A 56088-nucleotide genomic window follows, 5' to 3' on the forward strand; every position below is an offset into this window, starting at 1 on the left:
AGCTTTACGCCGCGATCGGGAAGGGCTGGAATGTAGCTATGACACCGCACCGGGGATCCGTGACCAAAGCCGAACACTTCCACAAGCTCCACGACGCCGGTCCCACGCCGCTGGTCCTGGTGAATGTTTGGGACGCCGCCTCAGCCCGCGTCGTGCAGGAAGCAGGCGCGACGGCGATCGCAACCTCCAGCTCGGCGGTCTCCTGGAGCCTGGGTTTCCGGGACGGCGACCATGTGCCATGGGGTCTGGCGATGGCCGCGCTGGGGCGCGTGGTGGGGGCCACCCGGCTGCCGGTCACGGCCGACATCGAGACGGGCTACGGACGCACTGATGACGAACTCCGTGCCACCGTCCATGCGGTCCTGGACGCAGGCGCTGTGGGCATCAACATTGAAGACTCGGCCGCGGAGCCGCTCACGGACATCGATGAGCAGTCACGCAGGATTGCCTTGATCCGGGCCGTTGCGGATGAGCGCGGGATACCTTTGTTCATCAACGCCCGGACCGATACCTACTTGTCGGGCCGGTTCCCCGAAACGGCCTACGACGAGACCCTGCAGCGGGCCGAGCGGTACATCACCGCAGGAGCGGACGGAGTTTTCGTTCCCGGCGTGGTGGATCTGCACGTCCTGCATGAGCTCTCCAACCGGATACCGGCACCGCTGAACGCCTTGGCAGGCGTCGGGGCGCCGTCGCCGTTGGAACTGCACGACGCCGGCGTCCGTCGCGTCAGCATCGGCGGCAACGCAGCCAAGGCGGCCTACGCCAAGGTGGCGCGAGTGGCCACCGAAATTCTGGGAGACGGCAACTGGGCAGGCTTGGCAGGCACGCGCAGCCACGACGAAATGGACGCATTGTTCGCACCGGGGCCGAAATACCGCCTGTGAAGCTGGTGAAAGCGCACGACGACGACACCTGGCTTTAGTGTCGGACCTCGCCGGTAGCTTGGAAGCCGAATCAGCAGTTACTGCCAGGGAGGGCGGATGGCAAGACGCAGTGTGCAGTTCTGGCGCATCGAGCAACTGAACGGGGATGCGTTGGGCCGCCCGTTTCCAGCACGTCGGGTGGCCGAGGTACTCAAGAACGCCCAGGAAGCCGGGGTGGACCGCCGCTTCACGAGTGTCGATGGCACTGTGCTTCTGGCCCAGGCGGTGGCCTTGACGCCCCATCCGGTGGTGCTGCTGGACCGTGTCAGGGAAACGAACCTGCCCAGCGTTGGCGATGCCCTGGGGCGCCGCAAGCCTTTGCCCCTGGCTCCCGGCGACCACTTGCTGGAGACTACGTACTTTGCCTTCTTGAAGCGGAACGTCATCGCGGTGTTGACCAGCGGCAATGGTCCCCGAGCGTCCAGGATGGGGGAGTACCTCGGCGGCATGGTGGGGATGGAGCCGAGCCTGGTTCCGGTGGTCCGCGAGGATGTGGAGGAGATCCTGGCCAGGTTGGAGGTCAGCCGCTTCGAATTCGCGATTCCCGCAGAACGCCTCTCCGGCAAGCTCATGGAAGGCGAATGGGCGGACGTCTTGGACAGCACCTCCCGATTGATGACCGAGGGCACCTTCCGGATCTCCCTCACGGTGGGCAGGTCAGGTAAAGCTGAGGACAAGCAGCGGATCAGGGACCGCATCCAACAACTCATCGATCTCTTCCGCAGGGCCGGTTCCGTGGAGCACTTCGACTACGTGGTGGCAGAGGGAAAGGATTCCCTGACAGGTGACCGCGAGGTAGTGGACCTGTTGAAGGAGCGTTTCATATCGCACGTTGAGGTTGACGCCGACGTCTTCAACGACCCCCGGAAATCGGTGGCAGAAGCCATCGCCATCCTCAACAGGCAGGCCCGCGACAATGAGGCCTTCTTCGAACGGACTTTGCCAGCGATCACGGGCTCCGCCGACTCCGCCCAGGTTCCGGAGATCGTCGCCGGAGGAATGGCAGCTGTCCGTGGTGCCATGGCCGCCGCTGCGGAGGACGCCCTGGAGAAACAAGGCGGTGCGGGCCATGAGCTTGTACGGGGTTGATGTCGAGCGCACAGGACGCCACTGGACCGTCTGGCGATGGTTCCTGCTGCACCAGGCAGCCGACTACTTGTGGGCTGTCCTGCTGGTGCTGGCCTGGCTGGGGATCCCGTTGCTTGCCGGGTGGCCGCTTTTGTTGGAGGACGTCGACGCCGGTGCGCGGCGGGCGCTCTTCCAAACCCTCGCCACCTTGGCGGGCGCGACAGCCGGACTCACGCTCACCAGTGTCTCCATGCTGATCAACGTTCTCGGGAAGAAGTCGGCGCCGGGCCAGCGGGAACTGCCTTTGGAAAAGCTGACGGCCACCCATCGTCGGCAGATCGGCGAAGTCTTCCTGTTCGCCATTCCCGGGCTGGGCCTGCTGGTGGTGGCCGCCCTGGTCACGGTGGTTCTTGAAGGTGATGGCCCCGGCGGGCTGTGGATTCCCGAGGCCGTGGTCTTTGTGTTGGCCTTCGCCTGCGTCCTGGCCCTGTTGCGCGTGGCCTGGGCCCTCCGACGTGTGCTGGCTATCGCGACAGCTTAGCCCGTACCGGACGCGTCACCGCACGCTCAGTGCCTCGGTGAGAGTCCTGCCGTTGATGTAGATCTCGGCCCGGGTAGCCCCGCTTGCTGACACGATGGTGTGCGTCAGTTGGGCCTGGATCCGAGGGATGTCGCATATACCTCCGGGCCGCAGTGATCCGCTGAGGTTCACCACCACCACGGAGCCGTTCATGTAACCGGAGAGGTACCGCAGCGACGAGTCGGCCAGTGCGTCGTACAGTGCGGCGTCGCTGTCCAGCGGCATTCCGGCTTCCAGCAGGCGACTCAACGCCACCGATAACGGATCACCGGGAACGGCTGCGCCCCGGACCGGGACCAGGCTGTCATTGCAGCCGAACCGCACGCCCCGCGCGCCGCCGTCGTCGATTGCCACGTAGTAGACCGCCGGGCCGGAGACGTCGGAATCGATGGGAATCACGGCCGCGGAAGCGGACGGGGAGACGGTAGTCGGAGAGGGCTCGGGCGTTTCGGTGCCGGCTTCCCGGGAAGGCTCCGGCTCGGCCGGTCCAGTTGCATCAGGAGAAGGTGTTCCGGCGGGTTCGGTAGGAGCGGTAGCGGTGGCGGATGGCGTCGGAGCGGGGCTTCCCGCCGTGGGCGGAACGGGGACGGCAACAGTCGGAATGCCCGGCGTTGAACCAGGCGGCGTTGGGGACGGGGCAGACGGAAGCGGCGTCACGCTCACAGAGGGCAAGGGGCTGGTGCTTGCGGGACCAACGGGAACCGAAGTGCAGCCAGCCAGCCACAGGGCGAACACCAGGCAGGCAGCCGCGATCGTCGTCGTGCTTTTGGCTCCCCGTCCGGCATGCATGACAGCCCCACGCTCCTGTCCGTCCACCTGTAATTCAACGGTAGGCCGGGGCGGCGGGGATCAAAATGCCGCTACGGTGACGGTTCGGACAAGAGTTGGTCACGCTCAAGCCGTCAGGAACGCAAAAGCCCCCGCGCCGCCATAAAGCGGAACGGGGGCCGGTGCGGCGGAAGGCTAGGCTGCTGCTTCTTCTTCATCCTGGACAGCGGTCAGGGGCTCGAAGATGCCCTTGATCTGCTCAACGACCTCCGCGTCGTCCTTCGGGTGCAGTTCGGCGAAGCGGATCATGGAACCCGGGACGGCCAGCTTGACGTCCTCGAGGACCTTGGCGCCGGCGATGCCGACTGCCTTGCGGGCTTCGTCCTGCGCCCAGACGCCACCGAACTGGCCGAAAGCGGTTCCGACGACGGCGGTGGGCTTGCCGGCGAGGGCCCCGGCGCCGAAGGGGCGGGACAGCCAGTCGATGGCGTTCTTCAGGGACGCCGGCATGGTGCCGTTGTGCTCAGGGGTGACGAGCAGGAGGGTGTCGGCCTCGGCTGCGGCGGCGCGCAGGGCGGCTGCTTCGGCCGGAACCTGGCCTTCGACGTCGATGTCCTCGTTGTAGAAGGGGATGCTGCCCAGCGAGCCGTGGATCTGGACGTCAACGTTTTCCGGTGCGTTCAGTTGGATGGCTTCGGCGAGCTTCTTGTTGTGGGAATCGGCGCGGAGGCTGCCGACGAGGGTCAGAACGGTGCTCTTGGACATGGTGTCTCCTAAAAGTCGGGCCTGGTGCCGTGCGGTACCGGGCCTGCGTTGTCTCTGGGCTTTGGAGCCTTCACTGATACTAAACGGACCACGGTCCGCTTTGTATTCCCGGGTCTAGAATGTTTTTTGTGAGCTCGATCCCCCTCCAGCCGGATGTGCCGTTAGGCGCACCCCACGAGCGCAGCGACGCCGCGCGGAACCGTGAGCGGCTCATTTGTGCTGCCCGGGAGCTGGTGGACGAGTTCGGGGCCGAAGCACTCACTATGGATGCGCTCGCCTGCAAGGCCGAGGTTGGCAAGGGGACCGTCTTCCGCCGGTTCGGCAGCCGTGCCGGGCTCATGATGACCCTGTTGAGTGACTCTGAGTCGGAGTTCCAGCGAGGCTTCATGTTCGGACCGCCGCCGCTTGGCCCGGGAGTGGAACCTCTTGAGCGGCTCATTGCGTTCGGGGAGGGTCGCATCTACTTTGTCCTTGAAAATGGCGAGCTATTGAAGGCCGCCGGTGCTGCCACCCGCAACAGGTTCGATGTCCCCGCGACCAAGCTTTCGCATCGACATATGGAGGTCCTGCTGCGGGAGGCGGGAATCGCGGATCCCTGGGTGATGGCGATGTCCCTGACCTACGCGCTGGACCCTGAGCGAATAGTCGACGACGTTCGCGCCCGCGGCATTTCGCCCACGCGCCTCACCGACTCCTGGCGTGAGCTGGTCACCCGCCTGCTGAGCGGCGCCTAGCCACACGAGCCGCGCAGTATTCCCTGTTGGCGCCCCCATCGGTGCCGCTGTACGCGCATTAGTGTCTGCGGCACCGTGATCGTGACGCAGTCTGCACATAACAATCTGGCTGCAGGGGCGAAACTGGACGCCTTGAAGCAAAACGTGAAGCAGTTATTGTGGTAGTTTCCTCTTGAATGTGACGCATGCCATACAGGGCTGGTGTTCACTGAAGGGGTGCGGGGGACCAATTTCCCGTTGCGCCAATTCGTAGCTGACACCGGCCACAGCCGGGAACCGCGGAAGGACGAGCTTTGAGTTTTGCCACGATCCGGGGCAGTCGCCCGACATGCTGAAATATCTGATGAAGCGGTCGGGAATCTACCTGATCATGATCTTCCTGACCACGAGCGCAGGCTACTTCCTGGCAGTCACCTCGCTCAAGCCGGCAGTCCTCGAGCAGGAAAAAATTCCACGGCCAACCCCTGAACAGGTGGCAGCCTCCTTCCGGGGCCTGGGCCTCGATCCGGACCTGAGTCCCTGGGAACGCTATGTTCAGTGGCTCGGCGGCATCATCACCCGCTGGGACTGGGGCCGCAGCCCGAACGGCGCCTACGTCAACGCAGAGTTCGCTGACCGCGTGCTGGTCTCCACCCGCCTGTTCATCGCCTCGATCATCCTGACGCTGGTCATCGGCGTCGCACTCGGCGTGTACTCCGCTGCCCGGCAATACAAGTTCCAGGACCGTGTCATCACGTCCTACAGCTACTTGGTCCACATCCTGCCCGCACCCATCGCCTACTTCCTGGTCCAGCTGGGAGCCATCGGCATCAACGAGGCCGTGGGGGAGCGCATCTTCTTCGTGACCGGTATTTCGACGCCGGGAATCGAACCAGGCTGGCCGGCTTTCGTTGACATGGTGGCCCACTACGCCGTGCCCACCTTCGCAATGACCATCTTCGGGTGGGCGGGCTACCAGATCGCCCAACGGCAGTACCTCCTGGACAACGTGAACGCGGACTTCGTCCGCACCGCCCGGGCCAAGGGGCTCACCCGGAACCAGGCCATCAGCCGGCACGCCCTCCGCGTCTCCTTCATTCCGGTGGCACAGAGCATCGCGTTCACCATTCCGGCGATCTTCACCGGCGGTTTCTTCGCGGAGGCAATCTTCGCCTGGCCGGGCATCGGTCTGTGGAGCATCCAGTCGATCGGCCTCCAGGACGTGAACGTGGCCACGGCCACCCTGGCCTACGGGTCCGTGATCTTCGCGGTCGGCGCCATCCTTGCCGACTTCGCCACCACACTGGTCGATCCACGAGTGAGGGTCCAGTAATGACGAACATCATCGATCCCATTGCGGAAATTGACGAGTCCCGGGTTGCCGACAACGCGGACGTGGTTATTGCGAAGTCCCGGATTATCTTCCGGCGCTTCATGCGGAACCGGACGGCAGTCGCCGGCCTGTTCATCTTCCTTGCACTCTTTCTGTTCTCCTGGTTCGGCGGCTTCCTGACCTCTTGGGACAAGGACACCATCGATCCCCTCAACATCGGCATGGGGCCCTCGCCCGATCACCTCCTAGGCACCTCGCAGGCCGGTATCGACCTGCTGGCCTTGATCGTTGAAGGCACCAGGATCTCGATCCTGATCGGCCTGATCGTCGGCGGGGTATCGGTACTGATCTCCGCTGTCTACGGCTGCACCATGGCGTTCTTCGGCGGCAAGGTGGACGCCACCATGCTGTTCATCCTCGAAGCCCTCATTATGATGCCCGCCATCCTTGTGGTGGCCGTGGCAACCAGCGGCAGCGGCGGCCTCAAGGACCTCCCCAGCTGGATGCTGCTGATCATCGTGTTGCTGTTCTTCAGCTGGATGGGAACGGCCCGCCTGGTGCGCTCCCTGTCCATGTCGCTGATGCAGCGTGACTACGTCAAGGCCGCAAAATACATGGGCGTTCCTTCGCGCAAGATCGTGTGGCGCCACTTGGTGCCAAACATCGGCTCGTTGCTGGTCCTGGACTTCACCCGCGGAATTACCGGTGCGGTCCTGGCCGAAGTGGCATTCTCCTTCATCGGCATCGGCATCAAGCTCCCCGATGTCAGCCTCGGTGTCCTGATCGGGCAAGCCACCGGGCAAGTGTCCTCCTATCCCTGGATGTTCTGGGTTCCGCTGACTGTCATGTTCCTGCTGACCGGTTCACTGGCCATGATGAACGACGGCCTCCGTGACGCCTTCGACCCCAGCTCCAGCTCCGTCGGCCGGGCGAAGACCAAGACCGCAAAGAAGATCAACAAATGAGCACCAACATCACTCCCGCCGAACGACTCCGCGACGCCGGGCTCTACGCACCGGGGGACGCCGTCCTCAGCGTCCGCGATCTGAACGTCCGCTTCAACTCCGAGAACGGCGTGGTCCATGCGGTCCGCGGCGTCGACTTCGACCTCATGCCGGGCAAGACCCTGGGCATCGTGGGCGAATCCGGCTCGGGAAAGTCCGTGACGTCCATGGCCATCATGGGTCTCCTCCCCGAAACCGCCGACATCACCGGCTCCGTGCGCTTCAAGGGCAAGGAACTCCTGGGCCTCAGCGACAAAGCCATGTGCAAGCACCGCGGCAACGACATCGCCATGGTGTTCCAGGACCCGCTATCCTCACTGACCCCGGTCTACACAGTGGGCAACCAGATCATCGAGGCACTGACTGTCCACAACCCGACCATGAGCAAGCAGGCCAAAGAAGCCCGCGCCGTCGACCTTTTGCGCATGGTGGGCATCCCGAGCCCCAAGGACCGGCTGAAAGCCTTCCCGCACGAATTCTCCGGAGGCATGCGCCAACGCGTCATGATCGCCATTGCGATCGCCAACGATCCGCGGGTACTCATTGCGGACGAACCGACGACGGCGCTGGACGTCACCATCCAGGCGCAGGTCCTGGAAGTCCTGCACACCGCGCAGGAGGAGACCGGCGCCGCCGTCGTCATGATCACGCACGACCTCGGCGTCGTGGCCGGCATGGCCGACGACATCATGGTCATGTACGCGGGCAAACCGGTGGAAACCGGCACTGTGGAGGACATCTACTACAACCCGCGGATGCCCTACACGCTGGGCCTGCTCGGGGCCGTTCCCCGCGTGGACACCGCTACCAAGCAGTCGCTGGTTCCTATTGAGGGAACGCCGCCCAACCTCGCCCTGCCGGTGACCGGTTGCTCGTTCGCTGCCCGCTGCCCGCTGGTCAGCGATGCCTGCCTGGCCGGGGAGCCCGAGCTGTCATCCGTGCCTGGTTCCGAGGGGCAGACGCTGGGGCACAAGGCCGCCTGCATCAAGTCCAACCAGCTTTCCGGCGAGGCGGACGCGCACAAGATTTTCCACGCGCCGCCCAAGCCAGTGTCAAAGTTCGACGGCGTCCCTCGCGTCGAGCGCGAAAAGGTCCTGGAACTCAAGGACGTGAAGAAGCACTTCCCGCTGCTCAAGGGCGCCTTGATCAAGCGTCGGATCGGCACGGTCAAGGCCGTGGACGGATTGAGCTTCGACATCCGCGAAGGCGAGTGCGTCTCGATCGTGGGGGAGTCCGGCTGCGGCAAGACCACCACGCTGCTGGAAATCATGGAGTTCCACCCGGACCAGGTGGGCGAGGTGGTCATCGGGGGCGTCAGCAACAAGGTGGCCACGGACCACAAGACCAAGATGGCCATGCGCAAGGAAATGCAGATGGTCTTCCAGGACCCCACGGGCGCACTGGATCCGCGCTTCACGGTGTTCGAAGTCCTGGCCGAGCCGCTGGAAAACCTGGGCATGCCCAAGGCCGCGGTCAAGAAGCGCATCATGGAGCTGATGAAGCTCGTGGGCCTGCAACCGGACCACGTCAACCGTTTCCCCAACCAGTTCTCCGGCGGCCAGCGCCAACGCATCGGCATTGCCCGGGCGCTCGCGGTGAACCCGAAGCTGGTTGTCCTGGACGAACCCGTTTCTGCGCTGGATGTTTCGGTACAGGCCGGTGTTATCAACCTGCTGGATCAGCTGCGTGCCGAACTGGGCCTCAGCTACCTGATGGTTGCCCACGACCTCTCGGTGGTCCGCCACATTTCGGACCGTGTAGCCGTGATGTACCTGGGCAAGATCGTGGAGACCGGAGACGTGGATGACGTCTTCGACAATCCTCGCCACCCGTACACAAGGGCCCTGCTTTCCGCCATCCCGGTGCCGGACCCGAACCTGGAACGGACCCGCGAACGCATCATCCTGCAGGGCGACTTGCCCAGCCCGCTCGATGCGCCCAAGGGCTGTAACTTTGCAACCCGTTGTCCCGTGTTTGCCGCTCTTCCCGCCGCAAAGCAGGAGAAGTGCCTTACTCTAGAGCCGCCACTTGCTTCGGAAGGCGCACAGGACTTTGCCTGCTTCTTCCCGAACGGAGAGATAGATGCCGACATGCTGGTGGTGCATGCCTGACGACATATGACGCAATTGAAATAATCCCTGGTCTCAACTCGCAAATGATTTTCCAGTCGTAAAACATGAAGGGCACACCATGAAGAAGTACACGACGATCGGCGGCGTAGCGATTGCAGCAGCGCTCATGCTGACCGCTTGCGGCGGGGGAACGCCGTCGGGTCCGGCCTCGCAGAAGGCAGAAGCAAGTGGCGGCGACATCAGTAAGCTGATCAGCGTCAATGCCAAGGAAGCGAAAGACCTGGAGCAGGGCGGCACGCTCACCCTTCCAACTGTGGACCTGGGTCCGGACTTCAACAATAATTCCAACGTCGGAAACAGCGCCGGCACAGCGGCTTTGTTGACCCCGGTCAACCCGGCAGGCATCAGCAGCGGCGGCATCGGCGGCTGCTGGAAGCTGGACTTTGACGGCAAGGCCTCGCCCAATAAGGACTTCTGCGAAGACGTCAAGAGCGAAATCAAAGACGGCAAGCAGACCATCACCATCAAGATCAACGACAAAGCGACGTGGAACGATGGAACCCCCATCGATGTCAGGACCTTCGAGAACACGTGGAAGATGTCCCGCGGTGAAGACAAAGCGATTGACATAGTCAACCCCGGGTCTTACCCGTTCGTCGATTCGGTCAAGGCTGGTGCCAATGACAAAGAAGTCATCGTCACCACCACGCAGCCGGTCTATCCCCTTGAAGATCTCTTCTTCGGTCTGATCCACCCTGCCGTCAACACGGCGGAGATCTTCAACAATGGCTTTGCGGGCAACATGCATCCTGAATGGATGGCTGGCCCGTTCAAGGTGGAGAATTACGACAGTACGGCCAAGACCGTCACCATGGTTCCAAACGACAAGTGGTGGGGCCAGAAGCCGGTCCTGGACAAGATCGTCTGGCGCCAGATGGAACCCAGCGCAACCATCGCCGCCTTCAAGAACGGCGAGATTGATGCTACTGACGCTCGCTCCCTGAGTCGCTACAAGCAGCTTGAAGGAACCAAGAACGCCGAGGTCCGCCGCGGTCAGCGACTGTTCGCCGGTGGCCTTAACCTCAATGCCGAGCGGCCAGCTCTCGCAGATGTGGCCGTCCGCAAGGCGATCTTCACGGCCGTGGACCGTAAAGCCCTCCGCGATGTCCAATTCAACGGCCTGAACTGGTCCGAGGAAAGCTCGGGCTCCATGATGCTCATGCCGTTCTCCGCGTACTACCAGGACAACTACCCCGTGAAGGACTCGGGCGCTGAGGCTGCCAAGAAGGTCCTCACTGATGCCGGCTACACTGCCAATGACAAGGGCATCATGGCCAAGGACGGCGTCCCCGTATCCTTCAAGGTGACCTACTTTGGAGAGGACCCCACTAGGGCGGCCGTCTCACAGACCCTGCAGAAGCAGCTCCAGGCAGCGGGCATGGATGTCGCAATCGATCAGCGCGGTGACGCGGACTTCCAGAAGGTTCTGGGGTCGCGGGAATTTGACCTGACGATTTCGGGCTACACGGTTGGCGCGGACGCTACCAGCGGAGTCAAGCAGTTCTACGAGTCAACCACCAACGAAAACAAGCTGGGCGACGCTGAGCTGGACGCTGAAATCAAGCGCCTTGCAACCATCGCTGATAACGCAGAGCGCAACAAGGCCGCCATGGAGGTAGAGAAGAAGCACATGGAGAAGTACTTCTCCATGGGTACCCTGCTGAACGGCCCGGAGATCCAGTTCGTGCGCACGGGCCTGGCCAACTACGGCCCGTCACTGTTCAAGAGCCTCTCCAACGTTCCGGACTGGACCACCATCGGCTGGGAAAAGGGCGCCAAGAAGTAGCTCCTTGCTCCATCTGTAGGGCCTGATTCCTGAAGGCCGGGAACCTCCCTGAACCTGTTCATCGGTTCGGGGAGGCTCCCGGCCTTCGTCGTGCCACCCTCTCTCACATCCCGTCCGCTTGGGCAGAACCTTCTATCACATCCCGCACCTTCGGGCACTGCACGATGTACATAATGTATGAGATGTACATAAAGTACAGATATGCGTAGTCTGGACACATGGGTACCGCAGACTATTTCGTCAGTGTCGCTGACCTCCGAGTCCACCTCTCAGACACCATCAACCGCGCGGCGTACGGCCATGAACGGATCAGCATCACCCGAAGAGGCAAGGTTGCGGCGGTGCTTATCAGCACCGAGGACCTTGAACGTTTTGAGCGCCTCGAAGATGAGGCGGATCTCAAGGCGCTTAGGGCCGCAAAAGCAGACGACGACGGTGCCAGGGTCAGTCTGGATGATCTTCTGGAGGAGAACGGCATCACGCGGTGAGTCGATACCGCGTGGAGTTCAGCAGCGCGGCAGCGAAACAGATCCGCAAGCTTGAAGCGCAAGTCCGACGCAAAGTGCTGCTGGCCATCGCCGAACTTGAAACGAACCCCCGCCCGGATGGCGTGGAGAAACTCTCCGCGGAGTCGAACGCCTGGCGGATCCGCATCGGGGACTACCGGGTCTTATATGAGATCCACGATCGTGAGCTCGTCATCGTCATCTTTCGGGCCGCCCACCGCCGGGAGGTCTACTGATCTAGCCTAGGGACATGACTTCCACGCCGATCCGTACCGCCGTCGCAGGATTCGGGCTCTCGGGCAGCGTCTTCCACGCGCCCTACATTGCCGGCAACCCCGCTTATGAGCTCGCCGTCATCGCAACATCGGACCCCGCGCGCCAAGCGAAAGCCAAGGACCGGTACCCGCAAACAAAGATCGTCGACACCCCCGAGGACATCCTGGCTCTCGCTGACCAACTGGACCTCATCGTCCTCGGCACACCGCCCGCTACCCATTACCCCCTGGCGAAAGCGGCACTGGAAGCCGGGCTCGACGTCGTCGTTGATAAGCCTTTCGTGGTCCACAGCGCCCAAGGCGAGGAGCTGATCCAACTGGCGGCAAGGCTGGGCCGCGTCCTCACGGTGTACCAGAACCGCCGCTGGGACGGCGACGCGCTCACGGTGAAGAAACTGCTCGACGCCGGGACGCTGGGCACGGTGACCAGGTTCGAGTCGGGCATGGAGCGCTGGGCACCGGAGATCGCCAAGGCGTGGAAGGCCGGCGCAACTGCGGAAGACGGCGGTGGGGTGCTCTTCGATCTGGGTGCCCACGTGCTGGACCTGGCCCTCGGGTTCTTCGGCCCGGCGCAGGTCACGTACGCCGAAATCACTGCCCGCCGTCCGCAGGAAAACTCCGATGACGATGTCTTCCTTGTCCTGCAGCACGAGTCCGGAGTGGTCAGCCACGTGACCATCAACCTCAACAGCCACCTGCAGGGCCCTCGCTTCCGCGTGCTCGGCACTAAGGGCGGCTTCGTGAAGTACGGCACCGATCCGCAAGAGCCGTATGTGCTGGGAGGCGGCCTGCCCACGGACGCCGAGTACGGCGTCGAACCCGCCGAAAACCATGGCACGCTCCAGGCTGACGGCCAGCGCACCACCATCCCTACCGAGCGCGGCGCTTATCCCGAGTTCTACCGCATCCTTGCTGAGAAGATCGACGACGGCGGCACGGCCTCCGCACGTCCGGCACCTGTTGATCCGGCCGACTCGGTGGCGGGGCTGAAGCTGATCGAGCAGGCCAGGGTGTTGGCTTCCTAGCCCACCTCGGCGCTGGCAACGAGGGAGTAGATGGCCTTCAGGTCCTCTGTTCCTTCCAGCGGTTGGCAGCTGCCCGTCAATTGGACGATGTCGGCCGCTGCGTCGTGATGAACCACGGTCACAGCGGTGAACTGAGCCAACGAGCCCGCCTGCGGGTGCGTGTAGCGGGCCTCGCGCACGTGCCAATCGCGGCCGTTGATGACAACGGGCTCGGTGCCGAGGAGGACTGCGTCGGGGAGCCCGTCCAGGAAAGAATCCACCGATGCAGCAATGTCCTGGAGCTTGTAGCCGGGCAAGCGTCGGGAAACGGAGATGACCACGTTGGCCGTGTAGTTGCCCTCCGTGGCCGGGCCCATCAACGCGCCCAGAGCGTCGGGGACAACCTGGGGCGTCCAGCCTTCCGGCGGGTCGAGTTTGATGGTGGGGTAGGCGGGGAAAGCGGTGGACGGAAAAACTTGCTGTGCTGTCATGGGAGCCCTTCCGGAGCTGGTTTTGGTAGGAGGCTATTTGGCCAGGAAGTTGACGAAACCCGTCACGGAATCCACAAACCCGGACGGACTGAGCGTGACCTGCGCCCCGGCCCCGAGCCCTAACTCCGCGGTGATTTTGGCGCCGACGCCCAAGGTGAGCCCGTCTTCATCCATGGAGGCATTGAAGAAATATCCCTCGCCCACGCCGGCAGCGACCGTTCCCGATGCGGAGAATTTTTGGCCGAGGACCTCAACGTATCGGGAAGCCGTCAGTTCAGCACCGGCACCGGCACTGGCTGCACCACCGGTGACGCTGCCGCCTTTGCTGACGTTGACCTCACCTTCGCCGGCGCTGGCCCACGCGCCGCCACGAAGCTCGGTCCCTTGCCCAAAACCGAACAGGCCACCGGCAAATTCCGTCTCGTTGCCGATCGTGATTTTCTGGCCGGCAAAGACTTCTCCGCCGGCACCGAAGAGAAACGGGCTGTCTGCGTTCGCGTGTGCGCCTGCCTCCACGCCGGTCATGAACCTCGCGGTGGAAGTGTTGGTGGCCCACCCGTCGAAGAATTCGCTCTTGGTGGTGGTGTTGTTCTCCAAGCCCGCGAAGGCTTCCCCCTTCGCGTTGAGGCTCGGGAGCCCCAGGCCGAACGGAACTCTCGCGTCATAGCTGCCGTCGGCCCGTCCACCAACGAACGTTTCATTGGTGGTGGTGGTCTTGACGGGACCGAATGCAGATGTGGCGGTCCACGTCATCTCAGCCCCTGCCGAGACCTCGCCCGAGCCACCGGCGGAGATTCCACCGGGGCCCACGTTTCCGTGGGTCTCGCCCTTGCCTTCAACACCGATTGAGCCGTTGCCTTCAACGGTGACCGGGCCGTACGTAGTGGGACCAACGGTGTAGCCAGGCGTGCCCGAGGGGCTATTGCCGCTGCTCTTGCCGCTGCCGCCCGGTCCGCCCCCTGGTCCTCCCAAGGATGCTTGCTCTTGCTGCTCGGCATTGAGCCGAAGCGCGCGGGCATTGGATTTGAGGCAAGCAACGGCTGCCCCGAGCCGTCCGTGGAGGTCGCCCTGCCAAGCACTGCGAAACTGGTCCGCATCGGCTCCCCGCCAGTAATTGCCGCCCTGGATCATCACGTTGAGCTGACGCCGCAGGTCTGTCATCTTCTCCGCTTCGGCGTCCATCACGGCCGACAACCGCCGGAGATCCCCGACGTCCGCGCCCACCAAACCCTGTCCCACTACAAACCCTGTCCCATTACAAACCCTGTCCCATGACGTATCCCCTGAACGTTGCGACGTTTTGAAACGCCCGCGGACACTTGTGTCGCAGCAGGCGTCCCCTGAGCATAGTTGCGTACCGGAATGCCGGCCATGGGGAGAACTGCCGGTGTGGAGAGGCACTCCAATGGCAGGGAAAGAAACTTCCGGGAGCAAATGTCGGAACAGGCGTAACCTCACCGGCACGGCCAACGATGTAGGGGGTGAGCGGGCAGCGTCCGCACACTGATCATCCGGCGGCGGCCAAACCGCTGCCGGGGCAATCCCCACATCGTTTTCGGAGGGTTTCATGTCCTTTTTCACTGTCCTTGCCACCGGCAAAGTCGCCGCCACTGTCCTGGCCGCAGGAGCCGTAGCGGCCGGCGGAACCGGCGTCGCAGCCTTCAACGGTGCGCTTCCGAGCGGGATCCAGCAGAGCGCCCACGACCTCGTCGGCGCACCCGCACCCGCCTCTGAGGCCCTCACGGCGGAAGCAGCCAAGGCAGCCGAGGCAGCCGGTGCGGCGAAGTCCACGGCGACTGACGCCGTCGGATCCTCCCAGCAGAAGGCAACAGACACTGCAGAAGCCGCCAAGTCGGAGGTCGCCGATTCGGTGGCAGACGCCACGGCCCCGGTGGTGGACGCCGTTTCCACCACCCCTGAAGCCTTTGGCCTCTGCACCGCCTTCCTCAACGGAGGCCTGAAGTCCGACGCAAAGGTCCCGGGCTTCGAGTCCGTAATTGTCGCCGCGGGTGGCGAAGCCAAGGTTGAAGCGCACTGCGAGGCCGTGGTTGACGCCGGTAAGGCCGCGGGCCTGAAGCTGGACGGCTCCGCGAAGGTAGCGGTCGACGCCGATGCCTCCCGGACGTCCGAACTCCCGGCTGCGCCTGCAGTCCCCGCAACGCCCGCTGCCCCGGCCACGGATGGTGTCCCGGCAGTTCCGGCAGTGCCAGCCCTGCCGACGCAGGTCCCCACCGAGGTTCCGGCAGCTCCTTCCGCGCCCCTGGATTCTGTCCGCTAGACGGGCAGCGGCTACGGTTTAGGGGCGGGGCTCCTTGGCTTAGGACAAGGAGCCCCGCTACGTAACAGACGGCAGCGGCAGCGTCCTGGCTCTCCCGGGACCACACTGCGCTGCGCGGGACGGAGGCATCCACGGGTGCTTGACCCATTGGCTGATGAATATGTGCAGGCGGACCAGGATGATCCCGCTCTGCTCTTCACCGCTGCCTACAACAACTTCGCCGGTCCGGTCTTTGGCTACCTGCGCGCCCGCGGCGTGGACGATCCGGAGGCAGTCACGCAGGATGTCTTCCTGGCCCTGTATCCCAAACTGGATTCACTTCGTGGCGGACTCCAAGGTGCCAAGACTCTGTTGTTCACCATTGCGCACGCACGGATGGTGGACCACTACCGCAAACGGGAACGAACGCCCGATTCCACGCCCTACCAGGCGGACCTGGACTCAAGGCGCTCGCCGTCCGCTGAGGACCAGGCTTTCGGGCGTGTGGGGCTGGGAGTCACCGACCTCTTGGAGGACCTCGCCGACGACTACCGGGAGGTCCTGGCACTGAGGGTCGTGGCGGACCTGTCAGTAGAAGAAACAGCGGCCATCATGGGCAAATCCCAAGGGGCTGTGAAACAGTTGCAGCGCAGGGCATTGGGTGCACTCAGGAAACGTGCACTACTAAGGAACGGCACATCATGAGCGAACATAACGCACCCCGCCGAGGCAACGACGAACAGGCCATCGATCACCTGCTGGCAGGCTCCGGCTTGGAGGACGCAAACAGCATCCGCGCAGAGCTGCTCGAACTCCGCTCGTTGGGCAGCACGGCACCCCTCCCTTCCGAGGCGGTCCGCGCGCTGATGACCGCTGGCCCGGTTGCCGTGGACGAGCTCGCCGCCCGACGTCGACGGAAGCATCGCAGCGTCGTCGTTGCTTTGGCGGTTGCCGTGTCACTTGCCGGCGGGGCCACGGCTGCTGCGGCCTCCGACGGCGGCATTCCCGGCGCGATCCAGCACATTGGGGCAGCCATCGGCTCCGTGGCGGGGCAGCTGGCTCCAACCCCCGTCAACGTTCCGCAGCAAGGCGGGCCCGCGGGCTCGCCGTCTGAGCCGGAGCCCATCCAAGCGCCGCAACAGTTAACGCCCGTCTCGAGCCCGCCCGGGCCAGCGTCGGCCGTCCCGAGCCTGCCCGTCCCGAGCCCGCCCGGGCCAGCGTCGGCCGCCCCCAAGAGTCCGGCCGACGCTGTCAGGCCCGATCCCCGGCCCACACCAGGCGGGGGAGTGTCTCCCCAGGCGCCCGAGATCCCGCCTCGGATTGATCCGGGGAACATCTCCATCCCGACGCCCCCGGCGCTACCCATCACCCCGCCGGACCTTCCCATCCCCGCGGGATGACAGTTAATGCCAATGTTCGCGTCGAACATTGGCATTAACTGTCACCTCGGCACGCCGGTAAGCGCTTGGAAGGTTACGCGGTGACCAAGCTGTGCCAGTCGGTGACCAGGGGCAGGTTGTGCGCCTCGGAAACCGAGTGGTGTGCCACGTGGCCCGCGGCGATGTTGAGGCCGGCGGCGAGGGCGGGGTCGCGATCGAAAGCGGCCTTGACGCCCAGGTTGGCCAGTGCCACGGCGTAGCGCAGGGTGACGTTGGTCAGTGCGTACGTGGAGGTGTTCGGAACGGCGCCAGGCATGTTGGCAACGCAGTAGAAGATCGAGTTGTGGACCTTGTACGTCGGTTCCTGGTGGGTGGTGGGGTGCGTGTCTTCGAAGCAGCCGCCCTGGTCAACAGCGATATCCACCAGAACCGAGCCCGGCTTCATGCGGGAGACGAGTTCGTTGGTGACCAGCTTGGGAGCCTTGGCACCCGGGATCAGGACGGAGCCGATCACGAGATCTGCGTCGATGACTGACTTCTCGATCTCGTAGGCGTTGGAGGCAACGGTCTTCAGGCGGCCCTGGTAGAGGGCATCGAGTTCGCGCAGCCGGTTGATGTTGATGTCCATGATGGTGACATCGGCACCGAGGCCCAGCGCCATGGCAGCGGCGTTGGTTCCCGCAACGCCCGCGCCGAGGACTACAACCTTGGCCGGGCGCACGCCCGGTACGCCGCCCAGGAGGACGCCCTTGCCGCCGGCCGGGGCCATCAGCGAGGAAGCGCCGACGACGACGGACAGGCGGCCCGCGACCTCGGACATCGGGGCGAGCAGCGGAAGGGTGCGGCCTTCCTGCACGGTTTCGTAGGCGATGGCCGTGACGCCGGAGTTGATGAGCTCGGCGGTGAGCTCGGGCTCGGCGGCGAGGTGCAGGTAGGTGAAGAGCACCAGGCCCTTGCGGAAGCGGTGGTACTCGGCCTTGATGGGTTCCTTGACCTTCATGACCATGTCCGCGCGGGCCCAGACGTCGTCAGCTTCGTTGACGATTTCGGCGCCGGCGATCGAGTATTCCTCGTCGGTGATGCCCGAGCCGAGGCCTGCGCCGCGCTCAACCAGAACACTGTGTCCGTGGGTGCGGAACTCGTGGACACCGGCGGCCGTGATGGCTACGCGGAATTCGTTGTTCTTGATTTCTTTGGGGACGCCGATGATCATTTGTGGCTCCATCGTTAGCGGCCTCTTCGGCCGAAATGAGTTGCGGGCTGTGATTCCAGAATAAATCCGGCTGTGAGGCAGGCGACATGGTCCGTCCGGTGCAGGCCAAGGGAATCCGCGGAAAATCAAGGGTTCTCCGCCGCCAGGCTCGACATTTGTCGAGCACTGAAGCGTCAGGTGTCGCCTGCTGTTGGTACGCTTTGAAGGATGCAGCAAGACGTGGAACAGATCGTTGAACGCGTGGCCCTGAAGCTTGGCCGCGGGCTGTCCCTGGAAGACCTCGACGGCGTGCTCCTCGCCTACAGTTCAAACCAGTCCCACGCAGACCGCGTCCGCGTGAACTTCCTCCTCAGCAAACGGGTTCCCAGCGATGTCAGCGCCTGGCAGCTCTCGCACGGGATCTCCACCGCGGTCCGTCCGGTGGTGGTTCCGGCCAACAGCGAACTCGGCATGCTGGGCCGCGTCTGCGTCCCGCTGCTGGTCCGCGGTTTCCGCGTGGGCTACTTGTGGGTGCAGCTGGACGTTGAAGAACAGAGTGCGACGGCGATACTCGCCGAATTGCCCGGCGTACGTGACGAACTGGACCTGTTGGCGGGGTTGCTCCTGGACTCCAACACCGCCGAGTCCGAGTTCCGGCGGCGGCGGGAGCAGGAGTTCCTGTCAGCCTGCGGCGGCGAATCCAATGCCGTGGCGGCAGTGGCAGGGTGGAAGGAGATCCAAGGCCGCGGTCCGTGGCAACTGGTGACCATCCTGGACGCGGGCGGAGGCGGGTCCGACGTCGACCCCATCGCCTCCACGCTCACGCACCGCTCGGCGGCCTTGCAGTCCACCATCGGGGTGAACGCCGCGCTGTTCAGTGCAGGGACGGAGACCCACGCGGTGGTCCTGTTCCGTGAATCCGGCGGTCGCGCCGATCATGCGCAGGTTCTGGTTCACTACCAACTGGAACTCGCCAAGCGTGCCGGAAGGACCGTGGACCGCGTCATCCTGGGGATCAGCGAGCCGTTCCAAGTCATCCGTCAGCTCGCCGGCGCGTACCGGCAGTCAAAGGTCGCCGCGCAGGCCGCCGCCGTCGATCCGCCCTTGGGTGAGCTAGTGGATGCCCGGGCCGTGGGCGTGTACCAGCTTTTCGACCGTTTGCAGGCCCCCGGTGGCTGGGATGACACCGGATCGGTGCACTTCCGTGCCTTGGAAGACCACGACCACAACGGAGAACTCCTGCCCGTGCTGGAGCTGCTCTACGACAACGACGGCTCTGTCCAGGACGTCGCCGCCAAGCTTCACCTCCACAGGAGCAGCATCTACAACAGGCTGGGCCGGATCCGCCAACTCATCGGTGCCGATCCGTTGGGCGGCGGTATCCGGCTCGAGCTGCACGCGGCCCTCAAAGCTCGGCGCTGGGCTGGCCGGCCAAGAATCTGAGCCCTCCTGACCACGAAAAATGAGGCAGGCACCCGGGGTGCCTGCCTCATTCGTGTGGCCGTGCCTAGGAGCGCCGCAAACGCTGGCAGCTCCAACGGCCCATTCGACGCCGGAACGTGGCGGTCCGGCTGCTGCTGCAGTACCGGCCATGCCACCCTGCGTGCGTGATGGTCCGGGGCAGCCGAGTGCTCACTTCAGGGCCTTCTTGGCAGCATCCAGGATGGCATCCAGATCAACTGATTGGCTGGGCTGCGGGGTGGTGCTCGCCTTCGGATCAGCGGATGACTGCGGCTTGGACGGTTGCGTGGGGGTCGTCGTAGGCGTGGGCGTGGGAGTGACGGTGGGTGTCGGCGTTGGTGTCGGGGTAGTGGTCGGCGTGGGAGCCGGCGGGGTGGTGATGGTGTCCGACGGAACGTCGCCGGGAACCGGCACAGGCTGGCTGGGGACCGGTGTGGTCACCCCCGGCACGGGTGTAACGGCGGACGGTGCTGCTGACGGAACCCACACGGGATCGGCAAGCGAAACCTGCGGAGTCGGAACCGACGACGGCGTCACTCCAGCGGGTGCCTCCGGAACGGTAGCGGGTTGTCCGGCTTCCGATGACGCCGTGGCGGATGCCGACGGCGACGATGTGGAGGAGTAGGACGCCCTGGGTGCGGGCGCAGCCGAAGCGGACTGGCGGGCGTCGCCGTCGTTCCCCTTGTTGTCGCCGGCTTCCTGGACGGGGGTTTCCTGGCCGAAGAACGGGAGCTCAAGGGCTTGCCCCACAGTTCCGGCAGTCAGGACAAGGCCCACGGCGCCGGCAACCACGGCCATGCGCTGGCTCATGGTCCGCACCGAGGCTGCCTTGCGGAGCACCGCGTGCGGTTCCCGGCTGAAGGGAGACGCGGAGCCGAAGCCGGACTTGGTGGTGTTGCGGGCTGCGGTGGGCGCCTTGCCGGGCGTTGATTGGCGGCTTGCGAGGGCAGCCGAAGCGGTGGCCGCCGCGGCAACCTGCGCCGGGGACTTGGCGCGTGCCGGGGACGGGGCCACAGCTTGAGTTGGTGCCTCAACGACGGGAATCGCCGCTGTTGCGGGTTCCGCCTCTGCGGGCTTCACCGTAGGAATCGCCGTGGTGGCAGGCTCCGGCGTGCTCGGTTCCGGAGTGCTGGCCTGCACGGCGGGTATTGCTGCCGTGGCAGTTTCCTGAGGGGTGATCACTGCCCGCGCCGCACGTTCGCGCTCTGCCGCGCGGGCGGCCGCACGCGTGATGGGGGTCGCGATGATGGGAATGGCCGCGGTGGGGGGTCCCGGCGTCGTACTTGCTGTTTCGGTGCCCGGCGCCGTTTCCAGCGCCGACTCTGTGCTGAACGATCCGCTGGGTTGGGCCCGACGGCGTCCGGTTGGCTTGGTGCGCTCGCGTTCGGTGTTGGCGCGGCGCGGCTGATCCATGGTTGGGGACATGGTGGTTGCCTCTCAACGCCTTCGAGGTTAGCTGTCGGGTTCGGACGAGGCCGTCCGGCCGCCTAAGCGGCTTCACCCCAAGGACTTGAAAACAAGCCCGGGAACTCTGGGTCCCCCGTCTCTGCCGCGGGTCTGGCGGATCCCGGATTGCGGCAGAGCTCGGCGTCAATCCGGAAGCGGCCCAGCGGATATTCGGGTCGCCCTACGACGGTACATGAGCCGGAAAGTAAAGTCACATTAATATAACGGGCGGTAGGCCTGCCTGGGCGGGGAAACCCTATCGCTTAGGCTTCGGGGCCGGCGCTGGAGCCGGGAGTTCGTGCTGGATCTTCTGGATCTGGTGCGCCTGATGGGTCTCCGGGCGGAAGATCTCATCCGCGATTCCGAGCATTCCGCCCGCTGCGGCCCGTCTGACTCCCCGGCTGTTCTGGCGCGAGATCCAGTACCAGAGGCCAGCCAGGAGAGCCGGTACGCCAAGCACTGCCGCCAACACGGCCAAGATGTCCATCGCCCAAGACTAGCTTCGGCGCGGACTGACAGGTAGAACATAGTCGTATGGACCTCCCCGTGATGCCGCCCATTTCGCCCATGCTTGCCAAGTCCGTGCCGTCCATCCCCGAGGTTGGGCACTATGAACCCAAGTGGGACGGCTTCAGGACCATCGTCTTCAAGGACGGCGACGAGATCATCCTGGGCAGCCGCAACGAAAAGCCCATGACGCGCTACTTTCCCGAACTCGTGGAGGCGCTGAAGAAGAACCTTCCGGACAAATGCGTGATCGACGGCGAGATCGTCCTGATTGCTGACAACAGGCTGGAGTTTGAGCTCCTTCAGCAACGAATCCATCCCGCCGACAGCCGGGTCCGGATGCTCGCAGAGAAGACCCCTACTTCCATGATCGCGTTCGACATCCTTGCCCTGGGCGATGAGAACCTCATGGACAAGCCCTTCTCGGAGCGCCGCGCAATTCTGGAGAGCGCACTCGCCAAGGCCGAGCCTCCCGTGTACGTGACTCCCGCGGTAACGGACCTGGAGCGTGCAAGGGAGTGGTTTGTCCAGCTCGAAGGTGCCGGCTTGGACGGAGTGCTCTCCAAACCGCTGGACGGACTCTACCTCCCCAACAAGCGGGTGATGTTCAAGACCAAGCACGAACGCACGGCGGACTGCGTCGTGGCCGGATTTCGTTGGCACAAGACCGCGAAGGTGGTGGGGTCGATGCTGCTGGGCCTGCACGATGACACGGGGCGGCTGCACCATGTGGGCGTGGTGGCCTCGTTCCCGATGGCCCGCAGGGAGAGCCTTGTGGCCGAACTTGAGCCGTATCAAACCGAATTCAGCAAGCATCCCTGGGGTGAGTGGGCCAAACAGGACGAAGCCGCCGCGGGTGGATCCCGAATGCCCGGCGCCCAGAGCAGGTGGAGCGCGGGCAAGGACTTCTCGTTCGTGCCCCTGCGGCCCGAACTCGTGATCGAGGTGGCCTACGACTACATGGAAGGTGAGCGGTTCCGGCACACCACGCAGTTCCGCAGGTGGCGGCCGGACCGGGAGCCGGAGAGCTGCACGTACTCGCAGTTGGAGGAGCCGGCGGATTACGACCTCGGGGAGATCCTCAGGCTGCCGTAGCCAAGCTCGTTGTGCACCCGCAGCTGCGTCGCTGGCCAGCAACGAATTAGCGGGCTGGCGACGGAGTTACTCGTCGTGTCCTTGGCCGGTTTTCACAGCCGGATCTACTCCCGTGTGGCGTCGTCGGATTCGGCGGGGTCGCTGGCGGGGCTGGAACCATCAGGTGCTGCGGCCGCTTCAGCTGCGTCCCGGCGTCGTGCAATTTTGGATTCAGTCCACATGGCGACGGCGACGAATACCACGCACGCGAACATGAAGGTGGCTACGAAGTTCAACCCCATGGCAGAACCCAAGGGTGCGGCAAGGGCCATGGCAGCCAACCCGGCCACGATATGCCACCCTTTGAAATTGCCCACCGATCAAGCGTAACCCCGGGCTTTACGGGTGCCGGTCTGTTGGATGGGATCGTTGCTTGATCCTTATCACTCCGACACTCTTAGCCGGCGGGGGCGTCATCGCCGGCATCCGCTTCGCCCTGCTGGCGTTTCTGGGTTTCCAGCCACGCCATGATGGCCGCCTGGCGGATTCGACGATGGGTTCCCCGATATTCCACAGGTATTTCCCCGCGGTCGGTCATGTTGCGCAGATAAGTGTGCGAAATCCCCGCCAGCTCCGCAGCCTGAGATGTTGTGAGCATTTCCTCGACGCTGCTCACCGTCACCGTTTCGCCGCGGCTCAGCCTCGCGAGGAGGTCGACGACGGCGTCCCTCGCCTGGTCGGGCAGGCGGTGGACAGTGCCGTCGACGAACACAGTGATGTCGTTGCTGTCCTGGAGCGACTGCGCGAGGTTCCGGGCGGCGTCGGCGGGGAGCCCGGCCGTGGCGCGGGGAGCTATCAATGCCATGGCAGAAGCCTAGCGTGCGCGGCTACTGGATCCGGAGGCTGGCGGGAGCTGGAACAGTGGAGGCCGGTGAGTGGAATCCTTGGGATCCGGGTGTGATCGAGCCGAGGATGCCGGCATGGCGTGCTCCGGTGCAACTGGCCACCGTGCCGGGGAAGTTGTGGACCGTCAGGTAGCCAAGGACCGCAAACGCTGCGGCCTCTTTGGCGGAGGACGGCAGGCCCAGCTGGTCGGACGTCAGCAGTTCCGCGCCTGCGGCTCCCGGCATTCCCAGTTCATCGCCCAAGGCCCGCATCAGCGTGGGATTCTGTGTCCCGCCCCCGGAAGCGACAACCGACGTTCCTCCCACTGCCCGCACAGCATCCGCCACGGTGCGGGCCGTGAGGGCCACCAGTGTTGCCACGACGTCTTCGATGGGCAGGCCCAGGGTGCCGGTGGCTTCCATGGCTTTCTCCACGTAGGGCAGGTGGAACAGTTCCTTGCCGGTGGATTTCGGGGCAGGCAGCCCGTAGTACGGCTCTGCGAGCAGCCCGGTGAGCAAAGCGGTACTGACGTTGCCGCGGGCGCCGAGTTCGCCGTCGTGGTCGTAGTGCTGGCGGCCGCCGGTCATGGACGTGACCGCAGCATCGATCAGCGCATTGGCGGGGCCGGTGTCGAAGGCAACCGATGCCCCGGAAGCCACCGTGATGTTGGCGATGCCGCCCAGGTTCAACGCCACGGGCATGCCAGGGAGCCCGCGCAGCCACAGGGTGTCGAAGAGGCTCACCAGCGGTGCGCCCTGGCCTCCCGCCGCTACATCCCGTGTCCGGAAGTTGGACACCACCGTGCAACCCGTGGCTTCGGCGATCCAGGCAGGTTCGCCCAGTTGGAGAGTCCCTTTGACCTGGCCCGAGTCCACCCAGTGGAACATTGTTTGGCCATGGGAAGCGATCAGGTCCGCCCGTCCCTCGCAGAGCTCGTCATTGGCCCTGGCAGCGAGCCGGGCGAAGGCCTGGCCAATACGGGTATCGAGCTTGCAGACCTGTTCCATGGAACTGGTTGCGGGTGGAAGTTGAGCGGCAACGTCCGCCCGCAACTCGTCCGGGTAGGACTCACTGACAGCTCCCAGGAGCGTCAGCGCCAAGGCATCGCCGTCCCTGCTGACATCGACAGCTACGGCGTCGATCGCATCGTAGGACGTTCCGGACATCATGCCGATGATACGCATGGCACTGCTCCCTCTATCTCGTTCTTGGTGGCGGCCGGGCGACGCTTAGTCGCGCAGCGCCTTCTTGTGGGCGGAGCCGCGCAGGGTGGCCAGGGCGAAGGCGCTGATGACACACGTGGCCATGACGTAGTAGGCCGGGATGTCCTTGTTGCCGGTGGAAACGATGAGCGCGGTGATGATGAGCCCGGCGGACCCGGAGAACACTGCGTTGGACAACGAATACGCCAGTCCCAGGCCGGTATAGCGAACCGTGGTGGGGAACATCTCGGACAACATTGCCGGTCCGGGGCCGGCCAGCATGCCCACGATCGCCCCGGCGAGGAAGACGCCCGCTCCCATGATCCACGGCGAACTGGCAGGGTCCTGCAGGACTTTGAGCAGCGGCAGTGCGAGAACCGTGATCAGGATGGCGCCGGCGAGCATCACAGGCCGCCGTCCCCAGCGGTCACTGAGCATGCCGCTGGGAATGATGGAGGCCGCGAAGCCTGCGTTGGCAAGGACCGTGGCGATCAACGCGGCCTGGAAAGTCGCATTGAGGCTGGTCTGCAAGTAGGACGGAAGGACCACCAAGAAGGTATAGCCTGCTGCCGACCAGCCCATGAGGCGGCCGATGCCCAGAAGGATTGCCTTTGCGGTTTCAGCCTTGCTGGGGTGGACAACCACGACGTCGGAGCCCGGGTTGCGTCCGGCCGCTGCGGCACGCTGGAAGTTGGGGGTCTCTTCAAGTTTCAGGCGCAGGTACAGCGCCACGAGGCCCAGGGGGAGGGCCAGCAGGAAGGGTAGCCGCCAACCCCACTCCGAGAGGGCCTGGGGACTCATGGCGGAGGACAGGATCGCGGCCACACCGGCTCCGACCAGCAGGCCAAGCGCCACAGTGAACGACTGCCATGCTCCATAGACGCCGCGCTTGCCTGTGGGAGCGAACTCGGTCATGAGGGACACTGCCCCGCCGAACTCACCACCGGCCGAGAGTCCTTGGAGGATGCGGACCAAGGTCAGGAGGATGGGTGCCATGATGCCCAAGGTGGCGTAGTTGGGGAGGATGCCGATGAGGGTGGTGGCTCCGGTCATGAGCAACAGCACGATGATCAGCGTGGGGCGGCGGCCGATCCTGTCGCCGATCCGGCCGAAGATCCACGCGCCCACAGGACGGAAGAAGAACGCAATGGCGAAGGACGCGTAGGTCTTGATGAGCGCCTCAAAGTCCGAAGCGCCGGCCGTAGTGAAGAAGTTCGCGGAAATGATGGTGGCGAACGAGCCATAGATGCCGAATTCGTACCATTCGATGAAGTTGCCCACCGAACCGGCCACCAGGGCGCGCCGGGCCTGCTTGGCGGGTGGTTGCTGGACGAGCGTGGAATTACTCATGAGGGTCCTCTGGGGATGTATGGGGATGGTTGGAGGTTTCAATCAGGTTGTGGATGGATTCCCGGGGCCGCGTTGCCTCGTCCAGGAGTTCCAGGATGTGCCGGTACTGGTGGCCGGTGGCTTGGGTCATTCCCAGCTCACAGGTCCGGTTGGTTGACGCGTAGGCGGTGTGGACGCGCTGGTTTACTTCAGCCGCCTGGACGGCCGTTGCGGATGCGGTGAGTTCGGGGTGCAACAATCCGCGGTCTCCCGCGTAGGCGCAGCAACCCCAGCTTGGGGGGACGAAGACGTCATCCGCCACGGAAGCGGCAACGCTTGCCACGGACTCGTTGATCCCCAGCCGGTTGGACGAGCACGTCGGGTGCAGCGCAAGGGACTCCAGCCGCCGCGGTACTCCGAGTCGGGGAATGAGATGTTCGCGGGTGAACTCCACAGCGTCGACGAAACGCAGTTGTGAGTACTCGGCCGGTGTTTCGTCTGAGGCAGCCGTGTCACGCAAGGTCTCAAGTCCCTCCGTGCAGGACGAGGCATCGCAAACGATCGGCAGGCGTCCCTGGTGGCTGGCCTCCCACAGTGCGGGAAGGACGGTATCCCGCATCGAATCGTAGCCCTCGGTGAATCCCTTGGATTTCCACGGTGTTCCGCAGCAGAAGTCATTGATCCCTTCCGGGATGGCCAGTACGACGCCGGCCCGTCCTGCGAGGTTCATGAAGGCTTTGGTGACGCCTGCCCCGGTGCCGCGGCCGCCGTCGTCGGACAATCCGGAGCCGGGCGTTCCGGACCCGGACGTTCCGGAGCCGGCCGGACCGAACATGGCCCCGATGCACGCGGGAAAGTAGACAGCGTCCGCTGCGACCCTGCCTTGATCGTCGGGCTCCGGAAGGCTGGAGCGCTTATGGCCGCCGCCGGGCAGGACACCGCTGTAGAGGGGGATGTTCTCCGGACCCAACACGAGTCGTCCGGCGCGGGTGGCTGCCTTGACCACCGACTCGGGAAGGATCTTCGCAGCGCTGAGGCCCAGTGAGCCGGCCACTGTGGCAGCGCCCCAATGCTTTGCGGCAACTGCCCAGCCCTTTCCGGCCAGCTTGCTGCTGCTCTCCGCTCGAAGTCGCCGCACCAGGTCTCCGGTGTTGATGAGCACCGGGCACGCACTCTGGCACATGCCGTCAGCGGCGCAGGTCTGGACGCCCGCGTACTCGTAGTCCTTGCCGAGCCGTTCAGCGAGTCCGTGGTCACCGCGTGCTTCCGCCGCAGCGATCTCCCGGCGGATCACAATGCGCTGCCGCGGTGTCATGGTCAGATCCTTGCTGGGACACACGGGTTCGCAGTAGCCGCATTCGACGCAGCGATCCACCTCCTCCTCCACCGCCGGCGCCGTTTTCAGATGATCCAGGTAGGACCGGTGCTCATCGGACAGGACCACGCCCGGATTCAACAGGCCCGCCGGGTCCGCGAGCCGCTTGACCGACGCCATGACCTCGTACAACTCCCTGCCGTACTGACGCTCCACGAACGGCGCCATGATCCGGCCCGTCCCATGCTCGGCCTTCAGTGTGCCCTGCCGGCGAAGGACCAGGCCCACCATGTCCTCCGTAAACGCCTCGTAGCGGGACAGCTGCGCCGGATCGTCGAAACGCTCCGTAAGCATGAAGTGGATGTTCCCGTCCTTGGCATGGCCAAAGATCACACTGTCCGGGTAGCCGTGGACATCGAAGAGCGCCAACAGCTCCTCACAGGTACCAGCCAAGGCGGGCACGGGGACTGCGATGTCCTCCAGGAGGGCATTGGTTCCCGCCGGGCGGCTGCCCGCCACCGCTGTGTACAGGCCCTTGCGGATGTGCCAGAGGGCAGCGCGTTCGCCGGGATTACTGGACAAAGTAAAGGGCGTTGCCAGCTCCAGGGAATCGAAAAGGGCCTGGCTTTGGGAGCGCTTATGGTCCAGCTCCGCCGTGGTGGCAGCTTGGTGCTCCACCAGCAGCGCCGCGTGGCCATCCACATTCAGTGCGGCCAAGGACGCAGGCGTGCCCGCCTGGTGCTGGGCCACCCGCAGGGATGCGGCGTCCAGCAATTCCACCGTGGACAGGCCCGAGGCCACCAAATCCGGCAAAGCCGAGGCCGCAGCGTTAAGCGAAGGGAACATCATCAGGCCCGTAGCGGCGTGACGCAGCGACGGGATGGTCCGGAACGTGGCCTGGGCGATGAATCCCAAGGTCCCCTCCGAACCGATCATGAGGTGCTCCAGGATCTTCACCGGCTCCTCGTAGTCCAGGAAGGCGTTGAGGCCGTAGCCCATGGTGTTCTTCATGGAGAACTGATGCTCAATGGTGCGTACTGATTCAGGGTTGTCCAGAACACGGCGGCGGAGACGCAGGAGACCCTCATGCAGTTCCGGTTCCTTGGCACGCAAATGCTGGTCGGCCGTAAGATCCGCGGTGTCGATGACCGTGCCTGACGGCAGGATGAACACCAAGGATTCCAGGGTCCGGTAAGTATTGAATTCCGTGCCGCAGGACATGCCGGAGGAATTGTTCGCCACCACACCGCCGATGGTGCAGGCACTCTCGCTCGCCGGATCAGGACCCAGCTTGCGGCCATGGGCGGCCAGCCTCGCATTGACGCTGCGCACCGTGGCTCCCGGTCCGACGCGGACCCGGGCACCGTCGTCGAGCACGTCCACGGAACGGAAATGCTTGCGAACGTCCACCAATAGGCCGTCGGTGATTCCCTGCCCGCTCAACGACGTCCCGCCCGAGCGGAACACCAGGGGCATCCCGGAAGCCGATGCCGCTGCCATGATCCGCCCGACTTCGGCCGGATCCAGCGGCGCTGCGATGGCCTGCGGCTCCAACAGGTAATGCGAAGCGTCATGGGCCAACGCCAGCCGGTCCAGCTCACGTGTTGAGTAGCCGCTGAAATCGCTGAAAGCCGGGTGTGCTGTGGTCTTTGACATGGCACTCAACGCGCTCGTTGACCCAAGGCATCGGTGGCGCCGCGGACGCTGCCGGACGCGCCATCCAACGCCTCGCGGGCCTGCGCAGACGTGGCACCGGAGAGCATGGCCGTCAGTGCCACCTTCAACTCACCGTTTGCGGACTCAAGGGCTTCGCGGCACCGCTCCTCGGAGTCGCCGGTGGCTTCCATGAGGATCCGCACCGTCCGGGAACGGAGCTTTTCATTGCTTGCCACCATGGACACCATCAAGTTGGACCAGGTCCGGCCGAGCTTGATCATGAGCGCCGTGGAGAACCCATTGAGCATCAGTTTCTGCGCAGTTCCCGCCTTGAGCCGCGTGGAGCCGGCAAGGGCTTCCGGGCCGGTGTCGGCAGACAGCACAAAATCGGCAAGAGGGCCCAGTTGGGGCTCCGAAGCACACGCTACTAGTGCCGTGACGGCGCCGCGCTCGCGGGCGGCGGTCAACGCGCCCGCTACGTAGGGGGTTCGTCCGGACGCAGCGATGCCCACCACGATGTCCCCGCTCCGGACGTCCGACGCCGCCTCGGCGCCCGCTTCCCGGGAATCTTCCACGTTCTCCACGGCGCGGACCAGCGCATCGGCTCCGCCGGCGTGATGGGCGATGACCACGTTGTCCGGGAGATTGAACGTGGGCTTCAGTTCTGCCGCATCAAGGACACCCAAACGGCCGGACGTTCCGGCTCCGAAGTAGTGGACGCGGCCGCCGTTCCGCACGGATTCGGCCGCTGCATCCACCAGCCCGGCCATGGTCGGCAGGATCCTGCGGACTGCTTCGGGCGCCACCCTGTCTTCATCGTTGAGCGCGGTGAGGATGTCCAAGGTGGTGCGCTGGTCCAGGTCCACGGTCCGTTCGTTGCGCGCCTCGGTGCTGATCTCCAGCCACGCCGAGTTCCCCTTGCGGCCCAGTTCCGTGCCCATCGTTGTCCTAACTGTCGTGTGGTTTCTGACTACGACGGTAGGACGCCAATCACACGTATGTCAATGATTTACACAACATTCGCTAATTGGGTAAGATTTATACAAGAGGTGGAGAGGTCGCCAGCGGGTACGGTGTTCCAAGACGGTTCGCAGCGGGCGGGCGGCAAGAGGAGGTCGTGTGGAAGGGCTCATGAACGAGGAATCGTCCCGGACGGTCCTTGTCCGGATCAGGGCCATACTTCCGGCGTTGCGTCCCTCCGAGCGGGCAATCGGCGAGGTGGTCCTCGCGGAACCGTCAAAGGTTGCCACGATGTCCATCGGAGACCTTGCTGAACAGGGCGGGACATCCACCACCTCGGTGGTGCGGTTCTACAAGAAGGTGGGCTACGCCGGGTACTCCGAATTCCGCCTGGACTTGGCCCGTGAAGCAACGCGCGAAAGTGTGGTCAACAACGTACCCGCGGATGTCTACGAGGACATCGACAAGTCGGACTCCTTGCAGGACGTGGTGTCCAAGATCGCGTTCAACGAGAGCATGTCCATCGCGGACACCGCCCAGCTCCTGGACGTCGACAAGCTGGAAGAAGCAGTCTCGGCTATTTCCGGAGCGCGCCGGACAGAGGTTTTCGGCGTCGGCGCTGGGGCCCTGGTGGGCCAGGACCTGCAGCAGAAGCTCCACAGGATCGGCAAAGTGGCCTTCAACTGGTCCGAAGCCCACGCCGCCTGGACGTCCGCTTCCCTGCTTGATTCGGAGTGCGTGGTGGTGGCCATCTCGCACTCCGGCACCACCATGGATACAGTCGAGTTCCTGCGGATCGCCAAGGCCACCGGGGCCCGCGCCATAGTGATCACCAATCACGCGGATTCGCCGTTGGGGCGGGACGCGGACATCCTGCTCAGCACGGCAGCACGCGAAACCCCGTTCCGCCCCGGCGCGTTGGGGAGCAGGATCGCGCAGATGATGGTCATTGACTGCCTGTTCGTGGGCGTGGCGCAGCGGTCCTATGACGAATCCATCGATGCACTGCGCAAAACGCACTCCGCCATCCAGTCCCGACGCTTGCCGCAAGGGCCGCGGAAGCAGGGCTAGGACTCCAAGGACCCGCGAATCTCCGCAGCGCTGGCGAGTTCTTCCGCCAAGGCCCGGCGCTGTTCGGGGTCCAGATCCAGGGCATTTATGTCATTGAGGGCGGATGCTGCTTGCCCGTGGTTGCCGGTGCGAACATGAAGCTCGGCGAGGTACACCAAGAGGGGCAGCTTCTCGGCGTCAGGGGCGTCCGGGTGACGTTGAAGGCCTGCCTCGATCACCGAAACGGCCTGCGCGTCATCGCCGCGCGCGTCCCCTTGCCGCGCCGCGTTGAGCAGCACGCGTCCCAGCCGGCTGGTGTTCGTCCCGGGGGCCTCGTCCTCCGTGTCGCCCAACGCAGTGATTCTCAACCAGTTGCCACCTGGATCCACCACGGTGAACCCGGCGGTGGTTCCTTGCTTGCGGCGGGGCCGGGTGATGCGCGGAATACCGGAGATGGGCAGCTTTCCGTAAAAGGAACGCAACCCGGCCGCGAACTCCTCGAACAGCACGCCGGTATCCGGAACCAGCAGGATCGCACTGCCCATGGAGTTCTCCGGTTCGAAGGCCGCCAAGCCAAAGAAGTGGAGGTCGATCCCTCCCCGGACCAAGCACAGATACGGGTTGGGACGCTCCTGCCGGAAGGTTACCTGGAAGCCCAGGGCCTCGTAGAAGGGCGCTATATCGTCCACGTTCCGGCAGGGCAGGATCGGGATGGCACGCTCACTCATAGCCAGAACCTACCCTCAGCCGGGCAAAGTGAAAATGCTAATCCGCGTCCAGGTCCGTCTCCAGCAGCTTCACCAGTGCGTCCAGCGCAGCATCCGCGCCGTCGCCCTCGGCCCGCAGCACAACGACGTCGCCCTTCGCGGCGCCGAGCGTCATGAGCGAAAGGATGCTGGCGGCGTCGAGCGCGTCATCGGCAGGTTCGCCCTGCATGGAAATGGTGACTTCAACGGGCTGCTCTCCCGCTGCCTCCGCGAAAAGCGCGGCGGGACGGGCATGCAGGCCGGAGCGGCTGGCAATGGTGGCTGTGCGTTCGGGCATGGTTTCTCCTGGCAGTTGGACGGAAAGAAGGGCTAGAGGCCGAGCTCTTGGAGCACGGGGAGCTTGGCGCGGACCCAGTCGCGGGCTTCAGTGGCGCTGGGTGCCGAGAGGGCAAGCCGAGCCAGTTCCTGTGCTTGCTCCAGCGTTACGGTCTTCAGGACAGTCCCGACGGCGGCCAAAGAGCGTGCGGTCATGGACAGTGTTGTGACACCCAGGCCGGTAAGGACGACGGCGAGGGCAGGGTCTGCGGCTGCCTCGCCACAGACGCCCACGGGCTTGTTGTTGCCTTCACGGCCGGCCCCTTCCTGCGCCGAGCCTTCCACGGTGAGCTGTACCAGCCGGAGCACGGCGGGCTGCCAGGGGGTGTTGAGCTCGGCGAGGGGGCCGAGCTGGCGGTCGGCTGCCATGGCGTACTGGGTGAGGTCGTTGGTGCCCAGCGAGGCGAAGCCGACTTCGCGCAGCACGGTAGCCGCGGTCAGGGCAGCCGAAGGCACTTCCACCATCACGCCCGGCGTCTGGATTCCAGCCGCAGCGCAGAGCGAGGCGAAGCGGCCGGCTTCCGCGGCCGTGGAGATCATGGGTGCCATGACCCAGACGTCGGCCTCGGATTCGGAGTCTGCCCGGGCAATGGCCTCGAGCTGGCGTTCCAAGACGCCGGGAGTGGTGAAGTCCGTGCGGTAGCCGCGGACACCCAGTGCCGGGTTTGGCTCGGTGGCGTCCGTGAGGAAAGGGAGGGGCTTGTCGGCGCCTGCGTCCAAGGTGCGGAGGACTACCTTCTTGCCGGGGAAGGCATCAAACACGGCCTTGTACGCGGCGGCCTGTTCGTCCACGGAGGGTTCGGTGTCCCGTTCCAGGAAGCAGAATTCCGTGCGGAACAGGCCAACACCCTGGGCTCCGAGGCCTGCCGCGGCCACGGCATCCTTGGCTCCGCCGACGTTGGCGAGGAGCGGGACAAGGTGGCCGTCCGCCGTCGTGCCGTTTCCGTCGAAGGCGGCAAGTGTCGCGGAAGTTTCCGCCCATGCGGTGGCGAAGCCGCGCTGCTCATCGGTGGGCGAAACGGCCACGAAACCGGCCGCGCCGTCGACATAGACTTCGGAACCATCGGCCACGGCGTCAACGCCGTGCGCAGCAACAACTGCGGGCAAGCCAAGCGAACGGGCGATGATGGCAGTGTGCGACTGCGGTCCGCCGCCGGAGGTGACCAGCGCGAGCACGACGGCGGGATCCAGCGTTGCGGTGTCCGCCGGGGCCAGGTCCTCGGCCACCAGGATGAAAGGCGTCGAGGAGGAGGGGATGCCCGGGGCGGGGACGCCCCTGAGTTCGGCCACGATCCGGGCGCGCACGTCCAGGACGTCGGTGGCGCGTTCGGCCATGTAGCCGCCAAGGTTGTGCAGCATTTCGGAGACAGAGGCGCCGGCTTCCCAAATGGCCCGCTCCGCTGAGGATCCGGCGTTGATGAGCTTGGCCGCCGATTTCAGGAGCATGGTGTCCTTGGCCATGAGTGCGGTGGCCTCCAGGACAGCTTTGCCGTCGCCGGAGGCGGTGTCCGCGCGTGCCTTGAGTTCGTCGTGGACGGCCTGCGCTGACGCTTTCAAACCGGCGACGGCGTCTTCCGGGGTGGTATCCGCGGCCAACCGCTCGCCCGACGGCGGTTCACTCACCGGCTTGGGCATCTGGCGGACGGAACCAATGATGCGGCCAGGGCTGACCCCTACTCCTTGGAAATTCTGCACTGAATCCTCTGTTTCCTGCTTGTTGGTTCAGACCCGCCGGCGTCGGCACCTTGAGCCTGTGAACTGTAGCCTACAAAATTCTGCTGTGAGCCACTTCATATAGCAACGCTATAGGTGTTAGGGTAGCGGTTATGAGTTTCGATGACCAGCTTCCGCCCAAAATTCGGTTGCTCCGCGCAGCTGCCGAGTTGCTGGCGAATTCGGAGGGGTCAGCGGTCTCAACGCGCCAGATCACCAAGCTTGCCGGGGTCACGGCGCCTACGCTCTACCACCACTTTGGAGACAAAGAAGGACTGTTCGACGCCGTCGTGTCAGCCGGCTTTGAAGAGTACGTGGCGGGGGAGCGGGATTTTGCACCGTCCGGGGAGCCCTTGGAAGATGTCCGGCGGATGTGGGATAACCACGTCCAGTTCGGGCTGACCCAACCCCATCTTTATCTGGTGATGTTCGGCAATATCAGGCCCGAAAGCCGCCCGGCAATCGTGGCTGACGCTGAAGCACTTCTGGAAGAAATGCTGAACAAAGCCGCCATCGCCGGTCAGATCAACGTGCCGCCCCGCGAAGCGGCACGAAGCATCCTGGCGGCCAATGTGGGCGTCACGCTCATGCTGATCGCAGAACCGGTGGAAGAACGGAACCTCGAGCTCTCAACGATGACCCGGGATTCCATGATTTTTGCCGTCTCCACGGAAACCGCCCGTGGCGCCGCAGCGGATGACTCCGGTAAGTCCTCCGTAGTTGTTGCGGCAATCGCCCTGAATGCGGCACTGCAGGCCTCGCATTCAGACCAACTTTCCAGCTCTGAACTGAAGCTCTTCCTTGAGTGGCTTCACCGCATTTCCAGCAGCTCCTAAGGCTGTTCTCTCTCGATCTATATCGACTGACCCCGCGCCGCCGCGGGACACACGTTAGGAATTCACATGGCAACAGAGACAGTTGCGAAGCCCCGCACCAGCGTGCGCGTTGGCGTCCAAAAGTTCGGAACCTTCCTGTCCGGCATGATCATGCCCAACATCGGCGCTTTCATCGCCTGGGGCCTCATCACCGCCCTGTTCATCGAAAAGGGCTGGATTCCCGTACCGGCTATTGGCGGCTTCGGCACCAACGCCGAAGGAGTTCCCAACGTGGGCCTAGTGGGCCCAATGGTCAACTACCTGCTTCCCCTCCTGATTGCCTACACCGGCGGCAGGATGGTCTATGACGTCCGTGGTGGTGTGGTTGGCGCCATCGCAACCATGGGCGTGATCGTGGGCACCGGCATCCCGATGTTCATTGGTGCCATGATCATGGGCCCGCTGGGCGGCTGGACCATGAAGAAGATCGACTCCATCTGGGACGGCAGGATCCGGCCGGGCTTCGAGATGCTGGTCAATAACTTCTCCGCGGGGATTTGGGGCGGGATATTGACCCTGCTGGGCTTCTACGCCCTCACCCCGGTGGTCAAGGCATTCACCGCGGGAGCAGGCTCGGCGGTCCAGTTCCTCGTTGACAACGGACTGCTGCCGCTGACCAGCATTTTCATCGAACCTGCCAAGGTTCTCTTCCTCAATAACGCCATCAACCACGGAGTGCTGACGCCCCTGGGCATCCAGCAATCGCTGGAGCAGGGCAAGTCCATGCTGTTCCTGCTGGAGGCCAACCCCGGCCCCGGTATGGGTATCCTGCTGGCTTACATGTTCTTCGGCCGCGGTGCAGCCAGGGCTTCGGCTCCCGGCGCGGCAATCATCCACTTCCTTGGCGGCATCCACGAGATCTACTTCCCGTACGTCCTGATGAAGCCCATCCTGATCCTTGCTGCCATCGGTGGTGGCATGACGGGCGTCGCTACGTTGGTAGTCACCAACTCCGGCCTGGTTGCTCCGGCCGCCCCGGGTTCCATCATCGCCGTGCTGGCACAGACGGCGCGTGACAGTTACGTCGGCGTGATCCTCTCCGTCATCCTGGCCACCACCGTTTCCTTCCTTATTGCCTCGGTCATCCTGCGCGCTTCCAAGAACACAGGCGAAGATGATCTCTCGGCAGCAACGTCCCGGATGGAAGCCATGAAGGGCAAGAAGAGCTCCGTCTCCTCCGCATTGGTAGGAGAACGCGGCGAGGGAACCGTCCTCACCCGCCCGGTGCAGAACATCGTGTTCGCTTGCGACGCCGGCATGGGCTCCAGTGCCATGGGCGCCTCGGTACTGCGCAACAAGATCAAGGCCGCCGGTTTCCCGGACATCAAGGTCACCAACTCGGCCATCGCCAACCTCAACGACATCTACGACGTCGTGGTCACCCATGAGGACCTCACCGAGCGTGCGCAGCCCCGGACGTCGAGTGCCATGCACTTCTCGGTGGACAACTTCATGAACAGTCCGCGGTACGACGAAATCGTCGAGTTGGTGCGCAGCAGCAACACTGAAGGCACGACGACGGAACCCGCCGCCGCTGTCCAGCCCGCCGCCGCTGCCACAGCCGGAGCGGCCGCCGCCCACGGTGCCCATGCCGCTGAGCCGGGTGCCGCCGTCGAAGGCAAGGGTGTCCTGCTCCGCGAAAGCGTGGTCCTGAACGGCACGGCAACGGATCGCGACAGCGCGATCGACGAAGCGGGAAAGCTGCTGCTGGACCGTGGCGCCGTGGATGTCAGCTACGTCCACGCCATGCACGAACGCGAGGAATCCGTGTCCACCTACATGGGCAGCTTCCTGGCGATCCCGCACGGCACCAACGATGCCAAGGAACACATTCTGCACTCGGCAGTGTCCATCATCCGCTACCCCGAGGGCATCGACTGGGGCGGCAAGCAAGTGAAGTTCGTGGTCGGCGTGGCCGGCATCAACAACGAACACCTCCACATCCTTTCCTCCATCGCCAAGATCTTCACCAACAAGGCCCAGGTGGCCCAGTTGGAGGAGGCCGGCACGGTTGAGGAAGTCCTGGAGCTGTTTGGAAAGGTCAATGCATAGTGAAGGCAGTCCATTTTGGGGCAGGGAACATCGGGCGCGGCTTCGTGGGGCTGCTGCTGCACGAGGCCGGCTATGAGGTGGTGTTCGCGGACGTTGCGGATGCGCTGATCAGCCAGCTCGCCGGCGCTTCTTCCTACGAGGTCCATGAGGTCGGCGAGAACCCCGCGGTGAAAACCGTCACCGGGTTCCGCGCCCTGAACTCAGGGACGCAGGAGGCCGCCATCGTGGAGGAAATCGCGACGGCGGATGTGGTCACTACTGCTGTGGGGCCGCACATCCTGAAGTTCGTGGCACCAGTGATTGCCCGGGGGCTTGCTGCCCGGACGCCGTCGTTGCCGCCCCTGCAGGTGATGGCGTGCGAGAACGCCATCAACGCCACGGACCTCCTGCACGCAGAGGTCCGGGCGGCCTGGGACGACTCGGCGGGCGACCTCGACGCCGTGGCTGTTTTCTCCAACACGGCCGTGGACCGGATTGTCCCCAACCAGGCGCCGGGCCAAGGACTGGACGTCACGGTGGAGACGTTCTACGAGTGGGTCATTGACCGCACGCCATTCGGTGAGAATGTGCCCACCATCCCCGGAGCTACCTTCGTGGACGAACTCGGGCCGTACATCGAGCGCAAACTGTTCACGGTGAACACCGGGCACGCTTCGGCCGCGTACTTCGGCTACGCGGCGGGTCTCGAGAAGATCTCCGACGCAATGGCCGATCCCGCCGTGGCCGCGAAGGTCCGGGCCGTACTGCAGGAGACCAAGGAACTGCTCGTGGCCAAGCACGGGTTTGTGGAGGCGGAGCAGGAGGCGTACGTGCAGAAGATCCTGTCCCGCTTCAGCAACCCGTACCTTCCGGACACTGTGAACCGCGTGGGCCGTGCGCCCCTGCGGAAGCTCGGCCGGCACGAGCGCTTCGTCGGTCCTGCCGCTGAGCTCGCCGAGCGTGGCGTCACCCCGGTGGCGTTGCTTGAGGCTATGTCCGCAGCCCTTCGTTTCGACGACGGTGCCGACGACGAAGCCGTGGAGCTGGCGAACATGCTGTCCGAGCTCGGCGCGGCTGCCGCCGTCGAACGCATCACGGAACTGACGCCGACGCACCCGCTGTTCCCGGCGCTGCAGAAGCTCGTGGAGGACCGGCAAGCCGAGTCGTAGACCCTCTCTCACCTCCCGTCGGTTTTTGGGCGATCCTCTCTCACCTCCCGTCGGTTTTTTGGGCGACCCTCTCTCACTTCGGGCGATAACTGAATCGAACAAACCGCGACGTCGGCACCTGGCTTGGGTGCCGGCGTCGCGCATTTCGGCTGGTTGTGTCGGGACCTGAGAGAGGGTGCGGCTGCTGCGGCGTTTGGCCGACGAGCTCGGGAAGACCATCGTCCTGGTGGTCCACGACATCAATTTCGCGTCCTGCTACTCGGACACCATCCTGGCCGTGATGAAGGGCGGCAGGCTCATTCATCAAGGCCACACCCCGGGACATCATGCGCACCGGAATGCTGCACGACGTCTATGACATCGACATCCGCACCGAGGAAATCGACAGCAACCGCATCGGCGTCTACTTCGCCTGACAGGCCCGCTTTGTCCTTGGTCAGTTGTCCACAGTGGGTCCAGGCATGTCGACCCAAACATCACGTTCTCCGGATTGCGCTCACTACTTACTGGAAGGAGAGCGAAATGGCTCTGCCTCAACAACCCTGAATCGCGTCGTCTTTGTGAATGTCGGGCGGAGCGACCCGGGCCAGAACCTAGGAGCTTCAAATGTTTGCATTACAGTCATGGGGCCTATCCGGCCGTGGGGAACGGGGCCCCGATTCGAGTAGGGATTCTCCGCGAAAGGCCCGGAAAGACCGTGCCTTGCGGTTGCCCGCGGCAATGTTGGCCACCATCGTCGCGGCAGGGACACTCATGCTGGGCGTTTCCCCGGCTACGGCTGCCCCCGGGGATTTCACGATTTCGCTCTCTGCCCCCCAAACGGTCCCGCTGACCGAGAATTACAACTACACCGCCACTGTTGATTTTAACGGCGTTGATTCGTCACATCCGGCAACAGGCGTAGCTATGACCACAACGCTTCCGGAAGGTACCACCTTCGCCGGACTCCCCGCAGGTGACTCTTCACCGGTGCTCAGCCACAGCTATGACCCCACGTCACGGGCTCTGACCATGACGCTCAAGGACACTACCAAGGAACTTGTCAGCGTTGTGTACACGGTGTCGCAGGTGGACAACGAGCGCAAATACGAGGGCTTTCCGTTGCGCACGGTGATGACCGGTACCGGTGGACCTGCCGGCCAAGTCACATCCGGGCAGGTCACCACAACAGTCACCGGTCCCCATGATTACCGGGCACAAAAGACGGCCACCACGATCACTGGCTCCACCCATCGCGAGGTGACGTATCGGTTCAACGTGTGCTCGGAGGAAAGCTATGTGAGTTTCTCCGCCTACGCGCAGAAACTCTCTGACGTCTTCCCCGCCGGAACCGAGTTCGCCTCTGCGTCAACTGGCTTGGGTACATGGGATACGAGTGCATGGCCAGCGGCCACCTGGACCAATGACGAACGGTACGACCACACCGGATACTGCCTGGACCGAACGGCAAACGCCATCTGGCTCACTGTACGGTACCCGGATCACGTTGCCGGATGGGAGGATGGCCAGCGGCCGCCAGTCAACACTGTGACGTTGGAGACGACAGACGCCAACCATGTGGTGAGAGCGGGTGCACCCGCCGCTGCACAGGGCCCTGCTTTTAGTCCTGCCGGTGGCGTGACAATGGCCATTGAGAAATCTTCAGGCGGCCAGACCTCCCCCGGCATGATCGCCCGAAGCACCTACGTCAATGCCTCCTACCTCGGGCCCCGGAACAGCCCACGGGCCGACGACCTCGTTGTCACCGACAGCGGTACAGCCGGTAGCCCCTCGGAGGAGTGGTTTCACCACAACGATGTCACAAGTCTCAGTGCCAACTTCAGCCCGGTGTTGTCTACAGACGATCTTCCTTACGCCTTTGAGTACCAGACCGACTTCTCAGATACATGGCAGACATTCGTTCCTGCCGATCCGACCACCGGCACATCCTTGTCCCTGACCGTGCAGAATACCGGTTCAGTTGGCTGGGAGGCGTTCAATGGGAACAATGTGCTCAACTTGCCGGTTGGCGCAGTTCTGACGGGTTGGCGTATCTCCGTCGCACCCGGCTCCGAGGGAGTGTCGGTGGGATCGGAGGTGCGCGCCACCGTTGGTAGTGTGCCGGTCTTCCGGGACATCACCGCTGGCGTTATCGACGCCTCCGCGCCTGCTGCTACGGCGCCTGGAACCGTGACGAATACGGCGACGCTCAAGGCAGGCAACCTGACGGGCGAGGCGACGGACGCATTCGTACCTGTGGATTCCGTGTACTTGACTACGAATGCTTCTGCTCCTTCGGTCCTGAGCGTGGGTGACGCCGGGACCATAAGAGCCGGCATTGTGAATCAGAACCCATCGGAAACCTACAAGGACGCCGAAATGACGGTGGTGCTTCCTTGTGGCCTCCAGCATGACTCAACAAAAGTCATAACGCCCATCACGGACCTTGCCGTTGGAGTGGAGGCTATCCCTGCTATCGGCAAGGGCGTGACGGTGGACTCTGATCGGCGGGTCACAGATACAGACGGATGCGAACGTCAGGCTATTACGTTTACATTCGATCAGATCAGCCCTATGCGGGACCCCAAGGAAGCCTCCGACCGCCGTGTCGAAAACACAGGATGGCAGTACGACATTCCTGTCACGGTTCTTGCCAAGGCCTATGACCCCGCCACCTCCTCCGTTCAGGTTGAGTCCTTTGCCTACACGGGAGACCCTAGGTTTGTTGGCGTTGCAGATGGCGGGACAGCCACGCAAACGGTGGCAATGAGCGGCTATGATGCCTTCTTCAGCGATGACGTCTACAACTTTGACGCTGCACGGGCAACCATCGCCAAGGACGTTGCCCAGATATCGATCAATACGGCCGGTGGATTGCTGCTCGATAAGCTGTCCAGCTCAAAGGAAGATGGTCCATGGTCCTTGACATCCGCGGTTGATAAAGCCGCGTTCTGGCAGGTCTACGTCAACAACGTTCTGCCCAACGCGGTGACCAAAACCACCTTCTTTGACCGATTGCCGGCGGTGGCTACGGGCGATGAATTCGACGTTGTCCTGTCAGGCGCCGTTACCGGTGCACCGGCAGGGACGTCCGTTGAATACTCGACCGATGCAACAGACGCCACCTCGGGTAGCTGGAGTTCCAATCCGGCCAATGCCACTGCATTCCGCTTGATTGTGGATGCTATCCCCTCCGGGGAAGACTTTACGTTGGTGGTTCCCACCAGCGTTGCGGGTGATGCGCGCTTTGGTGAGAAGTCAACCAACGTACTCTCGGCTTCGGGGACGTACAACGGCCAAGCAGTGCAGTTCGCTACTAACGAGGCGGCTGTGAACGTTGTTGGTTCTCCTGCCTTGGGAATAGTGAAGAAGACCAACGGAACTGCCTATACGTCGGCTCCAGGTGCCATCGTCACGCAGGGTTCTGATGTGGCATGGACCTTTGAAGTGACCAATACAGGCGACGTTCCCCTTGCAAATGTGGCAATCTCCGACGAGTTCACGGCAGGAGATGGAAGCAAGGGAACCTTGTCACCCACCTCACCTGACGCGGGCACGCTGGATCCCGGGGACACGCGGATCTTCACTGCCACCGGCACTGCTGTTGAAGGTCAGTACCACAACACTGCAACGGCAACTGCTACCGCTATTGACGCAGCAGGAACTCCCCTGGCCCAACAGCCTGAAGCCGTGTCCGCTGAGTCCTGGTACCTCACCGGTGAAGCTGGGTTGTCTGTTGTGAAGACGACCAATGGTGAGCATGTTGATGCGGCTCCGGGTCCGCAGGTGACTCCGGGCAGTGATGTGGAGTGGGCATACACGGTGACGAACACCGGCAACCTTGCGTTGAGGGATGTTCTGGTTGTCGATAGGGACAGCGCGGGTAACGCGGTGTTCCGTGAAACCGTTCCTTCGTTGGCGCCGGGTGCTTCCGTTGAGTTGACGGCTCACGGGAAGGCTGTTGAGGGGCAGTACAAGAACACTGTGACGGCCTCTGCCGTGGACCCCAATGGCGGGCCTGAGCTGAACGCTGCTGATGATTCGTACTACTTCGGTGCCATCCCCGGACTAAAGGTGGGCAAGCTCATCTCCACCAGCCAAGATGGGCCGTGGAGTGAAGATGTCACCATCCGGTCCGGTGAAACGGTCTACTGGCAGTTCAGCGTAACGAACACCGGCAACACGCAGCTCACTGACGTCCGTTTCAATGATCCCGCCCTTGGTGCCATTGAGCAGGTTGCTACTCTTGCCCCAGGCGAGACAGTCAGCCGCGTCATTCCCCAGAGCAACGTCACTGAGTCGTACCTCAACGTTGTGACTGTGACCGCCATGGGTCCCGGCGGGAAATCTCCTTCAGGGAGTGATTCCAGTGAGGTCAAGGTCGAACCCGTGGTGGTTTCACCTCCGGTAGCGAGCGAGCAACTGCCGGATACGGGCGCAACAGGAGTTGTTGCCTCGGTCATCGGCGCGGTGCTGCTCTTGATCGTAGGATGCCTGGCACTCGTTGCCAGCCGACGACGCAAGATGGCCTGACCAGGCCAGATACGGAACCGGCGCGGACGGTTTCTGAGAAATAGGAGCCCGACGTCGGCACCCACGGTGGGTGCCGCAGGGGGGCGCTGGTTTTTTTTGGGTTTTGGCGCAGGCGCGGGTTAGGCGTCGGGCATAGGTATGCCAACGGCCACGCGGGCCTGGTGGAGGGGCGTCTTGCGGACCACTGCGTAGGCGACGCCGAGGATCGCGAACCAGATTGGGGTCACAAGCAGCGCCGTCAGCGTGTCCGGTTGAGTGGTCAGTGCCCAGACCAGGAACGCGAAGAACGCGAAGACCACCCACACCATCGGGATGCCGCCGGGCATCTTGAACGGCGAGGCCGCGTGCAGCTCCGGGCGGCGTTTCCGGTACACGAGGTAGCTGGCCAGGATGATGGACCAGACGAACATGAAGCAGACGGCGGACACGGTGGTCACCATGTCGAACGCCACGCCAACGTCCTTGCCTGCATAGAGAAGCGCGACGCCGGCCAGCAACAGGACGCAGGAGAGGAACAGTGCGTTCTGAGGTACTTTGCGGCTGGAGAGCCGGCCGAAGAGCTTGGGTGCGTCGCCGTCGTTGGCCAGGCCGTAGACCATGCGCGACGTCGAGTAGATGCCCGAGTTGGCCGAGGACATTGCCGATGTGAGGACTACCAGGTTCACCACAGTCGCTGCCATGCCGAGGCCCGCCAGCGAGAACATCGCGATGAACGGGCTTTGGCCTGCCTTGAATTCGGTCCACGGGGTGACCGACATGAGGATGATGAGGGCGCCTACGTAGAAGAGCATCACGCGCAGGGGAATGGCGTTGATGGCGCGGGGCAGGTTGTGCTCCGGGTTCTTGGTTTCAGCAGCTGCGGTGCCCACCAGTTCAATGCCCACGAACGCGAAAACGGCGATCTGGAAGCCGGCCACGAAGCCCATGAATTCTTTGGGGAAGAATCCGCCGTGGTTCCACAGGTTGGTGAAGCTCGCGGTGCCTGCGTTGGACTGGAAGCCGGTGAAGATCATCACCAGGCCGACCACGATCAGGGCCACGATGGCGATGATCTTGATGAGTGCGAACCAGAATTCGGTTTCGCCGAAGGCTTTGACGGTGGGGAGGTTCAGGAGCAGCAGGATGATGATGGTGGCCAGGCCCGGGATCCATAGCTGGATTCCCGGCCACAGTTCGTTGGCGTAGCCCGCGATGGCGATGACGTCCGCGACGCCGGTGACTACCCAGCAGAACCAGTACGTCCAGCCGGTGAAGAATCCGGCCCATGGGCCCAGGAGGTCGCCCGCGAAGTCGCTGAAGGACTTGTAGTTCAGGTTGGACAGCAGGAGTTGGCCCATGGCGCGCATCACGAAGAAGAGCATGAAGCCGATGATCATGTACACGAAGATCACGGAGGGGCCGGCAACCGAGATGGTCTTGCCGGAACCCATGAAGAGGCCGGTTCCGATGGCGCCGCCGATGGCCAGGAGCTGGATGTGGCGGTTGCTGAGCGAGCGTGCCAGGTGGGGCTCGCTGTCCCTGCTGGAGGCGCGGAGCTGCCCCTGTGTTGTCTGGTCGGACATTAGTTCAAGAACCCTTCGGAAGAACCGACACAATAGTGACGGCCGTTACAAATCTGTTCGATAAAGCTATAGCTAATGTCTGACCAATGGCGAATCGGTCTGAATGGCGAAAGCTCCGCCCGGGTTAGGGGGAGCTTTGGCCTGTGTTTTGGCTGGTTCGGGCTATGCAATCTTGCGGCGGTACGCTGCGGTGGCAAACACGTAGGCAACCACGAGGATCCCAAGGCACCAGGCGAGGGCCACCCAGATGTCACCGCCAACAGGACGTTGGGCAAATAAGTCCTGGATGCTGTTTACGATGGACGTTACCGGCTGGTTTTCGGCAAACCACCGGACCGGAGCGGGCATGGTTTCAGTGGGGACGAAGGCGGAGCTGATGAAGGGCAGGAAAATCAGCGGGTAGGAGAAGGCGCTGGCGCCTTCGATGGTGCTTGCGCTCAGTCCGGCGATGACGGCAACCCAGGTCAGTGCCAAGGTGAACAGGGTCAGGATTCCGGCAACTGCCAGCCATTCCAGGAATCCTGCCGAGGTGCGGAAGCCCATCAGCAGGCCCACCAGCACGATGATCACCACCGAGAGAAGGTTGGCCACCACCGACGTCAACACATGGGCCCACAGCACTGACGACCGGGCGATGGGCATGGAGTGGAACCGTTCGAAGATGCCGCTTTTCAGGTCCATGAACAGCCTGAAGGCGGTATAGGCAATGCCTGATGCGATGGCGATCAGCATGATGCCCGGCAGCAGGTAGTTGACGTAGTTGTCAGTGCCCGTCTCGATTGCCCCGCCGAGGACGAATACGAAGAGCATCATGATGGCGATGGGGGTGATCGCCGTGGTGATGATGGTGTCCACGCTGCGGAAAATGTGCCGCATGGAGCGGCCCAGCAGGACGGAAGTGTCTGCGAAGAAGTGGGTGCTCATGACCTGTCCTTTACTGACTCGTTGTTGCCGGTGCCAACCAGGGCCAGGAAGATGTCCTCCAGGCTCGGTTGCTTCTCGACGTATTCGATCTTGGCCGGCGGAAGCAGTTGCTTCAGCTCCGCCAGGGTGCCGTTGGCAATGATGCGCCCCTCGTGAAGAATGGCGATTCTGTCCGCGAGTTGTTCGGCTTCGTCGAGGTACTGGGTGGTGAGCAGGACGGTGGTCCCTTGGTTGGCGAGCTTCTTGACGATCTGCCACACCTCCAGGCGAGCCTCGGGGTCGAGGCCTGTGGTGGGCTCGTCCAGGAAGATCACCCTCGGGTTGCCGATCAGGCTCATGGCGATGTCCAGCCGGCGACGCATGCCGCCGGAGTACGTCGCCACTTTCCGGGAACCGGCATCCGTAAGGCTGAACTGGGCCAGCAACTCATCCGCTATCTGACCGGAGTTTTTCAGGTGCCGCAGTTTCGCCACCAGCACCAGGTTCTCCTTGCCGGAGAGGATCTCGTCCACCGCGGCGAACTGTCCGGTGAGGCTGATGGATTCACGCACCTGAAGCGGTTCTGTCGCCAGGTCGAAACCCTCGACGGCGGCCGAGCCGCCATCCGCTGTGAGCAGCGTGGACAGGATCTTCACGATGGTGGTCTTGCCCGCGCCGTTGGACCCGAGGAGGGCGAAAATGCTGCCCGACGCCACTTCGAAGTCAACGCCGCGGAGAACATGCAGGTCCTTGTAGGACTTCTCGATGCCCTGTACTCGGATCGCTGTGGTGGTCATGATTCCGCCTCCTTGGCTTTGTCGATCGCCTTGATCAGGCGATCGCGTTCCTTATCAATCCAGCGCTTTCCGCCGTAGGCTTGGGCGAACGCTTCAGCGAATTCCACGGGATCTTCGCCCACGATCTCGCTGACTGGTGTGCCGTCGATGGCGGCGCGTTCCCACAGATCCGCGAAGTCCGTGAACATCTGGACCATGGTGTCGCCCTCGGTGACGCCGCCGTAGTACATCAGGTACCGGTTGAAGGCGGTCGCTACGGTGAGGTAGGGCTCGGGCAGGGCATCCAGCCGTGCTTTGGCCTGCTTGTACTGCTTCTTCTGCTCGAGCGATCCGGTGACCAGCTCGATCCATTTTGCTGCCATGTTATTTTCCTTCCTTGCGGAGCTGTTCAAGCCGTTCGGACAAGAAGCTCCATGTGTTCCAAAATTCGTTCAGTTCTTTTTCGCCCTGCGGATTGAGCGTGTACACCTTGCGGGGTGGCCCTTTTTCGGACGGCTTCTTTTCGACGTCCACGAGTCCCTTTTGTTCGATCCTGACCAACAGCGCGTACACGGTGCCCTCAGCGATCTCGGTGAAGCCCTGCTCCCGGAGCAGCGTTGTGATCTCGTATCCATACGCCGCTTTTCCGGTCAGGAGGGCCAAGACGATGCCCTCCAATGTGCCCTTGAGCATCTCCGTCATCTGCTTGCCCATCGGACACCTCCTTCACTACTCGGTATTACTAGCTACCACTACATAGTAGAACTAAGTACCGGTACTTAGCAATACTTAGTTCCATTGAAAATGACATGCTGGGGTGGTGACCACTGACTCCGCTGCCATGCCCGCCTTGATGACTGCCGCCGTCGAATCTGGAACCTTCACCCTCCGGCGTGCCCGCAAGGACGACCTGCCGCGGATCCTCGCTTTGCTCGCGGATGATCAGCTGGGTGCCACCCGCGAAAGTGCCGACGACTTAGCCCCGTACCAGCACGCCTTTGACGCGATCGACGCCGACCCGGCGCACCTTCTGGTGGTGGGCGAACTCGACGGCGATGTGGTGGCAACCTTCCAGCTCAGCTACCTTCCGGGCTTGTCCCGCAAGGGGTCGTGGCGTGCACAGATCGAGGCGGTTCGGGTATCTGAGGTTCTGCGCGGCCAGGGCGTCGGGGCGCTGATGATCGAGTGGGCTGTAGGGCAGGCCCGGGAACGCGGCTGTTCCTTGGTGCAGCTGACCACCGACAAATCCCGCACTGCGGCGCACCGTTTCTATGAGCGGCTGGGGTTCGTAGCGAGCCATGAGGGGATGAAACTAAAGCTTTAGGACGTGCCTTTTGTGCCGGAGCCCGCAGGTGGGCGTTCGGCCCTCGAGTTGGCGAGGGGCGGGATCTCGGCGCTATGCCAATGGCGCAAGGGCTCGAGCGTTTCTCTCTCTTTTCATTTGGAGCTGGTTTTCCACATAAGGCCTGGTTTCCACATACAGGAGTTGGGGTCTGATGGCGCTGCGCGCCTGGTGGAAGGGTTGAGTCATGGAGCAGATTCGAGCAACGCAGTCACCGCCAGGCGCAGCGCGGGTTCGTGCCTCAGGGCTGCGGTCCGATGTCTCCGCACTCCGGGTTTCTGATCTCCTCGCACTCCTGGGCGCCGTCCGTCTTGGTGCCGGGAGCGGCGAGCTGATCGATCAGATTCGTGGGTTGGAAGATTTGAAGTCCGCTATTGCTGGCTTGCAGGCGCGTGCTGCGGTGGCTTTTGATCTGGCGCAGCGCGGCGAGCAGGAGGCTGTCGGTGTGCTCGTTTCTGAGCGGGGCCAGGGTGTCGGGGCGCAGGTGGCGTTGGCCCGGCGGGAGTCCCCGAACCGTGGATCCCGGCTTCTGCGGTTGGCGAAGGCGTTGGTCACCGAGATGCCCCGCACCATGGCCGCCCTGGAGTCGGGCCAGCTCAATGAGTGGCGTGCCACCCTGCTGGTGAAAGAGACTGCCGGCCTGTCTGTCGAGGACCGGTCCGCCGTGGACGAGGAACTCGCCGCCGATGCCGGGACGTTCGAGGGGAAGGGTGACCGGGCCATCGTCGCCGCCGCGAAGGCCGCAGCGTATCGCCGGGATCCGCGCTCGGTCGCCCAGCGTGCCAGCCACGCCGCGGGCGAGCGGACGGTGAGCCTGCGCCCGGCACCGGATGCCATGACCTACCTGACAGCATTGCTGCCCGCCGCCCAGGGGGTGGCCGCCTACGCCGCGCTGACCCGAAAGGCGGAATCGGCCCGTTCGGTGGGGGCTTCGCGGACCCGGGGCCAGGTCATGGCCGACACCCTCGTCGAACGACTCACCGGCAAGCGCGGCGGGATCAGCGGTGTGGAGCTCCAACTCGTGATGACCGACCGAACCCTTCTCCAAGGCGACAGCGAACCGGCCCGGCTCAAGGGCTACGGAACCGTCCCATCGGAATGGGCCAGAACTCTTGTTGGCACAGGGGATGAGTTCACCGTGTGGCTCCGCCGGCTCTACGCTGCACCCGCGACCGGCGAGCTCCTGACGATGGACTCCAAAGCCCGCTTCTTCCCGCCACGGCTCAGGCGATTCATTGAAATCCGCGACGATACCTGCCGCACGCCTTACTGCGACGCGCCCATCCGGCACATCGACCACATCGTGCCCTGGCACTCCGGCGGCACCACTACGGCGGACAACGGCGCCGGACTCTGTGAAGCCTGCAACCACACCAAGGAAAACCCCGGCTGGACCGCCAAAACCACGCCCGCGGACGTCCACACCCTGGAAATCAACACCCCCACAGGGAACACGTACCAGTCCAAAGCGCCATCACTGCCAGGGCATATTCGCTCGGCCACTTTACTACCCGAAAGAGCCATGGCTGCCCCGGCAACGTCGATGCCGATATCACCGTCAACACCGACAGCAACATCGGCACCCGCCAGCCCAGAGTCGCGAAGCCACCCGCCGAAGCGTCGGGAGCGGCAGCATCGGAAGCGGCAGGGCCGGGACTCGAACGTAACCGACCCCGTTTAGTCGGAGCCGCGGCCCGTTTCTTGACTATTAGGGTGCCTAACTATTAGGCTGCCTAAATATGAACGCTTTTGATCCCCGGCTACTGACCCTCGCGCAGGAATTTCGTGAATCGCTTCGCTTGGGTGTCTATATGTTCCGCCGACTGGATCCCGAGGGCGAACTCACTGCCGCGCAACTGAGCCTGCTCTCCATGATTTCCGATGGCGGCCTCCGCGTGGGCGACATCGCGAGGAACCTGGGTATCAAAGTCCCCAGCGCCACCGAGCAGATCATCAAGCTCGATCGCGCCGGCCTGGTCAGCCGCGAGCCCGATCCCGATGATTCGCGTGCAGTCCAGGTGGTCATCACCGAAGCCGGGACCGCCGCCGTCGAATCCGCAAACCACCGGCGCAACGCAATGGTGGCGGAACTGCTGCAGGACCTCACTGAGCAGGAGATCGAGCACTTGGCCGCCGCGTTGCCGGTCATCAGCAAGCTCAACAGCTCATTCCAGAATTAAACCCCGCACCCGACAAGGAGCCATTGAATGTCACGCCAGCTGGCTGACGCTTCAGCAAGCGCCGAAACATCTATCGAAACCGCCCTGGAAGCCGAGAAGACTTCCCTTCTTAAACAGCCCAAGGCGGTGTGGGCGACGGCCCTCGCAGCGGTCTTTGCGTTCATGGGCATCGGGTTGGTGGATCCAATCCTGCCCGCGATCGCCAAGAATCTTGAGGCTTCCACCAGCGAAGTCTCCCTGCTGTTCACCAGCTATTTCCTCGTGACTGCAGTTGCGATGCTGATCAGTGGTTTCGTATCCTCACGCATCGGTGGAAAGAAGACGCTGCTCATCGGTTTGGCGATCATCGTGGTGTTCGCTTCGTTGTCCGGCCTCTCCGGCAGCGTTGAGCAGTTGGTGGGCTTCAGGGCCGGTTGGGGCCTCGGCAACGCACTGTTCGTCGCCACCGCGCTGGCTGTCATCGTGGGTGTGGCCAGTGGCGGAACGGGCACGGCCATCATTCTCTATGAGGCAGCCCTCGGCTTGGGTATTTCGCTCGGCCCGCTGCTCGGCGCCCTGCTGGGAGGCTGGCAGTGGCGGGCACCGTTCTTCGGAACCGCGGCCCTCATGGCCGCAGCGTTCATCGCGTTGCTGGCGTTGCTCCCCAAGACACCCGCCCCTGAGACGAAGTCCCGTCTCAGGGATCCCCTTCTCGCCCTCGGCCACAAGGGCCTCCGCACTACCGCGGCCAGTGCCCTCTTCTACAACTACGGCTTCTTCACCATCTTGGCCTTCACGCCCTTCATCCTGGGCATGGACGCGTATGGCATCGGGGGAGTGTTCTTCGGCTGGGGCGTCGCGGTGGCGGTATTCTCGGTTTTCGTTGCTCCTGTGCTGCAGAAGCGCTTCGGTGCGGTCAAGGTTCTCACCGGCACGCTGGCCGTACTCATGCTCGACCTGATCGGGCTGGGACTGGCCGCGGGGCACTCGGTGACCGCCGTCGTCGTACTTGTGATCGTGGCGGGCGCTTTGTTGGGTATCAACAACACGATTTACACCGAACTTGCCATGGGTGTCTCCGATTCGCCGCGTCCCATCGCGTCCGCCGGCTACAACTTTGTGCGCTGGATGGGTGGAGCACTGGCCCCGTTCGCTGCCGCTCAGCTCGGCGAGCACTTCGGCCCGCAGGTGCCGTTCTTCGCCGGTGCAGTGGCCATGGTGATCGCCATCCTTGTCGCCTTCGGCGGCCGCAGCTACCTGACGTCGCACGAGCCGCACCTGGTCTAAATCCGGGACAAAGAACAAACGAGCCCCGCGGTAATCCGCGGGGCTCGTTGTGCGCTACTTGGGTTCGTCGGAGGCTACCGGCAGAGGCGCCACGGCCGCTCCCTTGGGGACGAACAGTGTCTCGGCCTGCTCGAGTGACATCCCGTTGGTCTCGGGAACCTTGAACATCACGAAGAAGAACGACGCCGCAGCGAACGCCGCGTACATGGCGTACGTCAGCGGAAGCGAACCTGCCGCCATGACGGGGAAGCTGAGCGTGATGGCAAAGTTGGCCACCCACTGCGCGGCGGCTGCCAGGCCGAGCGCGCGGGCGCGGATTCGGGACGGGAAGATCTCGCCCAGCAGCACCCAGACGAGCGGACCCCAGGAGGCGCCGAAGCTGATCACGAACACATTGGCCGCAACAAGGGCCACGGGACCCCATGCTCCCGGCAGGGAAATCTCCGAACCCGTCCCAGTGGCAGAGGCGAACGCAAGTGCCATGACGCCGAGGGATGCTGCCATGCCGATGGAACCGGTCAGCAGGATGGGACGGCGGCCGATGCGGTCCACCAGGGCGATGGCCACGAGAGTCACCAGGATGTTGGTGACGGACGTGGCGACGGAAATGGTCAGGGAGTCCTTCTCCTGGAAACCAACAGCCTTCCACAGAGTGGTGGAGTAGTAGAAGATCACGTTGATGCCCACGAACTGCTGCAGGACGGACAGGATGATGCCGATCCACACCACGGGCAGAAGGCCAAACCTATTGCCCCTCAGCGAACCCTTCTTGCTGGAGAGTTGGTCCTGCTGGATGGACTCGCGGATTTCGCGGATGTGCCGCTCGACGTCCTCGCCGGGAATGAGCTTGTCAAAGATGGTGCGGGCCTGGTCTTCTTTGCCTTTGAGAACCAGGAAGTGCGGGGACTCAGGCAAGCGAAAGGCAATCCAGCCGTACACGGCGGCCGGCACGGCGCAGGCTATGAACATCCAACGCCATGCCTCGATGCCCAGCCAGAGCGTACTTCCGGCACCGCCGGCCGAGTTGGCCAGGACAGCGTCGGAAAGCAGTGCCGCGAAGATGCCGGTGGTGATGGCGAGTTGCTGGAGGGAAGCCAGTCGTCCGCGCACGTGCCTGGGGGAAATCTCGGAGATGTAGGCCGGCGCGATCACCGAAGCCAGCCCGATGCCCAGCCCGCCCACCAAGCGCCAGAAGATCAGGTCCCACACGCCAAAGGCAAGGCCAGTGCCAACGGCGCTCACCAGGAACAGGAGCGCGCCGAGCTTCATGGCGGGAATGCGTCCGTAGCGGTCCGCTACTTTCCCTGCCAGGTACGCGCCTGCTGCGCAGCCCAGCAGGGCGATGGCAACCGCGAAACCGGTCACTGCCTCGCTCAGCATGAACTCGTCCTTCATGGCATCAACGGCGCCGTTGACCACGGAGGAATCAAAGCCGAAGAGGAAGCCGCCCACCGCTCCGGCGACGGCCAGGCCGATCACCTTTCGGGAAACTGGGGGCGCGCCTTCGGTGCTGGGACTGGACATGGGTCTCCCTTGGGAATGGTGGTGTGGGAAGCGCGGTGCGGGACGTCGTCGGCTGTTCCGACGGGGACGCCGGTGCACTCGCGCTACACAGTGTGGCACGGCGCATCAAGCAAGTTCCAGTCACGGTGATTCAGGTGACATGCATTCACGTTGTTAATGCATGAATCCATTTCATGGCCTGCGAGTCACCTGGAAGGTGGCCTTAAGGCAACGAGTGTGCTTGATCTGGGGTTTTGCGCCAACCTATTGAACGCAACTCACGACGGCGGCACGGAGCATGGGCGCGTAAGTCCAGTGCCGCCGTCGTCAGCTTCCGGGAAGAAGGCGCGACGCTAGGAGAGCTCCTTGAGCGCCTCAGTCAGCAGGTTGCCCGGTTTGCCGAGATGTGTGTGAACGCCGTGCGAGGCGATCAGCTCTCCGCCGACCACAACATGGGTGACGTCGCTCGCCGTAGCGCTGAACGCCAACTGCTGGGGCCGGGATCCCGCAGTCCGGGTGGAAGCGGGGTCCAGGACCATGAGGTCGCAGACGGCGCCAACCTTGAGAGCAGACGGCGCCACCGGGGTGGCCATGGAACGGACCGCTCCGTCCGTTGCTGCCCGGAGGAGTTCCTCCGGTGTGAACCTGCCGCGCTGGCCGCTGCGAAGGCGTTCGCCGTGTTCCAGGGTGCGCATTTCAATCCAAGGATCGATCACCGCGTGCTGGTCGGTGCCGAGGGCAATGGTGGCTCCGGCGTCGGAAAGCTGCCGCGCTGGACCGATACCATCCGCGAGGTCGGCTTCAGTGCTGGGGCACATCACCACAGTGGTTCCGGCGCTTCCCAGCAGGGCGATGTCGTCCTGGGTCAGGTGCGTTGAATGGACAGCGGAAAGCCTCGTGGACAGCAGCCCGTAGCGTTCCAGGAGCCCCGCCGGAGTGGTGCCATAGGCTTCCATGCAGGCTTGGTTCTCGGCCGGTTGCTCGCTCAGGTGGATGTGAAGAGGGATATCCCGGGGCAGCTGTTCGGCAACAACCTTCAGGGTATTTTCCGGCACCGCGCGGACGGAGTGCAGGGCAGCGCCGGCACTCACCATCTCAGGTGGAAAATGCGCGGCAATGGTCGATCGCAGGGAAGCGAGCCGGTCCAGCCAGGCTTGTACGTCTGCGTCCCCGAACCTCATCTGCTCTTGACTGAGCGGCGTCCCGATTCCCCCGGCCAGGTACAAAGTGTCCAAAAGGGTGAGGCGGATCCCTGCTGACATTGCTGCCCGGGCGAGGGCCAACTCCATGGCGTGGGGCTCTGCGTAGGGTGTGCCGTCGAGTTCATGATGGACGTAGTGGAATTCAGCCACGCTGCTGAAGCCAGTGACCACCATTTCAGCGAAGACAGCGGTGGCAAGCCTCTGGTACTTTTCCGGAGTCAGCTCGGACGCGCTCCTGTACATCTGTTCCCGCCACACCCAGAAGTCTCCGCGTCCGTCATGGGTACGTCCGCGCAGGACGCGGTGGAAAGCGTGCGAGTGGGCGTTGGCAGCAGCAGGGAAGACGACGCCTGCCAGTGTCGTGTCGCCGGGTTGGGGCTGGGTCCCTGCGGTGATGCTGGAGATGCGGCCGTTGTGGGTCTCTACGCGCACCCCCGAGGCAACTACCGACGCCGGCAGGCCGTCCGCCTGGCTGTCCGCCTGCCTGTCCGCCGGGTTGCCATCCGCCGCGACGATGGCCGTCTCGCACCAGAACGTGCTCACAGCAGTCCCTCCAACACATCGGCCAGGGCAACCGCGCCCGCAGACGCATCCTCGTCAGCCACGTATTCTTCCGGCGAGTGCGAGATTCCACTGGGGTTGCGGACAAAGACCATTGCTGAGGGAACATATCCGGCCAGCACTCCGGCATCGTGCCCTGCCCCGGTTGCGAGTACATGAGCGCCGGGCAGGAGTCCGCTGATGCGTCGGCTCAGCCCGGGATCAAAATGCACGGTATCGCTATAGGACTCTTCCGTGAGGGTGGTGGTGCACCCTTCGGCGGCGGCAACTTCCTGCGCCGAACGGTAGATCGCTTCGATGAGGTGGGCGGTCACGGCGTCGTCGGGATGGCGGGCGTCAAGCCATAGATCGACGCGCGAGGCGATGACGTTTGTTCCGCCGGGAACGGGGGTCAATCGGCCGACTGTTGCCCGTGCGTCCGGCTGCTTGGCTGCAGTGTCGCGAACAGCGATCACGATTTTGGCGGCAGCCACCATCGGGTCGGAGCGGTCTGCCATCAGTGTGGTGCCGGCATGGTTTCCTTGGCCGTTGACACTGATCTTCCAGCGGCCGTGACCCAGGATTGAACTCCCCACCGCGATGGCAGGACCGTCCTGCGCCAGGCCTATGCCTTGTTCAACGTGCAATTCAACGAAGTCGCCGATCCGCGCCAGCGCCTCCTGGTCGGGCCCCATATGGTGGGGATCCAGGCCGTTGGCGCGGGCTACGTCGGCGAAAGCGTCGCCGTTGACGTCGCGCAGGTTCAGGGCCTTGTCGACGGCGATCGCACCGGTGAGCAGCCGTGAACCGAGGCACGCCACACCAAAGCGGGACCCTTCTTCTTCGGGAAAGACCGTGACGGCCAGCGAGCGGGGTGGCTGGACTCCGCGGGACTTGAGGACGTCGATGGCGGCCAGGGCGGAAGCTACGCCGAGGGGTCCGTCGAATGCGCCTCCGCCGGGGACCGAGTCCAGGTGGCTGCCAGTGACGAGTGCGCCGTCCTGAGGGCTTCCCCACCAAGCCCAGATAATGCCGTTGCGGTCCGTTTCGACGTCGAGGCCGCGTTGTTCGGCCTGTTCGATGAACCACTGCCTGAGATCGAGTTCGGGAGTTGTATAGACGGCCCTGGAATATCCTCCGCGCACCGCATCGCGGCCCACATCCTGGATTGAGGCAAGGAGCTGGTTGACGGTTTCCACGTTTTCCTCCGATTGAGAGACTGCCACCAAGTAAAAACCAGATGCCACCACATGACAAGGGTTCTCGAGACTATTAACACGCCGGAAACACTCCCGCACCGTCAAGGGACGTGGAGAGTCTCATATCCCGGAATCCCGAGCAATCTTCCCAAAAGCCCTTGCCATTTAATGAAACTTGGTTTTTACTGAATGGCAAGAGAGTGATCTGGACCACGGAAAGCGAAGGTGTGTGATGGCTGATTCCTCCACACGAACAGTAGAGAGGGCGCTCGCGCTCTTGGGAGCCGTTTGCTCGGAAGGGGCAATTGCGTTGAGCGACGCGGCCAGGTTCGCCGACCTCTCGCCGAGCACCGCCCTTCGCCTCCTCCGCACCCTAGAGGGCAGCGGCTTTGTCTCAAGGGACGACGGCGGCAACTTCCGTCCGGGGGCCAGCATCATCCAGCTGGGTGCACTCGCACTCGGCAAGGAATCACTCGTCTCGTTGTGCACACCGGCCATGAAGAGGCTCGTCGCAACAACGCGCGAATCCTGCTATCTGAGCATTCCCGGGGTTGGGGACACGGGAATCTACATCGCGATCGTTGAGGGCACTCATTCGATCAGGCACTCCAGCTGGGTCGGGCGGAGCATCCCGCTCGAAGGCACAGCATCCGGCCAGGTCCTCAAGGGAGAACATCCTGAGCGTGGCTTTGCCGTAGTGCGCAGCGGTGTGGAGGACGACGTCACGGCCATTGCCGCGCCGGTAGTGATGGGGGGACGCACTGTGGCTTCGCTGAGCATCGTGGTTCCCAGCTACCGCGTCGATGAGCTTAAGGCCCTCAAGTTCGGCCAGCAACTGGTGGAGGAAGCTGACAACATCCTCACCCTGACCACCGACAACCATGAGCTACCCCAGGAAAGCATGGAAGCAAAATGATCAAGTTTGAAAATATCACCAAGGCCTACCCGGACGGTACTGTCGCCGTCGATGGCCTCAACCTGGAGGCGCCGACCGGCAAGCTGACCATCCTTGTGGGCCCCTCCGGCTGCGGTAAGACTACCTCGCTCAGGATGATCAACCGCCTCATCGAGCCCACCAGCGGCACCATCTACTTGGACGATCAGCCCACCTCCGGCATGGACGCAGCGTTGCTCCGCCGCAGGATCGGCTACGTCATCCAGCACGCAGG

51 protein-coding genes and 1 riboswitch (1 of these 52 cut by a window edge) are annotated in these 56088 nt (G+C 63.7%); of the genes, 27 read left to right on the forward strand and 24 right to left on the reverse strand.

The genetic code is table 11. The features are described from left to right. Positions 1-38: 38 nt before the first annotated feature. From ACFRJ9_RS07355 to ACFRJ9_RS07365, 3 genes are all read left to right on the forward strand, one after another. Positions 39-887, forward strand: a complete 849-nt coding sequence (locus ACFRJ9_RS07355; protein ID WP_377665971.1) for an isocitrate lyase/phosphoenolpyruvate mutase family protein — start codon at positions 39-41, stop codon at positions 885-887. Between the two features lie 96 nt (positions 888-983). Then, complete coding sequence (locus ACFRJ9_RS07360) at positions 984-2015, forward strand: hypothetical protein (protein ID WP_377665973.1); 1032 nt, start codon at positions 984-986, stop codon at positions 2013-2015. After that, entirely contained in the window at positions 1996-2535 is a 540-nt protein-coding gene (locus tag ACFRJ9_RS07365) for a hypothetical protein (RefSeq protein WP_377665975.1), read from the forward strand. Before ACFRJ9_RS07360 ends, ACFRJ9_RS07365 begins: the two co-directional genes overlap by 20 nt. Positions 2536-2550: 15 nt before the next feature. On the opposite strand, the gene ACFRJ9_RS07370 is transcribed toward ACFRJ9_RS07365, so the two are convergent. Continuing rightward, on the reverse strand, positions 2551-3363 hold the full coding sequence (locus ACFRJ9_RS07370) for a GerMN domain-containing protein (protein WP_377665977.1): 813 nt from the start codon (positions 3361-3363) through the stop codon (positions 2551-2553). A gap of 174 nt (positions 3364-3537) precedes the next feature. After that, positions 3538-4107, reverse strand: a complete 570-nt coding sequence (locus ACFRJ9_RS07375; protein ID WP_377665979.1) for an NAD(P)H-dependent oxidoreductase — start codon at positions 4105-4107, stop codon at positions 3538-3540. A gap of 128 nt (positions 4108-4235) precedes the next feature. On the opposite strand from ACFRJ9_RS07375, the gene ACFRJ9_RS07380 reads away from it, so the two are divergent. The 8 genes from ACFRJ9_RS07380 to ACFRJ9_RS07415 all read left to right on the forward strand — a co-directional run bounded on the left by ACFRJ9_RS07380 (position 4236) and on the right by ACFRJ9_RS07415 (position 12881). Next, positions 4236-4841, forward strand: coding sequence for a TetR/AcrR family transcriptional regulator (locus ACFRJ9_RS07380; protein ID WP_377665981.1), 606 nt, complete (start codon positions 4236-4238; stop codon positions 4839-4841). A gap of 328 nt (positions 4842-5169) precedes the next feature. Further along, a complete protein-coding gene (locus tag ACFRJ9_RS07385) occupies positions 5170-6153 on the forward strand; it encodes an ABC transporter permease (protein ID WP_377665983.1) in 984 nt (327 codons plus the stop codon). Then, positions 6153-7118, forward strand: coding sequence for an ABC transporter permease (locus ACFRJ9_RS07390; RefSeq protein ID WP_377665985.1), 966 nt, complete (start codon positions 6153-6155; stop codon positions 7116-7118). Before ACFRJ9_RS07385 ends, ACFRJ9_RS07390 begins: the two co-directional genes overlap by 1 nt. Further along, entirely contained in the window at positions 7115-9268 is a 2154-nt protein-coding gene (locus ACFRJ9_RS07395) for a dipeptide ABC transporter ATP-binding protein (RefSeq protein ID WP_377665987.1), read from the forward strand. Before ACFRJ9_RS07390 ends, ACFRJ9_RS07395 begins: the two co-directional genes overlap by 4 nt. 79 nt (positions 9269-9347) lie before the next feature. After that, complete coding sequence (locus tag ACFRJ9_RS07400; protein WP_377665989.1) at positions 9348-11075, forward strand: ABC transporter substrate-binding protein; 1728 nt, start codon at positions 9348-9350, stop codon at positions 11073-11075. A gap of 218 nt (positions 11076-11293) precedes the next feature. Continuing rightward, entirely contained in the window at positions 11294-11563 is a 270-nt protein-coding gene (locus ACFRJ9_RS07405) for a type II toxin-antitoxin system Phd/YefM family antitoxin (protein WP_377665991.1), read from the forward strand. Further along, entirely contained in the window at positions 11560-11817 is a 258-nt protein-coding gene (locus ACFRJ9_RS07410) for a type II toxin-antitoxin system RelE/ParE family toxin (RefSeq protein ID WP_377665993.1), read from the forward strand. The genes ACFRJ9_RS07405 and ACFRJ9_RS07410 overlap by 4 nt, the downstream gene beginning before the upstream one ends. Positions 11818-11831: 14 nt before the next feature. Then, on the forward strand, positions 11832-12881 hold the full coding sequence (locus ACFRJ9_RS07415) for a Gfo/Idh/MocA family oxidoreductase (protein WP_377665995.1): 1050 nt from the start codon (positions 11832-11834) through the stop codon (positions 12879-12881). Here the strand turns inward: ACFRJ9_RS07415 and ACFRJ9_RS07420 are convergent. Together ACFRJ9_RS07420 and ACFRJ9_RS07425 are read right to left on the reverse strand one after the other, a co-directional pair. Then, entirely contained in the window at positions 12878-13351 is a 474-nt protein-coding gene (locus ACFRJ9_RS07420; protein WP_377665997.1) for a hypothetical protein, read from the reverse strand. The genes ACFRJ9_RS07415 and ACFRJ9_RS07420 overlap by 4 nt on opposite strands. A 33-nt stretch (positions 13352-13384) precedes the next feature. Then, a complete protein-coding gene (locus ACFRJ9_RS07425) occupies positions 13385-14590 on the reverse strand; it encodes a WXG100 family type VII secretion target (protein ID WP_377665999.1) in 1206 nt (401 codons plus the stop codon). Positions 14591-14918: 328 nt separating this feature from the next. Here ACFRJ9_RS07425 and ACFRJ9_RS07430 point away from each other — a divergent pair, with 328 nt between their 5' ends. The 3 genes from ACFRJ9_RS07430 (at position 14919) to ACFRJ9_RS07440 (ending at position 17008) form a co-directional block, all read left to right on the forward strand. Beyond that, on the forward strand, positions 14919-15629 hold the full coding sequence (locus ACFRJ9_RS07430) for a hypothetical protein (RefSeq protein WP_377666001.1): 711 nt from the start codon (positions 14919-14921) through the stop codon (positions 15627-15629). A 135-nt stretch (positions 15630-15764) separates the two neighbouring features. After that, complete coding sequence (locus ACFRJ9_RS07435; protein ID WP_377666003.1) at positions 15765-16313, forward strand: RNA polymerase sigma factor; 549 nt, start codon at positions 15765-15767, stop codon at positions 16311-16313. Next, positions 16310-17008 (forward strand): hypothetical protein, encoded by a 699-nt coding sequence (locus ACFRJ9_RS07440; RefSeq protein WP_377666005.1) that lies wholly within the window; start codon positions 16310-16312, stop codon positions 17006-17008. The genes ACFRJ9_RS07435 and ACFRJ9_RS07440 overlap by 4 nt, the downstream gene beginning before the upstream one ends. A gap of 73 nt (positions 17009-17081) precedes the next feature. Here ACFRJ9_RS07440 and ald read toward each other — a convergent pair whose 3' ends face one another. Next, the gene (ald, locus tag ACFRJ9_RS07445) at positions 17082-18200 is read right to left on the reverse strand and encodes an alanine dehydrogenase (protein ID WP_377666007.1); all 1119 of its coding nucleotides are present in this window, start codon (positions 18198-18200) and stop codon (positions 17082-17084) included. Between the two features lie 207 nt (positions 18201-18407). Between ald and ACFRJ9_RS07450 the strand changes: the two genes are divergently transcribed. Then, positions 18408-19622 (forward strand): PucR family transcriptional regulator, encoded by a 1215-nt coding sequence (locus ACFRJ9_RS07450; protein WP_377666009.1) that lies wholly within the window; start codon positions 18408-18410, stop codon positions 19620-19622. A gap of 189 nt (positions 19623-19811) precedes the next feature. Here the strand turns inward: ACFRJ9_RS07450 and ACFRJ9_RS07455 are convergent, their stop codons facing one another. Both ACFRJ9_RS07455 and ACFRJ9_RS07460 read right to left on the reverse strand, forming a co-directional pair. Beyond that, positions 19812-21065 (reverse strand): hypothetical protein, encoded by a 1254-nt coding sequence (locus ACFRJ9_RS07455; RefSeq protein ID WP_377666011.1) that lies wholly within the window; start codon positions 21063-21065, stop codon positions 19812-19814. A 2-nt stretch (positions 21066-21067) separates the two neighbouring features. Further along, a riboswitch (cyclic di-AMP (ydaO/yuaA leader) is annotated at positions 21068-21213 on the reverse strand. A 129-nt stretch (positions 21214-21342) separates the two neighbouring features. Beyond that, the gene (locus ACFRJ9_RS07460) at positions 21343-21573 is read right to left on the reverse strand and encodes a hypothetical protein (RefSeq protein WP_377666013.1); all 231 of its coding nucleotides are present in this window, start codon (positions 21571-21573) and stop codon (positions 21343-21345) included. 47 nt (positions 21574-21620) lie between these two features. Here ACFRJ9_RS07460 and ACFRJ9_RS07465 point away from each other — a divergent pair, with 47 nt between their 5' ends. Next, positions 21621-22688, forward strand: coding sequence for an ATP-dependent DNA ligase (locus ACFRJ9_RS07465; RefSeq protein WP_377666015.1), 1068 nt, complete (start codon positions 21621-21623; stop codon positions 22686-22688). 104 nt (positions 22689-22792) lie between these two features. Here ACFRJ9_RS07465 and ACFRJ9_RS07470 read toward each other — a convergent pair whose 3' ends face one another. The 6 genes from ACFRJ9_RS07470 to murQ form a co-directional block, all read right to left on the reverse strand. Next, complete coding sequence (locus ACFRJ9_RS07470; RefSeq protein ID WP_377666017.1) at positions 22793-23044, reverse strand: hypothetical protein; 252 nt, start codon at positions 23042-23044, stop codon at positions 22793-22795. A gap of 80 nt (positions 23045-23124) precedes the next feature. Then, positions 23125-23532, reverse strand: a complete 408-nt coding sequence (locus tag ACFRJ9_RS07475) for a helix-turn-helix domain-containing protein (protein ID WP_377666019.1) — start codon at positions 23530-23532, stop codon at positions 23125-23127. A 22-nt stretch (positions 23533-23554) separates the two neighbouring features. Beyond that, positions 23555-24736 (reverse strand): anhydro-N-acetylmuramic acid kinase, encoded by a 1182-nt coding sequence (locus ACFRJ9_RS07480; RefSeq protein ID WP_377666021.1) that lies wholly within the window; start codon positions 24734-24736, stop codon positions 23555-23557. Positions 24737-24781: 45 nt separating this feature from the next. After that, entirely contained in the window at positions 24782-26104 is a 1323-nt protein-coding gene (locus ACFRJ9_RS07485) for an MFS transporter (protein WP_377666023.1), read from the reverse strand. Next, a complete protein-coding gene (locus ACFRJ9_RS07490; RefSeq protein ID WP_377666025.1) occupies positions 26097-29054 on the reverse strand; it encodes an FAD-binding and (Fe-S)-binding domain-containing protein in 2958 nt (985 codons plus the stop codon). The genes ACFRJ9_RS07485 and ACFRJ9_RS07490 overlap by 8 nt, the downstream gene beginning before the upstream one ends. Before the next feature lie 5 nt (positions 29055-29059). Next, positions 29060-29995, reverse strand: a complete 936-nt coding sequence (murQ, locus tag ACFRJ9_RS07495) for an N-acetylmuramic acid 6-phosphate etherase (RefSeq protein ID WP_377666027.1) — start codon at positions 29993-29995, stop codon at positions 29060-29062. Positions 29996-30185: 190 nt separating this feature from the next. On the opposite strand from murQ, the gene ACFRJ9_RS07500 reads away from it, so the two are divergent. Further along, positions 30186-31085: a MurR/RpiR family transcriptional regulator gene (locus ACFRJ9_RS07500; RefSeq protein ID WP_377666029.1), complete on the forward strand. Its 900-nt coding sequence runs from the start codon at positions 30186-30188 to the stop codon at positions 31083-31085. Here the strand turns inward: ACFRJ9_RS07500 and ACFRJ9_RS07505 are convergent. The 3 genes from ACFRJ9_RS07505 to ptsP are packed head-to-tail and all read right to left on the reverse strand — an operon-like array spanning position 31082 to position 33841. After that, positions 31082-31792 (reverse strand): hypothetical protein, encoded by a 711-nt coding sequence (locus ACFRJ9_RS07505; RefSeq protein ID WP_377666031.1) that lies wholly within the window; start codon positions 31790-31792, stop codon positions 31082-31084. The genes ACFRJ9_RS07500 and ACFRJ9_RS07505 overlap by 4 nt on opposite strands. A gap of 37 nt (positions 31793-31829) precedes the next feature. Continuing rightward, positions 31830-32108: an HPr family phosphocarrier protein gene (locus tag ACFRJ9_RS07510; RefSeq protein WP_377666033.1), complete on the reverse strand. Its 279-nt coding sequence runs from the start codon at positions 32106-32108 to the stop codon at positions 31830-31832. Positions 32109-32140: 32 nt separating this feature from the next. Further along, a complete protein-coding gene (ptsP, locus tag ACFRJ9_RS07515) occupies positions 32141-33841 on the reverse strand; it encodes a phosphoenolpyruvate--protein phosphotransferase (RefSeq protein WP_377666035.1) in 1701 nt (566 codons plus the stop codon). Between the two features lie 131 nt (positions 33842-33972). On the opposite strand from ptsP, the gene ACFRJ9_RS07520 reads away from it, so the two are divergent. The 4 genes from ACFRJ9_RS07520 to ACFRJ9_RS07535 all read left to right on the forward strand — a co-directional run bounded on the left by ACFRJ9_RS07520 (position 33973) and on the right by ACFRJ9_RS07535 (position 42446). Continuing rightward, positions 33973-34695 carry a TetR/AcrR family transcriptional regulator gene (locus tag ACFRJ9_RS07520; RefSeq protein ID WP_018780189.1) on the forward strand — a complete coding sequence of 241 codons (723 nt, stop codon included), beginning with the start codon at positions 33973-33975 and terminating at the stop codon, positions 34693-34695. Between the two features lie 66 nt (positions 34696-34761). After that, complete coding sequence (locus tag ACFRJ9_RS07525) at positions 34762-36786, forward strand: PTS mannitol transporter subunit IICBA (protein ID WP_377666038.1); 2025 nt, start codon at positions 34762-34764, stop codon at positions 36784-36786. Continuing rightward, entirely contained in the window at positions 36786-37934 is a 1149-nt protein-coding gene (locus ACFRJ9_RS07530; RefSeq protein ID WP_377666040.1) for a mannitol-1-phosphate 5-dehydrogenase, read from the forward strand. The genes ACFRJ9_RS07525 and ACFRJ9_RS07530 overlap by 1 nt, the downstream gene beginning before the upstream one ends. Positions 37935-38654: 720 nt before the next feature. Continuing rightward, positions 38655-42446: an LPXTG cell wall anchor domain-containing protein gene (locus ACFRJ9_RS07535; protein WP_377666042.1), complete on the forward strand. Its 3792-nt coding sequence runs from the start codon at positions 38655-38657 to the stop codon at positions 42444-42446. Positions 42447-42565: 119 nt separating this feature from the next. On the opposite strand, the gene cycA is transcribed toward ACFRJ9_RS07535, so the two are convergent. From cycA to ACFRJ9_RS07560, 5 genes are all read right to left on the reverse strand, one after another. Next, the gene (gene cycA, locus ACFRJ9_RS07540) at positions 42566-44008 is read right to left on the reverse strand and encodes a D-serine/D-alanine/glycine transporter (protein ID WP_377666044.1); all 1443 of its coding nucleotides are present in this window, start codon (positions 44006-44008) and stop codon (positions 42566-42568) included. Positions 44009-44170: 162 nt separating this feature from the next. Then, on the reverse strand, positions 44171-44932 hold the full coding sequence (locus tag ACFRJ9_RS07545; protein ID WP_377666047.1) for an ABC transporter permease: 762 nt from the start codon (positions 44930-44932) through the stop codon (positions 44171-44173). Then, positions 44929-45708, reverse strand: coding sequence for an ABC transporter ATP-binding protein (locus ACFRJ9_RS07550; RefSeq protein WP_377666049.1), 780 nt, complete (start codon positions 45706-45708; stop codon positions 44929-44931). The genes ACFRJ9_RS07545 and ACFRJ9_RS07550 overlap by 4 nt, the downstream gene beginning before the upstream one ends. Further along, positions 45705-46070, reverse strand: coding sequence for a DUF1048 domain-containing protein (locus tag ACFRJ9_RS07555; protein WP_377666051.1), 366 nt, complete (start codon positions 46068-46070; stop codon positions 45705-45707). Before ACFRJ9_RS07555 ends, ACFRJ9_RS07550 begins: the two co-directional genes overlap by 4 nt. A gap of 1 nt (position 46071) precedes the next feature. Beyond that, positions 46072-46401 (reverse strand): PadR family transcriptional regulator, encoded by a 330-nt coding sequence (locus ACFRJ9_RS07560; RefSeq protein ID WP_377666053.1) that lies wholly within the window; start codon positions 46399-46401, stop codon positions 46072-46074. Between the two features lie 127 nt (positions 46402-46528). On the opposite strand from ACFRJ9_RS07560, the gene ACFRJ9_RS07565 reads away from it, so the two are divergent. From ACFRJ9_RS07565 to ACFRJ9_RS07580, 4 genes are all read left to right on the forward strand, one after another. After that, complete coding sequence (locus ACFRJ9_RS07565; RefSeq protein ID WP_377666250.1) at positions 46529-47011, forward strand: GNAT family N-acetyltransferase; 483 nt, start codon at positions 46529-46531, stop codon at positions 47009-47011. Positions 47012-47216: 205 nt separating this feature from the next. Further along, on the forward strand, positions 47217-48710 hold the full coding sequence (locus tag ACFRJ9_RS07570) for an HNH endonuclease (protein WP_377666055.1): 1494 nt from the start codon (positions 47217-47219) through the stop codon (positions 48708-48710). A 58-nt stretch (positions 48711-48768) separates the two neighbouring features. Then, on the forward strand, positions 48769-49209 hold the full coding sequence (locus ACFRJ9_RS07575; RefSeq protein WP_377666057.1) for a MarR family winged helix-turn-helix transcriptional regulator: 441 nt from the start codon (positions 48769-48771) through the stop codon (positions 49207-49209). Between the two features lie 27 nt (positions 49210-49236). After that, the gene (locus ACFRJ9_RS07580) at positions 49237-50475 is read left to right on the forward strand and encodes an MFS transporter (RefSeq protein WP_377666059.1); all 1239 of its coding nucleotides are present in this window, start codon (positions 49237-49239) and stop codon (positions 50473-50475) included. A 54-nt stretch (positions 50476-50529) separates the two neighbouring features. On the opposite strand, the gene ACFRJ9_RS07585 is transcribed toward ACFRJ9_RS07580, so the two are convergent. The 3 genes from ACFRJ9_RS07585 to ACFRJ9_RS07595 form a co-directional block, all read right to left on the reverse strand. Next, positions 50530-51999 (reverse strand): sugar porter family MFS transporter, encoded by a 1470-nt coding sequence (locus ACFRJ9_RS07585; RefSeq protein WP_377666061.1) that lies wholly within the window; start codon positions 51997-51999, stop codon positions 50530-50532. A 332-nt stretch (positions 52000-52331) separates the two neighbouring features. Further along, a complete protein-coding gene (locus ACFRJ9_RS07590; protein ID WP_377666063.1) occupies positions 52332-53723 on the reverse strand; it encodes a formimidoylglutamate deiminase in 1392 nt (463 codons plus the stop codon). Then, the gene (locus tag ACFRJ9_RS07595) at positions 53720-54919 is read right to left on the reverse strand and encodes an allantoate amidohydrolase (RefSeq protein ID WP_377666065.1); all 1200 of its coding nucleotides are present in this window, start codon (positions 54917-54919) and stop codon (positions 53720-53722) included. The genes ACFRJ9_RS07590 and ACFRJ9_RS07595 overlap by 4 nt, the downstream gene beginning before the upstream one ends. Positions 54920-55151: 232 nt before the next feature. On the opposite strand from ACFRJ9_RS07595, the gene ACFRJ9_RS07600 reads away from it, so the two are divergent. Beyond that, positions 55152-55835, forward strand: coding sequence for an IclR family transcriptional regulator (locus ACFRJ9_RS07600; protein ID WP_377666067.1), 684 nt, complete (start codon positions 55152-55154; stop codon positions 55833-55835). After that, positions 55832-56088 carry the 5' end (the start) of an ATP-binding cassette domain-containing protein gene (locus ACFRJ9_RS07605; protein ID WP_377666069.1) on the forward strand. The gene runs 850 nt beyond the window's last position, so the window shows 257 of its 1107 coding nt (coding positions 1-257); it begins with the start codon at positions 55832-55834; the stop codon falls past the right edge of the window. The genes ACFRJ9_RS07600 and ACFRJ9_RS07605 overlap by 4 nt, the downstream gene beginning before the upstream one ends.

The sequence above is a fragment of the Paenarthrobacter sp. NPDC056912 genome (genome assembly GCF_042786555.1).
GTDB lineage: Bacteria > Actinomycetota > Actinomycetes > Actinomycetales > Micrococcaceae > Arthrobacter.

Excerpts from the sequence above, each read along its gene's own strand:
- ACFRJ9_RS07355 (WP_377665971.1), top strand. The coding sequence starts at position 39 with ATGACACCGCACCGGGGATCCGTGACCAAAGCCGAACACTTCCACAAG.
- ACFRJ9_RS07360 (WP_377665973.1), top strand. The coding sequence starts at position 984 with ATGGCAAGACGCAGTGTGCAGTTCTGGCGCATCGAGCAACTGAACGGG.
- ACFRJ9_RS07365 (WP_377665975.1), top strand. The coding sequence starts at position 1,996 with ATGAGCTTGTACGGGGTTGATGTCGAGCGCACAGGACGCCACTGGACC.
- ACFRJ9_RS07370 (WP_377665977.1), bottom strand. The coding sequence starts at position 3,363 with ATGCATGCCGGACGGGGAGCCAAAAGCACGACGACGATCGCGGCTGCC.
- ACFRJ9_RS07375 (WP_377665979.1), bottom strand. The coding sequence starts at position 4,107 with ATGTCCAAGAGCACCGTTCTGACCCTCGTCGGCAGCCTCCGCGCCGAT.
- ACFRJ9_RS07385 (WP_377665983.1), top strand. The coding sequence starts at position 5,170 with ATGCTGAAATATCTGATGAAGCGGTCGGGAATCTACCTGATCATGATC.
- ACFRJ9_RS07390 (WP_377665985.1), top strand. The coding sequence starts at position 6,153 with ATGACGAACATCATCGATCCCATTGCGGAAATTGACGAGTCCCGGGTT.
- ACFRJ9_RS07395 (WP_377665987.1), top strand. The coding sequence starts at position 7,115 with ATGAGCACCAACATCACTCCCGCCGAACGACTCCGCGACGCCGGGCTC.
- ACFRJ9_RS07400 (WP_377665989.1), top strand. The coding sequence starts at position 9,348 with ATGAAGAAGTACACGACGATCGGCGGCGTAGCGATTGCAGCAGCGCTC.
- ACFRJ9_RS07405 (WP_377665991.1), top strand. The coding sequence starts at position 11,294 with ATGGGTACCGCAGACTATTTCGTCAGTGTCGCTGACCTCCGAGTCCAC.
- ACFRJ9_RS07415 (WP_377665995.1), top strand. The coding sequence starts at position 11,832 with ATGACTTCCACGCCGATCCGTACCGCCGTCGCAGGATTCGGGCTCTCG.
- ACFRJ9_RS07420 (WP_377665997.1), bottom strand. The coding sequence starts at position 13,351 with ATGACAGCACAGCAAGTTTTTCCGTCCACCGCTTTCCCCGCCTACCCC.
- ACFRJ9_RS07430 (WP_377666001.1), top strand. The coding sequence starts at position 14,919 with ATGTCCTTTTTCACTGTCCTTGCCACCGGCAAAGTCGCCGCCACTGTC.
- ACFRJ9_RS07440 (WP_377666005.1), top strand. The coding sequence starts at position 16,310 with ATGAGCGAACATAACGCACCCCGCCGAGGCAACGACGAACAGGCCATC.
- ald (WP_377666007.1), bottom strand. The coding sequence starts at position 18,200 with ATGATCATCGGCGTCCCCAAAGAAATCAAGAACAACGAATTCCGCGTA.
- ACFRJ9_RS07450 (WP_377666009.1), top strand. The coding sequence starts at position 18,408 with ATGCAGCAAGACGTGGAACAGATCGTTGAACGCGTGGCCCTGAAGCTT.
- ACFRJ9_RS07455 (WP_377666011.1), bottom strand. The coding sequence starts at position 21,065 with ATGTCCCCAACCATGGATCAGCCGCGCCGCGCCAACACCGAACGCGAG.
- ACFRJ9_RS07460 (WP_377666013.1), bottom strand. The coding sequence starts at position 21,573 with ATGGACATCTTGGCCGTGTTGGCGGCAGTGCTTGGCGTACCGGCTCTC.
- ACFRJ9_RS07465 (WP_377666015.1), top strand. The coding sequence starts at position 21,621 with ATGGACCTCCCCGTGATGCCGCCCATTTCGCCCATGCTTGCCAAGTCC.
- ACFRJ9_RS07475 (WP_377666019.1), bottom strand. The coding sequence starts at position 23,532 with ATGGCATTGATAGCTCCCCGCGCCACGGCCGGGCTCCCCGCCGACGCC.
- ACFRJ9_RS07480 (WP_377666021.1), bottom strand. The coding sequence starts at position 24,736 with ATGCGTATCATCGGCATGATGTCCGGAACGTCCTACGATGCGATCGAC.
- ACFRJ9_RS07485 (WP_377666023.1), bottom strand. The coding sequence starts at position 26,104 with ATGAGTAATTCCACGCTCGTCCAGCAACCACCCGCCAAGCAGGCCCGG.
- ACFRJ9_RS07490 (WP_377666025.1), bottom strand. The coding sequence starts at position 29,054 with ATGTCAAAGACCACAGCACACCCGGCTTTCAGCGATTTCAGCGGCTAC.
- murQ (WP_377666027.1), bottom strand. The coding sequence starts at position 29,995 with ATGGGCACGGAACTGGGCCGCAAGGGGAACTCGGCGTGGCTGGAGATC.
- ACFRJ9_RS07500 (WP_377666029.1), top strand. The coding sequence starts at position 30,186 with ATGAACGAGGAATCGTCCCGGACGGTCCTTGTCCGGATCAGGGCCATA.
- ACFRJ9_RS07505 (WP_377666031.1), bottom strand. The coding sequence starts at position 31,792 with ATGAGTGAGCGTGCCATCCCGATCCTGCCCTGCCGGAACGTGGACGAT.
- ACFRJ9_RS07510 (WP_377666033.1), bottom strand. The coding sequence starts at position 32,108 with ATGCCCGAACGCACAGCCACCATTGCCAGCCGCTCCGGCCTGCATGCC.
- ACFRJ9_RS07520 (WP_018780189.1), top strand. The coding sequence starts at position 33,973 with ATGAGTTTCGATGACCAGCTTCCGCCCAAAATTCGGTTGCTCCGCGCA.
- ACFRJ9_RS07525 (WP_377666038.1), top strand. The coding sequence starts at position 34,762 with ATGGCAACAGAGACAGTTGCGAAGCCCCGCACCAGCGTGCGCGTTGGC.
- ACFRJ9_RS07535 (WP_377666042.1), top strand. The coding sequence starts at position 38,655 with ATGTTGGCCACCATCGTCGCGGCAGGGACACTCATGCTGGGCGTTTCC.
- cycA (WP_377666044.1), bottom strand. The coding sequence starts at position 44,008 with ATGTCCGACCAGACAACACAGGGGCAGCTCCGCGCCTCCAGCAGGGAC.
- ACFRJ9_RS07545 (WP_377666047.1), bottom strand. The coding sequence starts at position 44,932 with ATGAGCACCCACTTCTTCGCAGACACTTCCGTCCTGCTGGGCCGCTCC.
- ACFRJ9_RS07550 (WP_377666049.1), bottom strand. The coding sequence starts at position 45,708 with ATGACCACCACAGCGATCCGAGTACAGGGCATCGAGAAGTCCTACAAG.
- ACFRJ9_RS07555 (WP_377666051.1), bottom strand. The coding sequence starts at position 46,070 with ATGGCAGCAAAATGGATCGAGCTGGTCACCGGATCGCTCGAGCAGAAG.
- ACFRJ9_RS07560 (WP_377666053.1), bottom strand. The coding sequence starts at position 46,401 with ATGGGCAAGCAGATGACGGAGATGCTCAAGGGCACATTGGAGGGCATC.
- ACFRJ9_RS07565 (WP_377666250.1), top strand. The coding sequence starts at position 46,529 with ATGCCCGCCTTGATGACTGCCGCCGTCGAATCTGGAACCTTCACCCTC.
- ACFRJ9_RS07570 (WP_377666055.1), top strand. The coding sequence starts at position 47,217 with ATGGAGCAGATTCGAGCAACGCAGTCACCGCCAGGCGCAGCGCGGGTT.
- ACFRJ9_RS07575 (WP_377666057.1), top strand. The coding sequence starts at position 48,769 with ATGAACGCTTTTGATCCCCGGCTACTGACCCTCGCGCAGGAATTTCGT.
- ACFRJ9_RS07580 (WP_377666059.1), top strand. The coding sequence starts at position 49,237 with ATGTCACGCCAGCTGGCTGACGCTTCAGCAAGCGCCGAAACATCTATC.
- ACFRJ9_RS07585 (WP_377666061.1), bottom strand. The coding sequence starts at position 51,999 with ATGTCCAGTCCCAGCACCGAAGGCGCGCCCCCAGTTTCCCGAAAGGTG.
- ACFRJ9_RS07600 (WP_377666067.1), top strand. The coding sequence starts at position 55,152 with ATGGCTGATTCCTCCACACGAACAGTAGAGAGGGCGCTCGCGCTCTTG.